The following is a 47,404-nucleotide window of genomic DNA, read 5'->3' on the forward strand; positions in this document are numbered from 1 at the left end:
ACGATGCCAACCGTGCATTGATGGGGTCTAACATGATGCGTCAGGCTGTGCCTATTATTTGTCCGGAATCTCCGATCGTGGGTACCGGATTGGAGGCAAACCTGATTAAGGATTCCAGAACACAGATCGTTGCGGAAGGACCGGGAGTCGTAGATTATGTCGACGGTCGTAAGATAGTGATCAAATACGATCGTACGGAGGAAGAGGCTTATGTAAGTTTTGACAATGATACGAAAGAGTATTATTTGCCTAAATATAAACGTACGAACCAGAGTACGACCATGACCCTGAAACCTATCGTGAGAAAGGGGGATCGGGTAGAGGAAGGTCAGATATTAACGGAAGGATATTCTTCTGAAAAGGGAGAATTAGCCTTGGGACGCAACCTGAAAGTGGCCTTCATGCCGTGGAAAGGATATAACTATGAGGATGCTATCGTAATTTCGGAGAATATCGTGCGTAACGATGTGTTTACTTCTGTGCACGTGGACGAATATTCATTGGAAGTACGGGAAACCAAACGCGGTCTGGAAGAGTTGACCGCCGATATCCCGAACGTAAGTGAGGAAGCTACCCGTGACCTGGATGAAAACGGTATTATCCGTATAGGCGCTCGTATTAAACCGGGCGATATCATGATCGGTAAGATTACTCCGAAAGGAGAATCGGATCCGAGTCCGGAAGAGAAACTGTTACGGGCTATCTTCGGAGATAAGGCCGGAGATGTGAAAGATGCCTCCTTAAAAGCTTCTCCTTCATTGAGCGGGGTTATTATCGACAAGAAGTTGTACCAACGTACGGTAGGGGATCGTAAGTCTAAAGCTGCAGGAAAGAACCTGTTGGCTGAATTTGACGAGCAGTTCCAGCGTAAAGTAGGCGATTTAACTTCTCTGTTGATCGATAAGTTGTTCGAATTGGTGAACGGAAAGACCTCTCAAGGAGTGAAGAATTATCTGAACGAGGATATTGTTCCGAAAGGAGTGAAATTCTCTTATAAGATGCTCCAGAATATGAATTTCCTGCAGATCAATCCGAATAAATGGACGACCGATAAGCAGAAAAATGATATGATCCGCGACTTGTTGCATAATTATATCATCAAGTACAAGGAAATAGAGGGTCAGATCAAACGTAAGAAATATAATGCTACCGTCGGTGACGAGTTACCTTCTGGAATTATCAAGATGGCAAAAGTATACGTGGCTAAAAAACGTAAATTGCAGATCGGGGATAAGATGGCAGGACGTCACGGTAATAAAGGTATCGTATCCCGCGTGGTAAGGGTAGAGGATATGCCCTTCCTGGAAGACGGTACCCCGGTGGATATTTGTTTGAATCCGTTAGGTGTGCCTTCCCGTATGAACTTAGGACAGGTATTCGAAACCGTACTGGGTTGGGCCGGAAAGAAATTGGGCGTAAAATTTGCGACGCCGATTTTTGACGGAGCTACATTGGAAGAGATAAACGAATATACGGATAAGGCCGGATTGCCGAGAAACGGTACTACCTATCTGTACGACGGAGGAACCGGAGAGCGTTTTGACCAGCCTGCTACCGTGGGAGTGATCTATATGTTGAAGTTGGGTCACATGGTGGATGACAAGATGCATGCCCGTTCTATCGGACCGTATTCTTTAATTACTCAGCAGCCTCTTGGAGGTAAGGCTCAGTTCGGAGGACAACGTTTCGGAGAGATGGAGGTTTGGGCATTGGAAGCCTTCGGAGCTTCTCATATCTTACAGGAGATTCTGACGGTGAAGTCGGACGATGTAATGGGTAGAACCAAGACTTACGAACATATCGTGAAGGGAGAACCGTTACCTACACCGGGTATACCGGAATCCTTCAACGTGTTGTTACATGAGTTGAGAGGTTTGGGATTAAGCGTTAACTTGATATAATTTTTGATTTACGATTTCAGATTTGAGACGGGTTGCTTGCAATGAGATCTAAAATCTGAAATCTAAAATTCATAAATATGGCATTCAGAAAAGAGAATAAGACAAAAACTAGTTTTACAAAGATCGCTATTGGTTTGGCTTCTCCGGAAGAGATTCTGGAGCGTTCCAGTGGTGTGGTGTTAAAACCGGAGACCATAAACTATCGTACCTATAAACCTGAACGGGATGGTTTGTTCTGTGAACGAATCTTCGGGCCGGTGAAAGACTACGAATGTCATTGCGGTAAATACAAACGTATTCGCTATAAAGGAATCGTGTGCGACCGATGTGGTGTTGAGGTGACGGAGAAAAAGGTTCGTCGTGAGCGGATGGGGCATATCCAATTGGTTGTTCCCGTGGCACACATTTGGTATTTCAAATCATTGCCGAATAAGATCGGTTATCTGTTGGGATTGCCTTCCAAGAAATTGGATGCGGTGATTTATTACGAGAGATATGTCGTGGTAAACCCGGGTGTTATGGCCGAGTCCGGAATTAAAACGCTGGATTTCCTTACGGAAGAGGAGTACCTTGATATTTTAGATAAACTTCCGAATGAGAATCAATACTTGGATGACGATGATCCCAATAAGTTCATTGCCAAAATGGGTGCTGAGGCTATCTCCATGTTGTTGGAGCGTTTGGATTTGGATGATTTGTCTTACGAGTTAAGAAATAAGGCCAATACCGAGACGTCTCAACAGCGGAAAAACGAAGCTTTGAAACGTCTTCAGGTAGTAGAGGCATTCCGGGAAAGTAAAGATATTAATAAACCGGAATGGATGATTGTGAAGGTGGTTTCTGTGATTCCTCCCGAACTACGTCCGTTGGTTCCGCTGGACGGAGGTCGTTTTGCCACGTCCGATTTGAACGATTTGTACCGGAGAGTGATTATCCGTAACAATCGTTTGAAACGCTTAATTGAAATTAAGGCTCCGGATGTGATTTTACGGAATGAGAAACGTATGTTACAGGAAGCTGTCGACTCTTTGTTTGACAATTCCCGTAAATCCAATGCTGTAAAGATCGAAAACAACCGGCCGCTGAAATCTCTTTCCGACAGTTTGAAGGGTAAACAGGGACGTTTCCGTCAGAATTTGTTAGGAAAGCGTGTCGATTATTCGGCTCGTTCGGTTATTGTTGTGGGGCCCGATTTGAAGATGCACGAATGTGGTCTTCCCAAGGATATGGCGGCCGAACTTTATATGCCGTTCATTATCCGGAAATTGATTGAACGGGGTATCGTGAAAACGGTGAAGAGTGCCAAGAAGATCGTGGATCGCCGCGATCCGATCGTGTGGGATATTCTGGAAAATGTGTTGAAGGGTCATCCGGTATTGTTAAACCGTGCACCGACCCTGCACCGTTTGGGTATTCAGGCGTTCCAACCGAAACTGATCGAAGGAAAGGCTATCCGTTTGCATCCGTTGGCTTGTACCGGATTTAACGCCGACTTCGACGGTGACCAGATGGCTGTTCACTTGCCTTTGGGTAATGAAGCTATTCTGGAAGCTCAGATTTTGATGTTATGTTCCCATAATATATTGAATCCTGCTAACGGAGCCCCTATTACGGTTCCTTCCCAGGATATGGTATTGGGTTTATATTATATCACAAAACCGAGAAAAGGTGCCCGGGGAGAAGGATTGAAATTTTATTCTCCGGAGGAGGTTATTATCGCCTTTAACGAAAGAGCGGTAGATTTGCATGCAGAGATCAAAGTGAAGATCGATGATGTGGATCAAGAGGGGAATCCCATTCGTCATACGATAGATACTACCGTTGGACGGGTTTTATTAAACCAATATACTCCGAAGAATTACCCGTATATCAATACGTTGATTACGAAGAAAGCTTTACGCGATATCATCGGTGACGTGTTTAAGCGTTGCGGTGTGGATGTAACGGCTAAATTCTTGGACGATATTAAGGATTTGGGATACCGGAAAGCTTTTGAAGGAGGTTTGTCCTTTAACTTGGGAGACGTAATCATCCCGGATGAGAAACAATCTCTGTTGGAAGAAGGTTATAATCAAGTAGACGAGGTAATGGCAAACTATAATATGGGATTCATTACCAATAACGAACGTTATAATCAGATTATTGATATCTGGACACATGTGAACGCCAATTTGACGGCTACGTTGATGAAGCAGTTGGCTTCCGACGATCAGGGATTCAATTCCATTTATATGATGTTGGATTCAGGAGCCCGTGGTTCCCGCGAGCAGATTCGTCAGTTGGGTGGTATGCGTGGATTGATGGCTAAACCCCAGAAATCAGGAGCAACCGGTGGACAGATTATTGAGAACCCGATTTTGGCTAACTTTAAAGAGGGATTGTCCGTATTGGAGTACTTTATTTCTACCCACGGAGCCCGTAAAGGTTTGGCCGATACGGCGTTGAAGACGGCTGATGCCGGTTATTTAACCCGGCGTTTGGTCGATGTAGCCAATGATATTACGATCACGGAGGAGGACTGCGGTACATTGCGCGGTATTACCATATCGGCGATTAAGAATAACGAAGAGGTTGTTGCTTCTTTGTCCGAACGGATTTTAGGGCGTGTTTCCGTACATGATATTTATCATCCGAATACGGGTGAACTGATCGTTGCTTCTGGAGAGGAGATTACGGAAGTCATTGCCGATATTATCGAAAAGTCGCCGATTGAACGTGTAGAAGTTCGTTCCGTGTTGACTTGTGAAGCGAAAAAAGGAGTTTGTGCTAAATGTTACGGACGTAACCTGGCCACGAGCCGGATGGTAGAGAAAGGGGAGGCTGTCGGTGTTATTGCGGCACAATCCATTGGAGAGCCGGGTACACAGTTGACATTGAGAACATTCCACGTGGGAGGTACTGCCGGAAATATTTCCAGCGAGAACTCTTTGAAGGCAAAATACGAAGGTTACGTGGAGTTTGAAGAGTTACGTTCTGTAGAACATACCTTGGATAACGGAAGCGTATGTGATGTTGTGGTAGGACGTCTGACAGAATTACGTATTGTTGATAAAAATACGAATATCATATTAGTTTCTCATGCTATTCCTTACGGTGCGAAATTATTCGTGAAAGATGGCCAGGAAGTGAACAAGGGAGATTTACTTTGTGAGTGGGATCCGTTCAATGCATTGATCATCACCGAGTATGCCGGAACGATAGGATTGGAAAATCTGATCGAAGGAGAAACCTATAAGGAGGAGTCGGATGAAACTACCGGATTCCGGGAGATGATCATTATTGAATTCCGGGATAAGACAAAAGCTCCTGCTTTGTGTATTAAAGATGCGGGAGATAATGTTGTGAAGAGCTATAACTTGCCGGTAGGCGCTCACATCGTGGTGAAAGGGGGAGCGAAGGTAACCGCCGGTAGTACGATTGCCAAGATTCCGAGAGCTGTCGGTAAGGCGGGTGATATCACGGGAGGTCTTCCGCGTGTTACCGAGTTATTCGAAGCTCGTAATCCGTCGAATCCTGCTGTCGTATCGGAAATTGACGGAGAGGTGACCTATGGTAAGATCAAACGCGGTAATCGTGAGATTGTCGTTACTTCCAAGGCCGGAGAGGTGAAGAAGTATTTGGTTTCTTTGTCTAAACAGATATTGGTTCAGGAAAACGATTATGTTCGCGCAGGAACGCCGTTATCCGACGGAGCAATTACTCCGACCGATATATTGAATATCGAGGGACCGATAAAGGTACAGGAATATATCGTAAATGAGGTTCAGGATGTATACCGGATGCAGGGTGTGAAGATCAATGATAAGCATTTTGAGATCATTGTTCATCAGATGATGCGTAAGGTGTTGATTCAGGATGCCGGAGATACCAAGTTCCTGGAGAGCCAAATCGTGGATAAATCCGAATTTATGGAAGAGAACGATGCCATGTATGGTAAGAAGGTCGTTTTGGATCCGGGGGATTCGGACCGGGTAAAAGCGGGACAGATTATTACGGTACGTATGCTTCGGGATATCAATTCCCAGTTGAAACGTCGTGATATGAAAGTGGTAGAAGCTCGAGATGCTGTGCCTGCGACATCTGCGCAGGTGCTTCAAGGAATCACGAGGGCTGCTCTTCAAACTGCCAGCTTTATTTCGGCTGCTTCTTTCCAGGAGACCACTAAAGTATTGAATGAGGCGGCTATTCACGGGAAAGTAGATCCATTGGAGGGATTGAAAGAGAACGTGATTTGCGGTCACTTGATACCGGTTGGAACCGGAATGAAAGAGTTCAGAAGTTTGATCGTCGGTTCGAAAGCGGACTTCGAGAAAATTGAGAATAAATAAACAAGAGACCATCGGTTTTTCCGGTGGTCTTTTTTTTCCGGTTATTTGATGTTTGGGGTGTATAAGTTTTGATGGCCGGGCGATTAAAATTTCCGATAATCATTATCTTTGCTTAACATTAATTGTAAGAGAAATCATGGAAGAGAAAAAAAATCAGTTGGATATAGAATTAAGTCATGAAATAGCACAGGGAACCTATGCTAATTTGGCGATTATTTCCCATTCTAGTTCGGAGTTTATCGTGGATTTTATTCGGATCATGCCGGGAGTACCGAAAGCAGACGTAAAAAGTAGGATTATTCTTACGCCGGAGCATGCGAAACGTTTGATGTTAGCCCTTCAGGATAATGTCCGGAAATTTGAGCAAAGTTATGGTCGTATAAATATTCCTGAAGGAGAACCTATGGGGCCGATGTTTCCCATGGATGTGGAACCGAAGGGACAAGCTTAATTATTGATTAAAGGATTTTGTGGTTCTGTGATTGGGAATTTCGGATTTTTGATTGACGATTTTAAGATGGCAAGATCGGAATTGAATCAGATCCAATCTACAATTTACAATTAAACGGTTTTGGTGGCCAGAAGATTATAAATAACATCCGGGGACGGGTGCGATGGGTTATTCAGAAAGTACGCGACTTTCTGAATAATTTTTTTATGCTGCTTTGATAAGACTGCGTCCCAGCCAAACCAGAATAATACCCAAAATAATACTTAAGCCGAGATAAAGGGAGAAATAGAGCCAATGCCTATTCTGAATGAGTAAAAACATATCATCGGCAAAAGAGGAGAAGGTTGTGAATCCGCCGCAAAAACCGGTAATCAGAAAGACATTCATATTCGGTGAGATCAAATGGGCTTTTTCTGCTAACCCGAAAAAAATACCGATAACGAAACTACCGATAATATTTACGGCAAATGTACCCCAGGGGAAAGGAGAGGTTGTAACGAAATGACAGAATTTTCCCACTAAAAAACGCAGGCAGGTACCTATAAAGCCTCCTATTCCTGCAATAATCATCGCTTTAAACATAATTCCTAATTTTATTTGTTAGACATGTATTTATTTCGGCAATCGTTTGAAGACCATGGGACCGACAATGGCAGTAATCACTCCTCCCAGTATCAGGATACCGATGGCTACTAACAATACTAGCTTTCCTCCTCCCAGTTTCAGAAGGGGAGGAATGATGAAGGTGGCAATTATAGCCCCGAGTTTACCTAAAGCAGAAGCGATTCCTTCGCCGCTCGCTCTTGTCTGAAGGTCATAGATCCGACTGGGTAAAATAAATGTCATCATGTGTGGCCCGGCATTTAAAGCCACTTCAAAAAGCATGAATCCGATAAGGATTACCCAGGCGGGTAGATGATACATATATCCCAGCAGAACGACAAATAATCCTATGGCGCTTATGAAGAATCCTAAGGATTGATCCCTGATCGGGTTGATTTTGTTGATGAGGCTAATACCCAAGATGAATCCCGAGATAACGGCGAGGTTGATATATAGCGTAATCCTTAAAGCGTCGATCACCCGGTCGAAGGGAAGTGCATCAGGAGGGATGAATCCCAGCGATAGTAATAAGATCGGAGTGAATATTCCGATTCCATATACGCCCATTCCTTCGCACCCCCACGGGATTCCGCTTAAAATTATTTTTTTGATATTTCCCCGTACAAAAAGCTCTTTCCAAGAACTTTGGGGTTGGCTTCTGGTTTTGGATTTGTTCGCTAATTCACCGATGTAGACATCATTGCCTAAAAAGTAACGAACATTTTTTTCTGCTTCTTGAACCTTGCCGTGAATAGCTAACCATTCCGGGCTTTCTGCAAAATGTATGCGGGAAAGAAAAGCGGCTGCAGCGAAGATAGAAATGAAGAGAAAGAGTTTGTTCCATATCTCCGGATTACCCGTACTTTTCAGTAAATAATAGGCTACGATAATCATTAGTACGTTGCCGAGAGCCGAGGAGGCTTTGGATATTCCTAACATCTGTTTTTTCCATTTTTTAGGCATTATTTCCGATACGTAAGAGGGATCGAGGGCGTAGCCTCCTCCGATGCTGAATCCTATGATCAGTAAATTTATAGTCAGGACAAGAATTGATTGTGAGAAAAAAATCCATAGAGAGGCGAATAAAATGAGTAACGGGCACAACCGGAAAAAAAAGAGGTAGCCGTATTTATCACTAAGATGACCGAAAAACAGGGAACCGATGGTAATGCCTATTAAGCCTGACGAGAAGACAAAACCCTGTGCCCAGGATGAAAGTTCCGGATGATGAGTAATAGCTATGAGCGGTGCGATTACTCCGATAAGGATAGCCAATACTCCTCCAAAAAATTGTCCTGCCGATGCTATTATAAGTATGCGAATGTGTCCCCAACGAAGAGGCATAGTATCCATATTCACCATCTTGTCCGATGTTGTGTTTTCTGTCATATGATTCATTTTTCGATTTGAATATCATTGCATCTTTCTATCGTCACTATTGTACTTGTGACGATAGAAAGATGCGATGGAAGGATTTTTGAGAATTTATCCTGCCTGTAATGTTTTTTTGTCCAAATTTAGGTGAGGCCATAGGAATAACCAGGTGGCTACGCAAAATGGTCCGGTAAGTGTGGGTATCCCGAAAGGAGAAAACAGGGTATCCATACCGGCTTGAATAAATACGGTGGCGAAGATACCGATTAAACTCCATATGGCCGTTCTCCAATTTATCTGATAGAATGTGATACCCAGGGCAATTCCTGTCAGTACGGGGCTGAATCCGAACAACCCGTTGGCAATATCGGCGCCGTTGCATTGGTATAGAATAGCTGTACCCAATGCTAATGCTGAAGCGATTGCTGCCCAAATTGCCGCCCATTTATTGCTGATAGCCAGACCAATTAAAAAAAGTACTCCAGTTACCCACGAATTGATCAGGAAGACCTGACTAATCCCCGTTAACCAATAGATTACAAGATTCTGAAAGCTTGTGTCGAATGTTGACGAGAAATTACCCGGCAGTTCCGGCGTACTTAGGCCGGAATCCGGTAACCCGTGCATGATCCTGGCTGCCAATAAAATAAACCAGGTTGTTAAAACAAAAGGAAACGTGAAGGAACTGACCTTATAGGGTGCCAATAAATAGTTAAGACCTACCATAACCCAGGTCGTCATCGCCGAGAAGATGACTAAGGCTAACCACATCAAAGGAACATCTCCTAAAAATGTAGGCAGGGCACATCCTACAAGTACTCCATTAAATCCCCACAATCCGATCGATCCTTTTTCAACGGGATATTTTAATAAATACCCGGTGATCGTGGATACGACTGTCCCTACAACTGCTCCCCAGGCAACTGCCGGAGTCCCTGTCGCGTAGGACCCGTAAAATATTCCGGCCAGGAAAAATAAACCTGTCCAGGCATTACCTTGGAACATGACTTGTCCTACTCCTTTTAGTACCACTTTGATAAAACCAAAAGAAAAAATTCTTGGCATAGTAGCTTCTGTTTCCATAGTTTATTGGTGTTTAGTTATCTCCATACGAATTCGTCCGGTACAGGTCTGTTTTTAATCTGCATACGAACGGCAGAACAAAATTCCCGGATAAAGTGTTTTACAGGTTGTGTTTCTTTACTTAGTATCTTTAAAATTAATCCACTTTTTTCCGGCAGATGGGTTATTCCAACGGCGAGACCTTTGTATTTATCCAGAAAGGCCTCCGTGTTTTTATAAATTTGCTCTGCTTCTTTTTCCGGGGTTAATACCAGAACGTTGGCAAATATATCGTAGTCATGCATCATTCCGATACAGGAAATAGGATGTTCTTTTGGTGTTGTTACCAGTTTTTCCCGGAAAAGAGGTGTCCCATCCGGTCGGTGTGCCTGGGTACAGATGGATAGCAGGTCATATTCAAACAATTCTCCCTCCCCATAATATTTACGTCCACCCATGTAAATCTCTGAATAGAATAAGGTAGCGGAGGCATCTATTTCAATATCCGTATCCGTAATATAGCGACTGTTTCGGCAAGGAATAGTTGGTTCCGGTATATATTCCAGATAAGCATTCTCTTCCAGAATAAATGTTTGTTCTAATCCCGAGAAATTATAAACCATTTCGGCAATTTTTGTTGCAGCTCCGGTAGACAAATGGGCAAAAGCATCTTTACGAACGGTAAATTTGTTCACGTATCGATCCCCGTCGATATTGGGGCCTCCGGAGGATAATATATATACACAAGGCATCTCCGGCATACCTTCATCGAAATAGAGTTCTTGCTGGACGATTAAAGGAGCACGTCTATCCCAGTGACGCATAATGGATTTTCCGTTTTTATCGAGTTCAAATACGAGATCCAAAAGTCCGCACTTTCCCGGGGCTCCGACATGCATCGCCTTGGGTTCTGCCAAATAGGGCCGTAATTCCCGGTTTTGTGTGAATTCTCTCATATTTTTATCTCCTCCACTTCTTTTTGTGAAACACGATCGAAAAGAGCCATATTCCTTATTAATCCGATTAATTCTTTTATACCTTCTCCCGTCATGCAATTGGTAAAGACAAATGGTTTACCGGGACGCATGATTTCGGAATCCCGCCGCATAACTTCCAGATCGGCATGGACATAAGGAGCAAGATCCGTCTTATTGATTACCAGAATGTCGGAATAAGTTATTCCCGGCCCGTCTTTTCGCGGGATTTTATCTCCGGCAGCAACGTCAATAACGTAGATGAAAAAGTCTACTAACGCCGGACTGAAAGTTAAGGTTAAATTATCACCTCCCGATTCTATCAGGACGACATCACTATCCGGGAATTTTGCTTCCATCTCTTCCACGGCGGCAATATTCATGGAGGGGTCCTCGCGTACGGCGGTGTGGGGGCAAGCCCCTGTTTCTACACCGATGATGCGCTCTTCTGCCAAATAACCCTTAAGCATCTTACGAACATGTTTGGCATCTTCTGTCGTAACAATATCATTGGTAATGATTAAAACTTGTAATCCTAATTTTAATAGATATGGGGTCAGTGCCTCTATAAGTGCTGTTTTGCCTGATCCTACCGGGCCACCGACGCCGATTCTGCATGTATTACTCATATTGGTATATTTTAAATCGTTAGTTCATAAACATTCTCATTTTTCCTTTTTCATGTAATGAGGCCATAATGTCCATTTCAGGAGCAAATGTTCTCATGTCGTTAAATGTCATCTCCTTAATATCCTCATAATCTGAGGCTGCCATGGAGCAGAGTCGGTACAGGATGGTTTGTGTTTCGTAATGGGATACTTTAACACACCGTAAAGCCGCATTCAATATCATGTTGATGATTCCGTATTCGATGGAAGCAAAGAGGTCTTTTTCCTGTAATCTGTTCTGTTGAAAAAAGATAGCTTGTGCGATAGGGTATGTGCCGGGAACCTTTCGGTCATGTATATCTTTTAACCATTGATTCATGAGAGGAGCCTCGGTAATTTGAATACATATTTCGGCCATCTTTTTTCCCATGCGGGTAAGCATTAGGCGGGCTTCTGCATTCATTTTGCATCGTATGATCTGATGATCCGCCTCCTTTACAAGTTCGTAATCTTTGCTGGCGATACCCCGGAAAGCGATGAGGGCGGCAATGGCATCACTGTATACGGTTTGTAAAACAGCCGTGCGCGTATATTGTTCGAGGCTGTAGATATCGGATACGATATTTTCAAAAGCGGCTGTCTCTAATCCGTTGGAAAAAGAGAAGGTACCGACAGGGAATGCGGAATCCGAAAATTCAAGAAGTCGCATTAGTCTGGTAATTTCGTCAATCATAATATTGGATTTTCAATGTAAGACCTCATGAGAATGACCCGTATGTCCATGATCGTGTTCGTGATGATGGTGTGAAATTTCCTGGGTACTTCCCCCGAAAAGCTGGCGGATTTCATGAGGAGCCAGGAAAGGAATCACCTCTTTGCCGGGCTGAAATTCATAGGTTATGTCTTCAAAGTGATGGGTATCCATAACACTGGTCATGACCTTTTTATCCACTGTCAATGGAACATATAATTTATCTTTTTTCACGATTGCCGGCCAGTGTTGATTACCAATAGCATGACCGATTTCGATGCATTTGTGTATGATTTCTTCCGGTTTTTTCTGTGCAATTTTTTTCAAATCTATGACAAGGACAGGTTTAAGATCAATACGAATCACAACAGCACTGTTTGTCCCCGGATCATATTTCAGGATATCTCCGTTTTCTATTTGTGAATGACGTTTCAGGGCAACGGCATACTCCGTTCGATCGCTTTTAGCGATAAAGCGACTTTTTTGGGCTGTCCATTGATCCAGATCCAGGTAAATGATGCTACTGTTTTTTAATTTTTCTGCCCAGATCGGGTCAGATATCATGTTTCCGATAACTTCAGAGAATATTTGCATATAAATAGAGTTAGAGGAGGTTGCCTTAAAATTTAAGGCAACCTTACTGATTTTAAATTTAACTGAACCAATATAGTTGTGCCAACGAGAGCTTTTTGGCTGTCGGAACATAGGCACTCTTGCCGTCTACGAGTACTTCAAACGTTTCCGGATTAACATCGATTTTAGGCATATTTCCATTAAGCACCATATGATGTTTACTAAGTTGCCGACAACCGTGTACGGGATAAACGATTCTTTGAAGTCCGTATTTTTCCTTGATGCCTGCGTCATGAGAAGCCCGTGAGACAAAGGATACGCAACTATTAGGCATGGCGGAACCGAAGCTTCCGTACATCGGACGGTAATATACCGGCTGAGGAGTCGGTAATGAGGCATTCGGATCTCCCATAATGGCCCAGTTGATCATACCGCCTTTGAGAACTAATTTCGGTTTAGTGCCGAAGAATTGAGGTTCCCATAATACCAAGTCTGCTAATTTTCCTTTTTCGATAGATCCTAAGATGTCGGAAAATCCGTAGGTGATGGCAGGATTGATGGTCAATTTGGCAAGGTAACGTAATACCCGGAAATTGTCATTCTCTGCAGAATCTTCAGCAAGTTTACCTCTCACTTGTTTCATGTAGCTGGCCATTTGGAAAGCTCTCATAAAGTTTTCACCTACACGTCCCATGGCTTGCGAGTCGGAAGAGATCATAGAGATTACTCCCAAATCGTGAAGTACGTTCTCTGCCGCTTGTGTTTCGGGACGGACACGGCTTTCGGCAAAGGATACGTCAGATGGAATTTTGGGATTCAGGTTATGGCATACCATAATCATATCGAATAATTCTGCCTGAGAGTTAATGCCGAACGGTAAGGTCGGATTGGTCGAAGAAGGTAATACATTTGCCAGGGAGGCTACTTTCAGCAAGTCCGGCGCATGTCCTCCTCCGGCTCCTTCCGTGTGATACGTGTGGATCGTTCTACCGTCAATGGCGGCGATCGTATCTTCAACGAAACCGCTCTCGTTTAATGTATCGGTATGGATTGCTACTTGTACGTCAAATTCGTCGGCTACGCTCATGGTTGCCCGAATTGCCGCGGGTGTACTTCCCCAGTCTTCGTGAATCTTAAAGCCACAGGCTCCTGCCAGCATTTGTTCGACCAATGGGTGACGTACCGAGCAGTTTCCTTTTCCGAGAAATCCGTAATTTACGGGAAGACCGTCTATTGCCTGTAACATCCTTTTCATATTCCAGGTACCGGATGTAATTGTCGTCCCGTTTGTTCCGTCTGTCGGGCCGACACCGCCGCCGACAAGAGTTGTAACTCCATTACTTAAACAGTGATAGGCTTGTTGCGGGGCTATCATGTGTACATGGCCGTCAATAGCGGCTGCGGTCAGAATAAGATGTTCACCTGAAATCGCATCCGTGGCAGCTCCTGTTATTAACTCTGGAGTAACTCCCTGCATGATATTGGGATTTCCTGCTTTACCGATTCCGGCTATTTTACCGTCTTTGATGCCGACATCGGCTTTGATAATCCCCAATTTCGGATCGATAATCGTTACGTTTGTGATAACGAGATCGAGGGTGCCTCCCGCGGAAGTTAACGTGTTCGCTAATCCCATACCGTCCCGTAAGGTTTTTCCTCCTCCATAGATGACTTCGTCTCCGTAAACACAAAGGTCTTTTTCGATTTCCACGTAAAGATCCGTGTCGCCCAAACGGATTTTATCCCCTACAGTCGGGCCGTAAAGATCGTTATATTGTTGTCTTGTTATCTTTGCCATAATGCTTTATTTTTGAGGTTGTTTTTTTAAATTAGCTTCAGCCGTTGCTTCGTCAATAACCTTGAAGCCTAGCTTTTTAATGCATGCTGTTGCCATGATTCTCTTTGGATAATAAGTGGGAGAATCTTCGCTTCCGGTGTATCCCTGCACGAGCCCGTTAAAGCCCATTACATATTGTTTCCCGGAGTAAGCTACAACTTCTACCTCTTTTTCATCTCCGGGTTCGAAACGGACAGCCGTTGTTGCCGGAATGTTCAAATGGCATCCGAAGGCAGCAGCCCGGTCAAATTCCAGATAACGGTTAACCTCAAAGAAATGGAAATGAGAACCTACTTGAATAGGACGATCTCCTGTATTGTGTACAACTAATTTTGCCGTATATCTACCTTCATTGTATATGATGGGATCAGTAGATAAAATTTCTCCCCCGACGGGAACATACTGTTTAGGTGTGAATCCCGGAGTAATCTCTTTAGATGCTTCGGCACCGGTTTGTTTTTTGTCCTCCATGATTTTTTACTTGATAGGTTGATGAATACTAACCAGGCGGCTACCGTCAGTAAAAACCGCCTCTACCTGTATCAGAGAGATCATATCAGCAACTCCCTCCATTACATCGTCTTTCGTCAAAACTTTAGTGGAATCGGTCATGACCTCCTCTAACGTTTTTCCTTCCCTTGCTCCCTCCAAAGCTGCTGAACTAATGTAAGCTACAGCTTCCGGATAATTCAACTTAAGCCCCTTTTCTTTACGCCGTCCGGCAATAGCTCCAAGTGATAATAGCATTAGCTTATCAATTTCTTTTGGCGTTAAATGCATACTCTTTTACTTTTAGTGAATAAAATTGATTAAAACTCTCTGATTCATGAAGTTTGGACCTTGATGAATTCTGTGTATTCATATACGCCCGGGAAAAAGTCATGTTTCGAATATTAATAGAAATAAAGAAAAATATCGTTATAATTATTATACATTACCACAGGTAGTTGCCCGAACATTTGAAATCATATTCCGTATGAAAAAGGATAGTTGAACTAAAATTGTAATGAATATGAAGAGATTTATTTTAGTCCCGTTCCTATTGTTTATAGTGAATGTTTATGCTCGGGAAGAGGGGATTGATACGGTGTTGAATTTGAGAGAGGTTATTGTGACGGGCTCTCGGGCTGAACGTCCTTTAAGCCAAAGTCCCGGACGTATTGATATTATAACGCCGCTTGTGTTGAGGCATAGTCCGGCATTGAGTATCGATGATATCCTTTCCATGCTTTCCGGGGTGAATACGACTCGTTCCGACGGTATGAGTACGATGCACACGAATGTGAGCGTCAGGGGCTTGGCGGGAGATGAGCAGGGACGGACTTTGGTTCTCTTCGATGGAATTCCGATTAACACTTCGGATGAAGGATCTGTGAACTGGAATAGTCTTCCTATTGACAATATTGAACGGATTGAGGTTTTTAAGGGACCCGGTTCTTCATTATACGGGAATAATGCGATGGGGGGAGTAATCAATATTATAAGTAAAAAGGCCGAACGTCCTCTTCTTGTAAATGCATCGGCCTCTTACGGTTCATTGGCGACCTGGCTTTATCACCTGGGTATATCGAGTAAGGTCAGTGATCGGTTTTCAATCTTTGTTTCCGGATATTATAATAGAAGTAACGGGTTTAACAACGTTCCGGATAGTTTGCGAACGGACCCGGATTATAGTGTGGCCCGTTTTATGAAAGAAGGAGGTTTTTACGGTAAGATCCTATATGCCCCGTCAGAGTTGTTTAAGGTAGACTTGGCGTATGATCTCTATAAGGATAAACGGGGAGAAGGAGAAAAGATAAAAGCTCCGGATGGGGAGTACCGTCATTTTAATCATAATCGGGTTCAGGGGAGATTCTACGGAGAGAGAAAATCATTTTCCTATAATGTGGCTTTGTATTTCCAGAGGCAGGATTATTTTAAGTTGGACGAACGGATCAGCAAAGATGTTTATCAGCGTTTTGATGTGAAATCAGACCGGGACGATTGGGGGGCAATCATGCACGTGACTTTTTCCGGTAGAAATAACCATTTTAGTGTGGGTGCAGAATACAAGAACGGAAGTGTGGATGGAGGGGATTATTACGTGACTTCTACGGATAAAGTGTTGAACAAGGGTACTATGACTTTTGTTTCGGCTTTCGTGCAAGAAGAGCTTCTGTTTTTAAAAAATAAGTTTTGGCTACAAGTGGCTTTACGTTATGATAATGCTTATTTTCACAAAGGACGTTTTGAGGCAATAGGTGATAATGTGGCTGATTTTAACACGTATAACGGTGATCTGAAGAGTAATCGGTGGGAAAATTTTTCACCCCGTGTGGCTTTACGTTATAATCCCGTGGAACAGGTATCCGTTTATATCTCTTATTCAAAGGGATTTAGAGCTTCCATTTTGGATGACCTCTGTCGCTCCGGTTGGATGTGGGTAGGCCCTAAGATTGCTAATCCTGATTTGGGGCCGGAAAAATTGGATAATTATGAAGTCGGAGGGACATTTCGCTTCCTGAGAAATTTTTCCTTTTCTCCATCGTTATATTATGCCCGGGGAAAAGATTTTTTGTATTATATTGCTACCGGGGAAAAAATGTGGGGAATGAGAGATATCTACCAACGCCAGAATATATCCAAGGTTCATGTGAAAGGGTTGGAGATGGATTTGAATTATTCTTTGCCGGTAGGGTTACAAGTAAATTTAAATTATTCCTATAATGAGTCCAAGATAAAACAGTTCGATGAAAAGCCGGAGCTCAATGATAAAATATTAACTTATGCTCCTAAGCATCAGGTAAAAGGTACGGTTATGTGGACCGGGCGGATTGTAAATGCCACTGTCCGGGGGCGTTATAAGACCAAACAGTATACTACGGAAGACAATCAATCTTCCATTCCTGGATTTGCCGTCTGGGACGTACAGTTGTCAAAATGGTTTTTCGACCGCCGGATTTACGTGGGAGGGGAGGCAATAAATATTTTCAATAATCGTCATATGAACACAAAAGATTATATATCTGCCGGAAGACTGTTCAATCTTAAACTTGCCGTAAACCTGATGAAATGAACAAATTCATATGTTTTTTTTGTTTTTGTTTGCTGGCATCTTGTGGGGGAATATCGAAGGAGGGGAAAGGACATTTTCGTTCGTTTACGGATGCTTTGCAGCGTGAGGTTAAAGTCCCGGATACGGTAAGGAGAATTGTTTGTATCCGGGCTTCCGCTATTCGTTTAGTGACTTATGCCGGTGGAGTACCTTTCATTTGTGGTGTCGAGGAGCAGGAGACCAGGGACAATGAGTTCACGCATCTTTTCGCTCATCCGGAGTTGAGGGGAAAAGCAATTATCGGCCCCTCCATGGGAGGTGATTCCGAACTGATCATGGGGGTGGAGCCCGATGTGATTTTTATGTCGACTACTACCGTCGGAGATGCAGATGCCTTGCAAAAACGTACCGGAATACCCGTGTTTACAATTGAATATGGGGATATGGGGAAAAAACGGGATGTTTTTTATCATTCGCTTCGCTTGATTGGAGAGGTGCTCCGGACTGAGAAGCAGGTAGATTCGTTGATTTGTTTCGTGGATCGACAGATAGAAGAACTCCGACAAAGAACAAAGGAGGTCGACAAGTCCAAGAGAGTATATGTCGGAGCAATTTCATACAAGGGGCAGAAAGGAATTACTTCGACGGATCCTTACTATGCTGCGTTTGACTTCTTAGGTGTTTATAATGTCGCTTCTCAAATTGATTCGGCTTATGTTTCCCCTATTACCGGAACATATATTGATTGGGAGCAATTGGCGGACTGGGATCCCGAAGTGATATTCCTGGATGTATCGGGCTGGCCTTTGGTTCAGGAAGATTTTAATAGCCGGAAGGGGATAAACCATTTACTTACGGCATATCGGAACAGACAAATCTATATGTTATGGCCTTATAATAATAGTCACACCAATTTTGAAGTGATGTTGATTAATGCCTGGTACGTGGGAAAGGTACTTTTCCCTGATCAATTTGAAGATATTTCCATCACCGATAAATCGAATGAGATTTTAATCCGTTTCGTGGGACAACCCGTTGATACGGTTTTGCGTAGATACTGGGGAGATTATAAGAATGTATTCGAGGGAGAATGATGAATCCAGATGTTTTAATACAATACAAGAGATACCGGAACAGGAATAAGCGATTTATCTTTTTCCTGTTCATTTTGTTGATCCTTATCGGGGGAATATCCATGATTGCCGGAGCTCACCGGATAGGGTGGGAGGATATTATTGCTTTATTACGGGGAGAAGGGACTGCGCTCAACCGGCAGATTTTGATTCATATCCGTTTACCGAGAATCTTAGCGGCTATTATTACCGGAGTTATTCTTTCCATGTCGGGAGCGATCATGCAAATTTTGTTGAGAAATCCTTTAGCATCCCCTTATACTTTGGGAATATCGAATGCCGCAGCTTTCGGGGCTTCTTTCGGCATCGTATTCTTGGGGGCGGGTAGTGAAATTGTCCGTTCTTCGGATTTATTTATGATCAATAATCCTTATACCATTACCTTTTCGGCTTTTTTGGGAAGTCTTGTGGGATTGGCTATTATTTTGCTTTTGGCGCAGGTGAAACGATCGTCGGTCGAAACGATCATTCTTTCAGGTGTTATCATTAATTCTTTGTTTGGTGCCGGTATTGCCGTAATGCAATACGTGGCAAACAATGTTCAACTGGCTTCTATTGTTTTTTGGAGCTTCGGGGATTTGGGAAGAGGGGATTGGTATAAATTGGTTTTTATGATTGTAGCTTTGATTCCGGCTCTTTTTTATTTTTATTTGAAACGGTGGGATTATAAGGTATTGCGATCCGGGGACGATTATGCCAGGAGTATGGGCGTTCATCCCCAAAGAGTCCGGATTATTGGACTTGTAATCACTTCTTTATGTACGGCTGTCGCTGTTTCGTTTTTCGGGGTTATTGCTTTTGTGGGGCTTGTTGTTCCTCATATCGTGAGGAAATGTATAGGTAATAATGAGGAGTTCCTGATTACGGGATCTGCCGTATTCGGGGGGATGTTTTTGTTGCTCTGCGATACGGTAGCCCGTACGGTTATTTCTCCTGTTATTTTGCCGGTGGGGATATTAACCTCGTTCTTGGGGGTTCCTTTATTTCTATTTCTTTTAATCCGGAGGAGGGTATCATGCGAATAAGGACAAAGAATATATCCTTTCATTATAATGGAGTCCAGGCATTGAGGAATGTGACTTTTGAAATGGATTCGGGAGATATGATTGCTATTATCGGTCAGAATGGATCGGGTAAGAGTACTTTGTTGAAATGCTTGAACCGGATACTGAAAATAGACGAAGGCGAGATAGAGATCGGAGATCAGTCTTTATCACGGATTTCATCCGGTGAATTGTCCCGGTTCATGGCCTATATTCCTCAATCCGAGGAGATAACGGTTGGTATAAATGTTTTCGATACGGTGTTGTTAGGGAGAAAACCCTATATCAAGGGGAGTCCGTCTCCCGATGATTTGAAAATAGTTGCCGGTCTACTTTCCCGGTTGGAATTGGAATCCATTGCTATGAGGACTATGAATACATTGAGCGGAGGACAACAACAGCAGGTATTTATTGCTAGGGCATTGGCTCAACAACCTTCCATCTTATTGCTGGATGAACCTATTGCCAATCTGGATATTAATCATCAGATGAAAGTGATGAAACTTTTGCAGCAATTATCGACGGAAGGAATTACCGTTGTTATTACCATTCACGATGTGAATATGGCAGCCCGATTTTGTAATAAAGCCCTGATGCTGAAACAGGGTGCCGTTTTTGCCTTCGGCTCCAAGTCCGTGTATACGCCGAAAAATATTGAAAATTTATATGATATTCAGGTAGAGGTGTTTCATCATAAGGATTGTATTTGTATTATCCCTCAAAATAGTTAGTTATGTCAAATTTATTAATGTTTATATTTATGATTGTGTTACAACCTGTTGGTTACGTGCATAACGAATGCACGACAGAGCAAGCTCCGGAACGGATAAAGCAGGAATCTTCCGTCATTGAGATTCTTCCGTTATATGAAGAGGGCTTACGGGAAATCGAAACCTGCCGTTACCTGGATATTGTTTTTTATTTTCATCAAAATGATACGGTTCATTTGACTGGTAGAATCCGTACGGGGGAGGTAAAGGGTGTTTTTGCAAGTCGTTCTCCTAATCGTCCGAACCATTTGGGGATAACGACGGTGAAGCTTATAAGGCGTGAAGGGAATAAATTGTATATAGAGGGAATTGATGCTTTAGACGGATCTCCTGTAGTGGATATCAAGTCTTGTGATACTTCTGTTTATGATCAGGAAAATATACATAAGACAATACGGGTTGATTCTCCGCGTATAGATATTGTCCGTCATATTATGAGTAATAATTTGGAAGAATTACTTTTGAAATCGGCTCAATTGCACGGGCATATTTGTCCCGGATTGGCACTCGGGGTTATGGGAGCGACAAGGGTTATGCAGGAATTATATGATCAGGAGCAGGACATCGGTCATTATACGTTGACAGCCGGAATGGAAAATTGTTTGGTAGATGGATTTATGTTTGTTACAGGTTGCACTCCGGGAACACGTCGTTTTAAAACGGGAGATAAAAATGATTTATGTTTCTATTTAAAGGATGAATCCGGGAAAGGCTGGAAAATAAAACTCAAGGAATCGAATCGGGATTATATGAAAAAACATATTCCGGAATCACTTTCTCCCGCGGAGAAAGCTTTTGCTGTTTTTGGTCTCGATTTTAATGAACTTTTTGAAATAGAATCGGTCGACAATTAGGCAGATTCTGCCATTCAGGGATATAATGATTAGGTGATTTCGGATTTTAGATTTAAAGATGGCAAGATCAGAATTGAATCATAAATCGTAAATCAATTTACAATCAGGTGATTAATGGATTTTGTGATTCCGTGATTGACGATTGAGGTTTGGAGAAGCGGGGATAAAAACGAAGGGGCATAAATCGTGAATGGCGAGTGTCGTGTCCGGGTTTCGGAACGGTCACCCGACGGTTTGTCCGAGCGTTGCGAGTCCCGGAGGACAGTGAACGAAAAACGTGTACACGACCGACTGAAACGTCAAAGTCCCGGAGGGTTTATCCCGGTAATCAAAGGATTTTGTAGTTTAGAGATTGGTTGATTGCCGATTTAAAGATGGCAAAACGTTTATGGCAAAATCACATAATTGCTAAAATAAATGTTTAGAGCCATTTTTTTCTTTTGAAGAAGAAAAGCATGATGATCGTAACAACGATCATGATTCCCCAAAGAACGAAATAGGCATAACGGTATCGTAATTCCGGCATATAGTTGAAATTCATTCCGTAAATCCCGGCAATAAAGGTAAGGGGAATAAAGATGGCAGAAAATATGGTTAATACCTTCATAACATCGTTTACTTTATTGCTGATGGTTGTTTGGTAGAGATTCAGCAGGTCGGAGGTCATTGTGTAGTATATCTCAATGGCTTCCTGTACTTGGACAACCAGATCGTCCAAGTCATGTAGGTAGGAGTAAGTACGTTTGTCGATCAGAGAGGAGTCACAGCTGGTAAAACGGGTCATGAGTTCCTTGACGGGACGTACGTTTTTCCGAATATAGGAGAGTTCGGTTCTGAAATGATAAATTTCTTCTGCATTCTGGATTTCCGAGGAAAAAAGTCTTTTTTCCTGTTCCTCGATGGCAGCTCCGAGTTTTTCGACATTAATGATATAGTTGTCTACCAAGGTATCCAATAGAGCATAACAAAGGTAATCCGGACCGAAGTTTCGAATCCGGCTTTGAGTATCGTATAACCGTTTTTTCACGGCTTTAAAATAGTCGGTTTCCGTCTCTTGTATGGTAAGTAGGTAATGGTCTCCCACGATCATAGAAATTTGTTCCATATGTACGGCATGGTCTTCCTCCCCGATATAGAACGATTTAATAATGATATAGAGATGGTCTGTTTCTTCGCTGAAGCGAGGGCGTTGATCCGTGTTCAAGATATCTTCCAGAATCAAAGGAGAGATGGTGAAAGCTTTCCCCAAATCGGCGATCAATTGAGTATTATGCAGACCGCTGATTCCTATCCACGTCATGTGATCGTTAGATATACTCTCTTTGATTTTCTCTATGTTTTCAGGGAAATACTCTTTTAATCCTTCAGGAGTATATTGTAATACCTGAATAGAATTTCGATCCATTTTCTGTTTTCCGATAAAAATCAGCGAACCCGGAGCTGCTCCTTGTGCCTTTTTACGATCTTTGAGGAAACGTGCCATCTCGTTAGAGTTAAGAAGTTAGTTATGCAAAGATACGTAAAAAACGTTAGATAGGGTTCATTGTTTTACCATGCGACTCCGTAAATCTTAATAAACCGGCTTCACAAAATGAATCCATAATACGATAGATAATCGAAACCATAATGTCGGGGTGAGGGAGCTTTATCTTTGCCGTTATTTTGTCAATCGAGTTAAGGCAACGCTCTTGCATCATTTTGTAAACGGCTATACGTTGAAATGTTACCTTTCCTGCTGCACTTATCTTTATTTCTCAACAATCCTTCCTATAAATTGAATGACAATGATTTGCAATAAATTGTTGTTTGTTCCAACATGTGGTATTTAGAAGTAAAATAATGAACGTAAGATTATAAAATAAGATCTTGGATTTTATTTATACTGTTTGAAGAATATATTTGTTTTATATCGTAAGAACAAAGGGGGAAAAAATGTTTAATTGAAACAAGAAACGATTAGAAAAATGACGTGAAAACAGGTCTTGTTTAGATTGTTTTTATTTTATTTCTGCTGAAGAACATGTTTTTAAACAAGTTTATAATTGATTGTCAACATTATATCTCACGAGAAAAAAATCCTGATACAAACTTGTTTAGATATAAGTATTGGCTACCTTTACGCATGTTTTACAACATAAAATGTGGGGTTAAACGCGTATTTTTTAATGTAATAAATAAATATAAGTAACTAAGTCATGGGTGAAAAGACAAAAGTTATCGAAAAGAGTAATATTGTTATTCGTTTCTCCGGGGACTCGGGAGATGGAATGCAATTAACCGGTCAGCAATTCTCAGATGCTGCCGCTTTATTTGGAAACGGTGTATCGACGTTTCCTGATTATCCAGCTGAAATTCGCGCTCCGCAAGGAACGGTAGGTGGTGTTTCCGGCTTTCAGGTACATATTGGAGATAATCCGGTAAAAACTCCGGGAGATTTTGCCGATGTATTGGTAGCCATGAATCCGGCTGCCTTAAAAGCAAACTTACGTTGGGCTAAAAAAGGCGCTACGATCATTGTGAATTTGGATACGTTTAACGAAAAGAATATCGAGAAGGCGGGTTATCAGATGAATCCGTTGGAAGATGCTCTGTTACAAGATTATAATGTTGTTCCGGTTCGGGTAACTACCCTAACCGAAGAGGCTTTGAAAGATAGCGGCTTGGATCAAAAATCCATCGTGAAATGTAAGAATATGTTTGCGTTGGGTATGATTTATTGGATGTTTGACCGTTCCGTCGAACATACGGTTGCTTTTATTAATCAAAAGTTCGGGAAAAAACCGGAAATTGCCGCTGCCAATAAAAAAGTATTGGAAGCCGGATTCAATTATGCCGGAAATGTACATGCATTGGCAACTCATTTTAATGTAGCTCCCGCCGAGATCGAAAAAGGACGTTATCGGACCATTACCGGTAATAAGGCAACGGCTTGGGGACTTTTGGCTGCGGCAGAGAAAGCCGGACTTCCGTTATTCTGTGGTTCTTATCCTATTACTCCGGCTACTGATATCCTTCAGGAGTTAGCATTAAGAAGGGATCTCGGGGCTAAAACTTATCAGGCAGAGGATGAGATTGCCGGTATTTGTACGTCAATCGGGGCGAGTTACGTGGGGAATTTTGCCGTGACGACGACCTCCGGTCCCGGTCTGGCCTTGAAGAGTGAAGCTGCCGGTTTGGCCGTGATGGCTGAATTGCCTTTGGTTATTGTCGATGTACAGCGGGGAGGTCCATCTACAGGTCTTCCCACGAAAACCGAACAATCCGATTTATTGCAAGCTCTTTACGGAAGAAACGGGGAGTGTCCTATGCCTGTCGTGGCTGCCAGTACACCGGGAAATTGTTTCGATTTTGCTTTTATGGCAGGTAAAATTGCCATTGAACATATGACTCCTGTCATCCTGTTAACGGACGGTTATTTGGGAAATGGCGCTCAGCCTTGGAGAATTCCGGACTTGAACGCGTATCCTTCAATTACTCCGAGACGGGCCAAGGAGGGAGATGATTATAAGCCATATGCGCGTGATCCGGAAACTTTGGCCAGAACATGGGCTGTTCCGGGAACAAAAGGATTAGAACACCGTATCGGTGGTTTGGAAAAAGTAAATATAACCGGAGAGATTAGTTACGTGCCGGAGAACCATCAGGTGATGACGGATTTACGTGCTGCAAAAGTAGCTAAGATTGCCGATTATATTCCTGATCAGGAGATTGTTGGAAACCAAAACGGTGGTGAATTGTTGATTGTCGGTTGGGGGGGAACATACGGACATCTTTTATCTACGGTTAACGAGTTGAGAAAAGAGGGTAAGGATGTTAGTTTGGCTCACTTCAATTACATCAATCCGCTTCCGAAAAATACGGAAGAGGTATTGTCCAAGTTTAAGAAAATATTGGTTTGTGAATTGAACTTGGGGCAGTTTGCACAATATTTACGGGGTAAATATCCTCACTTTACTTATTATCAATATAATAAAGTTGCCGGATTACCCTTTACGGTGACAGAGTTAAAAGAAAAAGTATTTGAATTATTATCGAAATAATCATGGCACAATATACAGCAAAAGATTTTAAGAGTAATCAGGAAATCCGGTGGTGTCCGGGTTGTGGTGACCACGGGATTATTAATGCCGTACAAAAGGCGATGGCGGAATTGGGATATCCGAAAGAATCATGGGCTGTCATATCCGGTATCGGTTGTTCTTCCCGTTTCCCTTATTATATGAATACGTTCGGTTTCCATACGATTCATGGACGTGCAGCTGCTATTGCTTCAGGAGCAAAAAGCGCTAATCCGAATATCAATATTCTGCAAGTTTCCGGTGACGGTGACGCATTGGCTATCGGAGGTAATCACTTTATTCATTCTATTCGTAGAAATATCGATATTACCACGTTGGTTTTTAATAATGAGATTTACGGGCTGACCAAAGGACAATATTCGCCGACAACCAAACTGGGAACGAAGACGAAGACCTCTCCTTACGGAACGATCGAAACTCCGTTTAGTCCGGGAGAATTGGTTATCGGAGCTCAAGGTAAATTCTTTGCCCGTTCGCTGGATATAAATATCAACCTGACTGCAGAAGTAATTGAAGCCGGAGTTCGGCATAAGGGTACTTCTGTTATCGAGATTTTGCAGAACTGTGTGATTTTTGCCGATGGTGTTCATTCTGCCATTACAGATAAGGAATACAAGGAAGATCGCCAGCTGATATTGAGACATGGAGAACCGATGATTTTTGGTAAAAACCGGGACAAAGGGCTTATGTTGGCCAACACCGGGTTGAAGGTGGTTGAGATTGGAAAAGATGGAATTACGGAAGCAGATATTCTGGTACATGATGCTCATTGTCTGAATCCTTCTATTCATTGGATGCTGGTACATATGAAAGCTCCTGAATATCCTGTCGCCTTAGGTGTTATCCGGGATGTAGAAGGAGAGACCTATAATGATGCATTGGAGGCCCAGATTGAAGAGGTTAAATCAAAATCCAAGATCCGTTCGGTTACCGATTTGTTGAATAGCGGTGATACCTGGGAAGTAAAATAATTGAGATAAAACCATTAAAAAAAGCGCTGCTGATTTTTTCAACAGCGCTTTTTAATTGTAAATTGATTTAGGGTTCAATTTTGATCTTATCACCTTTAAGTGTCAATCTAAAATCCGCAATTGCAAATCTTTTTAATCTCTGAATCTACAATTTGCAATCGTCAATGGGGATAACTCCTTCGGGGGCGGGACGTTCTCGTCGGTCGTGTAAACGGTTTTCGTTCACTGTCTTCCGGGACTCGCTACGCTCAAACAGTCCGTCGTCCGGTCGTTCCGAAACCCGAACCCGACGCTCGCCGTTCACTGTTTATGCCCCTTTGTTTTTATCCCCGCTTCTCCAATCCGCAACCGTCAATCACTTAATCACCGAATCCCTACGTCTCTAATTTTTTTAATTCTTTTCATTTACTATTATTGATTGATTTTCCTTTTTGTCTGGTGATGTTCTAATTTTTCAGCAGAAATTAGTAATTTTGTTGAGGAAACGGATTTCCATGTTAATTAATATAATAATTATGCTGATTCAGATTTTGTTGGGGATTACTCTGCCGTTGAATAATCCGGTGTTGATTTTTTCTGTGATTTTGTTTATTATTTTGCTGGCGCCTATTCTGTTGCATCGGTTAAAAATTCCTGATTTGATCGGTTTGATTCTTGCCGGGGCTTTAATCGGTCCCAACGGACTTCATATTATGGATAGGGATAGCAGTATTATCCTTTTTGGAACGGTGGGGTTACTGTATATCATGTTTATGGCCGGACTGGAGATCGATATGGCTGATTTTAAGAAAAACAGCGTCCGTGGCTTAACTTTTGGTTTATACACTTTTTTAATTCCCATGTTGATGGGTACGGCTGCCGGCGTTTATTTGCTGGATTTTTCTTATCCGACGTCGATTTTGTTGGCGAGTATGTTTGCCTCTCATACGTTAATTACTTACCCGATCGTGAGTAAATACGGTGTGACTAAAAACCGGGCAGTAAACGTGACAATAGGGGCAACTATTGTTACTTGTATTTTGGCGTTGTTGGTATTGGCTATCATCGTCGGGATGTCTAATGGAGTCCTTTCTCATGAATTTTGGATTCGGTTGAGTGTTTCTACGATACTTTTTGCTGCTGTCGTAATTTTTATTTTTCCCATTGTGGGGCGTTGGTTTTTTAAGCGTTATGATGATAAAATCGGACAATATATTTTTATTTTAGGATTGGTTTTTCTTGCTTCGTTCTTGGCGGAGGCTGCCGGATTGGAGGCTATTATCGGGGCGTTCTTAGCCGGATTGGCATTGAATAATCTGATACCTAACACTTCGGCCCTGATGAATCGAATCGAATTTGTGGGGAATGCTTTTTTTATTCCTATTTTCCTGATAGGAGTGGGAATGTTGGTCGATTTTCATGTGTTTGTGGCAGATTGGACGACGATCTGGGTTGCTGCGGTTATGGTTGTAGTGGCAACACTCGCCAAATACGTATCCGCTTGGCTCGCCTATAAAAGTTTTCGTTATACAAAATCGGAATTCACCTTGATGTTCGGATTAACGAATGCACAGGCTGCTGCAACGTTGGCTGCCGTATTGGTGGGATACCAGGTTGTTATAGGGACGGATGTAAACGGGGAGCCGATTCGTTTGTTGAACGAGAGTGTATTGAACGGTACGATTGTGATGATATTGGTAACTTGTATCATTGCTTCTTTTGCTACCCAGAAAGGCGCACGGGAGGTGGCTCTGGCAGACTTGGCAGAAGAAGAAATAGTGGATAGTGATGATACGGAAGATCGTATTTTGATCCCTTTGAGTAATATTGAAAACGTGGAAGAGTTGATCAATCTGGGGGTTACTGTAAAATCAAAAAAGGGAAAAGCATCTTTGACGGCTTTAAGTATTATTCAATCGGATAATGTAGATACCTCGGCTGAAAAACGATCGAATCTATTATTGGAAAAGGCCACGAAAACTGCTGCAGCTACGGATAATTTGTTGACAACCTTATTGCGTTATGATTATGATGTGGCTAACGGTATTAAAAATGCCGTGAAGGAACATAAGATTACGGATATTGTTTTAGGACTTCGCAAAGAGGGACAAATTTCGGATACTTTTTTAGGTAATCTGACGGATAGAGTGCTGAGTAAATGTGCGACAACGACTTTTGTCTATCGTCCTTCTCAACCTTTTTCTACTTTGAAACGTTGTATTGTAGTTATACCTTTTCACGCGGAACGAGAGATCGGTTTCCCCTATTGGCTGGTCAGGATATGGAATATCGGAAAGAATACGGGAAATAAAATGGTGTTTTATGCTTCTTCTTCCGTTCTTTCCGTTTTAAAAGAAACCCATGCGAAGCACCCGATCGATGCTGTTTTCAACGAGTTCGATAATTGGGATGATTTTTTGATTATATCCCGGGATATAAAAGATAACGATGCGTTAGTGATCGTCATGAGCCGGAAAAATTATCCTTCTTATACTAAGAGTATGACACAGGTTCCGACCTATCTTAATAAATATTTTTTTCAGAATAATTGTATTTTGGTCTACCCTATGCAGATTGGAATTGGAGAACAGGAAGTGGGCGTATTCAAGAGTATTCCTCATGCAGAACCTTTCGAGAGCCTGGAAGATATGGGGAAGGTATTGGGAAAACTATTCAAAAAAAATAAATAATCTTGAGAGAGACGTTGTTTAATCCGATTCTTCCTTATTGGGCATCCCTATATTCTTGGGGACTCATTCCGGTGTGGCGTTTGAAATATTTGCCGAAATAGGAGAGATTGGGGAAATTCAGGGAAGAAGCAATCTCCTTTATTTTAGAACGTGTGGATTTTAGTTGAGCTTTGGCATCTATAATAACCATTTCGGCAATAATACTCGATACGGTTTGACCGCAGACCTGGCGGATAGTCGTGCTCAGATGTTGCGGGCTGAGGTTTTGGCTTTCGGCGTAGAAGACCACACCACGTTCTTTTGTATAGTTTTCTTTTAAGAGATGCAGAAATTCTTTGTAAATTTCTTCCGAACGGGATAATATTTTATTTTCTGTGGGATGGAGTTGATGGAGGTATTTCACCGCGTGAAATATGGGTAAGAGAATATAAATGATAATTTCTATACTTGAATCTTCCGGAAATATCAGGTGTGATTGGGTTAGCACCTTGAAATAGTCGCAGAATAGTTGGGAGACCTCCGGTCGTACGGATAATACCGGTCGTTCTTTCATAAGGGGAAAAATTTCTAAAGCCGACTTTTGAATTTTATCGTTTTCGGTTACCGTTGAAGAAAAAGCAATAAAACAAAGCCGTAAATCTTCGGAACAGGAGTGACATTGGATAATACTGCCCGGTGCAATGCAAGCAAAATGATTTGCTTGGATCTTGTAACGTTCCAAATTGATGGATATATCTGCTTCTCCCTTTAGACTTACAACGAAGATACATGCCTTTAACCGACAGGGATAGTGATACATTTTTAAAATGCTACCATTAATTTCCGGACCGACAATATAAGGATTTTGAATATCCGCGTAGGGTAATCCCTGAACAGATTTGCCATCAGGAGTCGGAATCATATCGGTTGTGAAAATAAATTTCTGAAGTAACTCTCCATAAGGTCCGTTTTCATTCATCACTTTTTTCAGTTTGTGTTAATATTTTTCACTCATTGAAAAATATCGCAAAAACTTTGCCGTTTTCTGTTCTATCTTATAAAATGGCTATAAAAACTTATGAAATGACCATAATTATTGATATATAGTAATTTCCATGTTAAAATATTAACATTTGTCTAAAGAAAAGGATAATAAAGCTGATGTAATGGATAGGGTTTTTGCAAGATAAAGGTATATGTTTTGTCTAAATAAAACTAAAAATTTAAATATCAAATATGATGAAATATACTGTATTGTTTTTATTGCTTTGTATTGGAGCAACGGCTTATGGGCAAAAGCTAAAAGGGTATATTTATGATGCGGAGACCGAACAGCCGTTACCGGGTGTAAATATAACCTATGAGACGAAGGATGGTAAGAAAGGCGTTGCTTCTGACGAAAAAGGGTATTACGAGTTGAACATACCGGCAGGTGGTATTCATCTTACCTTCAGTTTTATTGGTTATAAATCGCAATTAGTGCCCTTGGTGCTAAATCCCCGTGAAGTAATGACTAAAAATATCTATCTTCAGCCGGAGACCAAGTTATTGGATGATGCGGTGGTGACGGCCGGGCGTTTTGAACAAAAGATGAGTGATCTGACAGTTTCCATGGATGTATTGAAAAGCGATCAGATACTTAAACAAGATCCGGGAGATATTACAGCTACGTTGAAAACAATACCGGGTGTGGATGTGGTCGATCGTCAGCCTTCTATCCGTGGCGGTAACGGTTGGGTGTATGGCGTAGGGTCGCGTACCATGATACTTGTGGATGGTCAGTCGGCTCTCGATCCGGGATCAGGTCAGATCAATTGGAATACCATTCCTATGGAAGACATCGCCCAAATTGAAGTCTTGAAGGGAGCATCTTCCGTGCTTTACGGATCGTCGGCTCTTAATGGAGTAATAAATATCCGTACCAATCGTCCGGGATTGACTCCTCGTACTCATGTTAGTGCCTATCTCGGTATTTACGGCACTCCGTCCAAAGAGAGTTACAGCTGGCGTGATAAGGGCTTCTATGAAGATCATGACGCTCCCGTAGAACCGTTCCTGAGGAAAAGTGTTTTTTCCGGTATTCGTCAACCGATCTATACCGGTATTGATTTTTCCCATTCCCGGCGAATCGGTAATTTTGATGTCAGCGGAGGTATTAATATGTTTGCCGACGAGGGATACAAGGAAGCCGGTTACAATCGTCGTATTCGGGTAGGAGGTAATATCACTTATCATCAGCCGGGGGAAAATATGATAAGTTATGGAACTAATGTGAATTTTCTTTCCAGTAAATACGGCGATTTCTTTGTATGGCGTTCTCCTTATCAAGCTTATCGTTCTTCACAATTCACAAATATGGGACGAGAGGGAAATCAGTTCAAACTTTCTCCGTTTTATAACTATACCAATACCGAACGTAATTTTTCGCATAAGGTGAATGTTCGTCTGTTTTATAGCGGGGAATCGATTACCAAGCCTTTACCTATGCCTTCTTTACCTGATATCCTGAGTAATATGGGAACGGACGCATCTGCTATTACCGATATTGTTGGAAAAGTTGCCGGTAAGGATTTATCTGAATTGGTTTTGTCGTATTTGGAACCTACTTTTCCCTATCTGATAAAAGGCGATTTGTCGGGAGCATTGAACGATATTTTGGAGAGAAGTTCGGGTACGCTGAATTCCGTATTCCCGAATGCTACGACTGCTGATTATAGTGATCTGATTTCCTGGGGAATAAATGCTCTTCGGGATCCGGAAACGGGAGCTTTGACCAATATTCCCAATGGTAGTAATATCATCCCTTGGTTAAACAATGCCTTAAATCCTAAAAAAGCGAAATCTACCGTAGATAATACCTATAATGCTTATGTGGACTATAAATTCAGTAAAGTCTGGGGAGATCGCCGGTTAACGGCAGGAGCAACTTATGAGCATCTCTATTCGGAATCTTCCGCCAGCGGTAGTCATAATAGCGATAATGCGGCTATGTATGTGCAATACGATGATCGATTTTTCGATCGTCTGAATGTTTCTATCGGCGTACGCGGAGAATACTACCGGGTGGATAACCATGGACGCGAGGCTGAAATAGATGCTTTCGGAACTTCGATTCCCATCAAACCGGTCATTCGTGGTGGAATCAGCTATAAACTGGCCGATTACAGTTTTATTCGTGCCAGTTTTGGACAGGGATACCGTTTCCCTTCCCTGGTGGAAAAGTATGTTCGTAAGGATATCGGTGGAGTGGGGGCCTTCCCCAATCCTGACTTGAAACCGGAGAGCGGATACAACGTGGAACTGGGATTTAAGCAAGGTTATAAATTGGGCAGTCTGCAAGGATTTTTCGATCTTGCGGGTTTCTATACAGAGTATAAGGATATGATTGAATTTCGTATCGGGCTGTTTAACGGGACGGATTTTATTACCGGTAGTAGTGATGTGATTAATATGTTACTTGGTCAGAATATGCCTGGAATCGGAGCACAGTTTTATAATATTCGTAAAGCACGTATTTATGGTGCTGAAGTTTCCACTACCGGGATCTATGTATTTAATCCCAATACCCAGTTGGTATACAATATAGGATATACTTACACCGAGCCGGAAGATGCCGACTATAAAGAGAAGAATGCCGAAGCGGCAGAACATGCCAATGATCCGATGTATATGCGTGAAAAATCCAATGATTCGAAATATTTGAAATATCGTCCGAAGCATTCATTTAAGACTACTATCGATTTTAATTATAAGCGTATCAGTTTGGGTACCAATCTTTCATACAAGAGCAAAACATTGGCAGTCGATTATATCTTTTTAGACGAACGTCCGAAGGAGACGCCTGAAGTCATGGATCATGTTCGGGGCATTTTGCTCGGTACCGAACGAGACGGTTACAATATGGCTCAGTATTGGGCTGATCATAATAACGGTTATTTTTTGATGGATCTGCGTTTCGGTGTAAACGTAACGGATAACGTCAATTTTCAATTTCTTGTGAATAATTTATTGAATAAAGAGTATAGTTATCGTCCGATGGCCGTCGGTGCTCCCAGAACATTTGTGGCTAAGGTCGGGTTGACATTCTAAAGATGTTGCTTTAATAGAGGCAGAGTGTGTGGATGGGCTGAAAAACAAGAGCTGACCGAAAAAACCGGTCAGCTCTTCAAATTGGTGATAAAATTTATTTTTCTAATGCTTTTTTAATTTGACGTTTGGCCAAAGTTAACGGAGCCAAAGAACAGGGTCCGTTGACACATCCTCCGTCGCAAGCCATTACTTCGACAAATTGAGCTTCCGGCTTTTTCGCCATCATCTTTAAACTGGTCTGGTTCTTTTTGTCCAAGCCTTCTATAGACAGGGTGGTATAACCGTTTCCCACGGCATTTACGATGGCATCCCGAACTCCTCCGGCTTGTGCATAGCCCCGGCTGAATTTGGTTACTTCCGGGTTAAGCGGTAATTCTTCACAACTTTCGACGTTGATATCATAAGCTACCATAAAAGCTCCCAACTCTTCGAAACTCATCACGTAATCGACTTCCGGTACGGATTCGGCTTCGTAGCGTTTGGCCAGACACGGTCCGATGAATACCACTTCTGCATCCGGATATTGAGCTTTTACCCGGCGTGCGGCATAAACCATAGGACTGCGAGTATCGGAAACAAAAGGTTTCAGCATCGGGGCATGTTTGTTTACCCATCCCACGTAGGCCGGACAGCAAGAGGTCGTCATGAAAGGCTTACCCTCGTGCATCCGTTCCAAAAATTCTGCCGATTCGTTGTTTGAAGTATCTTCTGCTCCTAACGCAACTTCAACAACCTCATCGAAACCGATTTGTTTGATGGCATTTAGTATTTGTCCCGGACTTGCGTTGAATTGACCGTATATGGCTGGAGCAGGAATGGCAATGATTTTCTTTTTCGGATCAGAAATGCTCTTGTATACATCAATGACCTTGGAACGTTCCATAATTGCTCCGTAAGGACAGGTCTGCATACATTTTCCACAATAGATGCATTTATCCTTATCTATGTGTTCTACTCCGTCCGGGCCTTTGGTGATGGCTTTTACCGGACACACATCCTCGCAGGGAACCGGAGTGAAAACAATAGCGTGATAAGGACAAACTTTAGAACAAAGTCCACAACTCACACAATCTTCCTGGGTAATACTTGCTTTACCTCCTTTGAAAGAGATAGCAGCTTTCGGGCAGTTCATCAGGCAGGGACGTCCTTCACAACCGCGACACATATTGGTCACGAAATATTGTGATTGCATACAAGCACTACATGCCTCATGTACTACCGAGAGAATGTTTTCTTTCGTGTTTTTATTGTCTAACGCTTTTTGGGCGAAATCACTCAATGGAATGAGGTCGATCTCTTCATCCGTAATCTCGAAACCGAGAATGGAGATCACCTTGTGTTTCAGAATATACCGATCTTTATGCACGCAACATTTGATCGGCTTTTTGTTTCTGGGTCTCATTTCCACCGGGATATATTTAACCCCGTCAACTAAATTTTTTTCTTTTAACAGCTTTACGATTCTAATCAGCAACTCACGTTTCGTGAGCATTGCAAAATTATCATACAACATTTCTTACTTCTTCTTTAACTATTTGTATCAAATTAACTTTACTAACACCTGCTATTATTTGTCCGTTTAATTCGATAAACGGTGGTTCTTGCCTTTCCGAGCAACAACCCAGACATGGAGAATAGCTAATGTTTAAATGTTCTTTGATATGTTGAGGAAGAGAATCGATAGCATCTTTTAGCTCAGCTCCTCCCATTACGTAACACATGGTACCCATGCATATTTTCAAATCGATTTTTTTCATAGCCCTTTAGATTATTTAGAGATTAACCACGCTAAATATACATAATCTCCACATCTTTTAAATATTTTGTCTCTAATAAATATTTTATTTTTTTTACTACATTTCTTCTAATTTCCAGTTCAACCGGTAGATTGGGATCCTGATGTGCCGTGTTGATCCTTGTTCCTACCAAAAGGGTGATTTTATCACTATCCAATAAATATTTTACCAGTATTTCGGCCGGACCGTACTCTTTGGGATGTTCATTTTCGTTTGCAGAAAGTATACGTTCAACCTTACTCAGCGTCAAAATTCCTTCGGTTACCAGATCCACTCCTTCCATTCTGGAAATAGGAGGGAGGTTTTTGTCTACGATGTTCATGTCGATTTCCATCTTCGCCCCGAGTTCCCGGGAAACAATGGTGGCTGTCGTCCCTCCGCAAAGGATTTTCTTACCTTGAAATTCACGTACTCTGCTGGCAAGGTACTTGTCATTCTTCTCGTCGTAGGGAGGACCTGTACAAATTAGCAGGTTACGAGGCTTCCTCATGTAAATAACGCAGCAACTCGTATCGTCTTTTAATTTGTAACCGTCGTTCTTTTCGGCTTGAATAACGATCTTGTGAGCCAATTCTTTGGCTGAAATATCATTTTTTTGTTCTACCAATTTAGCAATATACTCTTTTGCCCCGTCTTCCCAGCCGAAAGGCATCCTATTTGTTCCCATGCCCGACTGGCTGACCCCGTCGCTAAAAAATATGATTCGGTCTTCTTTCTCTAAATTGAATTCCGAAATCCAAAGAAAGGTATTGTCCAGATCTTCTCGTTCTACGGGAATCTTTTGTTTGGGGACTTCGATGAATGCCCCCTTCCGGTATAGATAGAAAGAAGGAGATTCATACTCTATGATTTTGGCGTATCCGAAACAATCGATGTCACAGATGCAAAAGGTAGAGTAGCTGATTTTTCGGACCATGTCCCGGGGCAGGGTATTCATAATGGAGGTAGATGTCTTGAGTATACTTTCGTTCATCGCCGTGAAACGCATGGCCATGGTCGCTGTCATGGTCGAAAGGACACATGCCTTGATTCCACTACCCAGTCCGTCCGATAATACGCTGATAACTCTTCCTTCCCCTTTCAATTTTTGAGACATAAAACAATCACCGCAGACCACGTTGCCTGCTTTGTTCTTCTGAAAGAACTCTACCTCTATGAAATTACCGTTGTTTCTCAAGGGATATTGTTTTAAAGGGTTGTCAGATCATCTTGCTTTTTATAGGCTTCCATGACTGTCCGCAACGTGGCATCGGTGAATGCTGCATTTTCTCCTAACAAACAGGCCACTTGCTGTACGGTCTCCATGTGTTTTTTTATGACTTCCTGTGTCTTTTCCAACATCCATTCCTTGCGTACGCCGGGTTCTCTCAAGTCTTGCAACAAACCGAATACCAACCGATGAGGCTGAATATTGTAAATGGATAATATCCAGGTTTTGTCGTCTTCTCGGATTTGTCGTTCTGTGATCTCTTTGCCTGTAGTCAGAACGGCTCTGAAGAGGTCTTCAAAAGAACATATATTTTTTAGGTCTACCCCGTATAAGCCGGGATCCACTTCATAAATGGATGCAATATCTTCTCCCATCAGCGTAGCACAGCTTTGGTTCATATCCATCACTTTCAGGTCTGAGTTGACAAGCAGAACTCCGGCAGGTATTTTTTGTAAAAGTACCGTCGCCTTATCGTGGGCAATTTTTCGCATGTAAGAGACACACATGTTTTCTTCGGCACGTCCTTCCAGCATGGCAATGGCAAAGTCCCGACACGAATCGTAACCGCAACCGCTGCAATTCAGCTCGTCTTCTGGTCCGTTTTTACCTACGACGGCCATAGCCTGCTTAATCTCTTCTTCCGTGTAGTGATTTTCTACTATATGGGGGTCTTTACAGAATAAGATCTGTAAATCAATATCTTTGAAATCTTCTTTCGGGTTACCTAAATCGGCCTTATGTATAATTTCATATCGTTTTAAAGCTGGAGATACGTGGCTCAGCTTAGCCGGTCCGTTGATACAGCCACCTTTACAAGCCAACAATTCCAAGAATATGGAGTCTTCCTTGCGTTGAGAATCCAACTGCTTGAGGACGTCTTTTATCGTGGATAGATCGGAAAAGGCCATGTTATGAACAGGCTTCTTCGGTTTGTGTAATCCTTGTAACATCCCTCCTTCAATCGGATAGTAGGCTCCGAGCCCGGAACGGTAAGGAACAAATTTTTCTTCGGATTGTTCTAATGTTTTATCTTTTAGGTTGATTTCCGCTTTCTCCAACCACTCTTTCAAATCTTTGAAAGTAATGACTACATCTACTAAGTTGTTGAAATAATCGGCTTCAAGTTTCTTGCAGATACAAGGTCCCGCGAACACGATTTTTATATCTTCCCCATATAATTTTTTTAAGATTTTAGCGTGGGCCAACATCGGGGAGACAATAGGAGTTATGTTCCGCACATGTTCGGAAGAGTATTTACGGATGTACTCGACGACCACGGGACAGGCTGAAGAGATGTATACACCGTTTTCGGCCTGTTCCAAAAATTTTTCTGTCCGGTCGGAAACAATTTCAGCTCCCAAGGCGGTTTCCGAAACGGCAGTAAATCCCAAACGTTTAATAGCGGCAATGAGGATGTTGGAGGTTATGCCTTCAAATTCACTCACGTATGACGGGGCTAAGGATAGAATGACCTTGGGATACTTCTCTAATGTCAGTTTCGCCCGGGTAAGTCCGTCCCGTACTTTTTTCGCTCCGGTCGGACATACCTGTGTGCAATGCCCGCAATAAATACAACGATCTTCGATGATAGAAGCTTTATTGTCTTCGATACGGATTGCTTTCACGGGACATTCCCGAATACATTTGTAACAATCCTGACAGTTGTCCGGTTCTGTGTAAATGGGTCTTAGTTGCATGGGAACTCCTCTTGTAAGATTTTATATAAACGGGAGAGATTTACCTCTTCATACACCTTATCATCTATCCTGATAATCGGTCCTTTACTACATAGTTCTTCACAGAGATGACCGCAGAAATCAATTTCTGCCTCCAAATGGTTCTCGCTCAGGTATTTTTTTATGATTCCCAGATTCGTATTGTTTCCCCTGGAAAAGCAAGAACTACCTAAACAAATTCTGATTTGACGCTTTGCCATAATTGTAAAACTTTGATTATCGAATAGATGCCATCCACCATACAAAAGTATAATTCTTTTTGTAATAAAACCAATTATCTTGTAATTTTAATATGATCTCCCTGATTTTGTTTCAGATTGTAAGTTTTTTGTAGAAGACGAAATCCCCGGGTATTCCTAAAAAGGAAAGGTACTGCCCTTTCATGGGACAGTACCTTTTGTATTTTGTTTGTAAATACTTATTCTTTTCCTTTTATCTCTTTTTTAGCGAATCTCCGGGTCAAGTCGAATGAGATCGGAGTTGCGATGAACAGAGAGGAGTAAGTTCCGACAATGATACCGACTAACAAGGCAAATATGAATCCCTTAATTGAAGCACCACCGAAAATGAAGATTGCTAACAATACAACGATGGTGGACAATGACGTACTGAACGTACGACGTAAAGTTGAATTCAACGCATCGTTAACCACGATTTCATCATCCCGTTTCGGGTATAGTCTCCGGTATTCACGGATACGGTCGAATACGACCACCGTATCGTTGATAGAATAACCTACTACCGTTAGGATTGCCGCGATAAATGCCTGGTCTACCTCCAACGAGAAGGGAAGGATTCCGGCAAACAGAGAGAACATACCGATAACGATAATGGTATTGTGAGCCAAGCCGACTACGGCTCCGGCACCATATTGCCATTTAGAGAATCGGATCATGATGTAAAGGAAGATACCGATCAAGGCGAATATAATGGACCAAATGGCGGCTCTTGTCATGTCTTCGGCAACGGCCGGTCCGATTTTCTGAGACATCTGTAAATTAACATCGCGGAAAGTCGGGTAGTCTGTTCCGGCGGGAATGTATTCCTGCAATCCCACGTACAAAAGTGAATCAACTTCCGCATCAACTTCCGCACCGTTCTCGTCGATTTTGTATTTTGTCGTGATCTTTACCTGATTTGCCGTACCGAATGTTTTTACTTCCGGAGCACTTCCGTAAACTTTCTCTAAACTGGAAGCTACATCGTCAACCCGTACGCTTTCGTTAAAACTAACGGTATAAGTTCTACCTCCCACGAAGTCGATACCTTTATCCAATCCTCTGGTAAATAGAGAGATGAAACAGATTAAAATAACAACTCCGGATAATGTATAACTGATCTTCCGTTTACTCAGGAAGGGAAATTTTGTGTCTCTCAACCAATTGGCAGTAGCACTTGTGGCAAAGGTTACGTTATCGCTCTTTGATGCAGCTCTTTCGAGGATCAAACGGGTGATAAAGATAGCCGTGAACAGAGAAGAGAGAATACCGATGATCAATGTAGTAGCAAAACCTTTAATAGGACCTTCTCCGAAATAATAAAGGATAAAACCGGTCAATAAAGTGGTTAAGTTACCGTCGATAATAGCAGAGTAAGCGTTGTTGTAACCCTCTTTTATGGCTAACTTCAATCCCTTACCCGAGCGTAACTCTTCTTGTATGCGTTCGTAAATCAACACGTTGGCATCCACCGCCATACCCATCGTCAATACGATACCGGCGATACCCGGCAAGGTCAACACGGCTCCAATAGAAGCCAGAATACCGAACAAGAAGAAGAGGTTGGCGAATAGAGCGATGTCGGCAGCCAAACCTGCATTCTTGCTGTAGAAGAATAACATATAAGCCAATACCAAAGTGAAAGCAATGATAAATGACCACATACCGGATTGAATGGCTTCCTGTCCCAAAGACGGTCCGACTACTTCATCGGCGATAATACGGGCGGGAGCGGGTAATTTACCGGACTTTAGGATGTTGGCTAAGTCTTCCGCTTCTTTTACGTCGAAACGACCTGAAATTTGAGAGCTACCGCCTTTGATTTCATCGTTTACATTAGGAGAGGATGCTACTAAGCCGTCCAAAACAATGGCAATACAATGTCCTATGTTTTCTTTTGTCAACCTGGCCCAAGTTTTTGTTCCTTCTCCGTTCATGTTCATCGAAACGACAGGAGCTCCTGATTGGTCAAAGTCTTTGCGGGCATCGACGATGGCGTCGCCTTCCAGCGGGGCTTTCCCGTTCCGGGTTGTAATTTTTATAGCGTGTAAGGCAACGGCTCCGTTTACACTTTTCATTTCCCACAGTAGCCGGGAATTACGGGGTAACATGGCTCTTACCTGCGGCATGGCCAAATATTTGTTCACCTTGGAGGTATCTTTTACCAGGGCATAACCTACCGTAGATCCGTTTCCGGGACCTTGTTGGGTAATGTTGGGTTGAAGAACGGCGAACAACGGATTATTTTTGAAGAATTCACTTTCTGACGCGTTGGCAGAAGAATCTTGTCCCTCTTTCAAAGCACTTAAAATAGCTGATTCTTTGTCTTCCTCTTTCGCTTGAGCTGCTTCTGTTCCCTCCGGGGTAGCTTTTGTGCTTTCGGTTAACGCTCCTTGAGCTTCCAATACCTCCCGTAATTTGTTGTTAGCAGCTTCTAAATATTGATAATATTCAGGATTATCATAGGTTTCATAAAATTCAAGAGCAGCTGTTCCTTGTAATAACTCTCTTACCCGTTGCGGGTCTTTGATACCCGGTAACTCGATAACGATTCTTCCGGAGATATCGGCTTTCCGGATATTCGGCTGAGCTACACCGAAACGGTCGATACGGGTACGTAAGATGTTGAAGGTGTTATCTATTGCTCCATCTGCTTCCTTCCTGATGATGTCCAAGACCTCTTTATTCGTTGCTCCGATTTTGATTTTTTCTTTCATTTCGTGCGTACCGAATATGGCTGGAGAAGCCAGTTGAGCCCCCGGGGCAATTTTTTCGAAAGCCTCACCGAAAAGAGTCACGAAATCCTTTGGACTGGATACCCTCATCTTAATAGCCTCGTTGATAGCCTGATTAAACGCGGGGTCTGCACTATGGTTGGCTAAACTTCTTACCACGTCAGCCACATCGACTTCCATGGTCACGTTCATACCGCCTTTTAAGTCCAAACCTAAATTTAACTCCAGCTCTTTACACTCTTTGTAAGTGAATTTGGCTATTCCCAGAAAATTGTAAACAGGTTGATTCGCTATGGAATCCAAATAGACTTTTTCTTTGCCCGGGTCTCCCTGTGCAAATACTCTTGCCGCCTTCTCTACCTGGTTTGTTTTGTAAGTAAAAAACAACTGATAAAGACTCACCAATGCCAAGGCAACAGCGAGTAATGTGATCGCTCCTTTATTCTGCATTTGTTTGATAATTTTATAATTACTTAAGCTCCAATAATTCTTTTAACTGTTATTTAGTGCGCAAAAGTATAACATTTTTTTTAAATATCGGCACACTTAGACAGATACTTTTAATGTTAATACCTTATTTTCATAATCAATGACCGCATTGTATTTCACACAAAAATCACAACCCAATAGTCCGGCCACTCTTCGCTGGAGGTGTTTTTCATATAAGGAGTTCACGTATTGCAGGTCTATTAAGGCCATGTGTGTATCTTCTAAAGTATGATTGCCGATTTGTAATGCGGCAATGTTTACTAATTGAACTTCATTGATTTCTCCGTTCACACCTCCTGAATTTATTTCCGAAACATCTTCTACCGGTTCGTAACTGAAAGGGGTGTATTTGTCTATAACCGAGACGGAAGCACCTGTATCAATAATAAAATCTCCCTCTAAACTGCCGATTTGTAATGTGGCGATGATATGAAAGCTATTCTCTTCCAACTCAACGACCTCTATCGGTACTTTTACTTCATATCTTTTCATTAACGCAAACATAAGCATTTTCGGCGAAATCAGAAAAATCAAGATGTTAATTTCAAAAAGAAATAGTTATGAAGATAAAAGAGAATAAATTATTTTCTCGAATTTATGAAATAGTAGTAATTAGAACGGTTGTAAAAAGATTGCTACGAAGATCATATCGTGATTATTACAATCTATAGTAAGGTGATTCATTTTTGTGGATTTAATTCTTTTTGCGAAAATGACATCAATCGCGTGAAGTCGTAAGTGATAATTGAGTCGGGTCTTAAAAACTTCCGGACACTAAAATAAAAGATGTGTCCGGAAGTCGGATATGGAATTGTTGGATTTTATTTAGTTGGTGACGAATTCCCAAGTTTGCATGGTGTCTTCCTCCATGAACAGGATAAAACCTGTTCCCTCTTTGGTAAATCCTATTCCCTTGCTGACAGGATGAGGGAATGGAGCAACCTTTACCCAAGTTTCGGTTTTGGGGTCTAAGCCCCAGCAGTCGGATAACGGTTTGTATTCGGTAGGAGTATCGGTTTTTGCCCCTCCCGCGATATAGGGATAGTCCGTGCCGTTTTGCCGGATGACGAAAGAGGCGGCATTCATGCACATCGGGCCTTCTTCCGTGGCAACCGTCGTGAAAATGCCTTTCCAGGTTTTGGTTTCCGGAATGAATTTAGTTACATGACGGATGTAACCGTTCTCTGTTTTTCCGAGGCCGACGTATGCCGTTCCGTTGGCCACGAATGCGGTGGCTCCATAACGTCTTTCGTCGATATCGGCAATACGTTTCCAGCCCGTTTGGGGATCGAATTCGTAAAAATCTCCCAAGATTTTCCGCTCTGCCGACAGTCCGCTCCCCACGTACCCCTTCCCGTTCAGGCTAAAGGCAACTGCCTGTTGACGGGGAACTCCCGGAAAATCATAGGGCAACCGTGTCCAGGTCTTTTCCTGACTGTCGTATACCCAAAAATCCGTAAAATATCCTGCTGAAGGATCGTCTGTCGAGTAAAAAGTATAGCCTAAACCCACGTAGGCTTTATGCCCGATGGTAAAGGCAACTGCTCCTCCTCTTCCTTTACCGGGAAAAGGCGGGAGGTGTTTGTTGGGATTCCAGCCTGACTTAAGATCGAAATTTACAAATTGATTGAAGTGTTGTGGCCAAAGGGCATTATAATGTCCTAATCCCAGGCAAACCTCCTCGTTTACGGTGAAAATAACAGGTTCGTTCCTTGCTTCTATCGGGACTATTTTTCCTTTTTCCCAATTCCCTTGGGGGAACGGACAGTTTTATCTCTTCTTTATCGCACGCGATAAAAAAGAGAAAGAAAAAGCAGAGGATGATGTTTTGTTTCATGTTGATATGTTTTGTTGTATTTGTTTGGAATGGTATGTGTGCAAATTTAATCAAAATATCAACATTTAAACACTATATTGGAAAATAATAAATTTATATTGGATGTATGGGAAGATAAAAATAGAATTTATATAAATAAAAACCGTTCCGGAATTCCGGAACGGTTCTAACAGAATGATCGTGAAGTACTTATTGTTAGTTAAAGATTTTCATGTTGTCCAAAACATCCATTACGGATCTCACGGCTTTAGCCGATTGTTCCAACAAAGCTTTTTCTTCTTTGTGCAAGGAAACTTCGATAATTTTTTCAATACCGTTTTTACCTAAGATGACCGGAACACCCAAATAGATGTTTTTCATGCCGTATTCACCGTTCAGCATGGCACAAACAGGGAATACTCTTCTTTGGTTGCGGATAATGGCTTCGACCATTTGAGCTGCAGCGGCACCCGGGGCATACCAGGCGGAAGTTCCCATCAGTTTTACCAGTTCGCCACCGCCTACTTTGGTTCTTTCGATGATGGCATCCAGTTTCTCTTTTTCAATCAATTCGGTAACAGGAATACCGCCAACGGTCGTATACCGGGGAAGCGGAACCATCGTGTCGCCGTGACCGCCCATCAATAAAGCTTGAATATCTTTCGGAGAAACATTCAGTGCCTCTGCCAAGAAAGCTCTGTAACGAGCCGTATCTAAGATACCGGCCATACCGAATACCCTGGAAGAGTCGATCCTGGCGGTCAGGTAAGCGCAATAGCACATCACGTCCAACGGATTGGAAACGATGATGATAATGGCTTTCGGTGAGTGCTTGATGATATTTTCGGTTACTGATTTTACGATACCGGCGTTGGTTGAAATTAAATCATCGCGGCTCATACCCGGTTTGCGGGGAAGGCCGGAAGTGATCACCACTACATCCGAGTTGTTGGTTGCTTCGTAATCGTTGGTAACTCCCTTGATGCGGGTGTCATAAAGATTAATCGGAGCGGTTTGCCACATATCCAAAGATTTTCCTTCTGAAACACCTTCTTTGATGTCCAAAAGAATCACTTCGCCGACGATGTCTTTTTCGGCGATGCAATTGGCGCAAGTAGCACCAACATTTCCTGCTCCTACAACTGTAACTTTCATTTTTGCAATTTTTTATTGTTATACTATAATGTTTTATTTAGTGTCGGCTTAAAATTCCGACCCAAATGTAGACCTTATTTTTCACTTCAACAATCTTTATACCGAAAAATTACAGAATTTTTTCTGTAATAATAAAGATATCATGTTCGGATGCACTATTATCTAATCCGGATAAGGATTTTGAAAAAAATATAGAGATGAATACAGCAAGATTTATTGGATTCATTTGTCTATTTTAAGATTTATTTTTTCCTTTTCAAGAGATTAAAAGAGCTTGGTTGATATTCCGGAAATATTGTCATGGGGTTTGTTTCAGTTGAATTGTTGCCAGAGGCGGGTGGCAACGGCTTGCATGCGTCCGAGGATGCCGGTGGAATGGAAACGGATATTGGGTAAATTTTTCTGGAATGAATGATACCAGACCGCTAATACAACGCCTTTCAGTACGCTGGAAAGAGAAATGCTCCACCAGATTCCGTTTAGCCCCAAAGCGGGCAAGGTGATAAGATAGTAAGCCATGGGAATCCGGGCTCCCGTGAGGAGAATACCCACGATAGCCGGAGGAGTAGTGCGGCCGCATCCGTTGAATGCTCCGGCCGTGACGGTCTCGATGGCGGAGAATATTTGAGAAACGGCTAAAATCTTCAGGTAGTCGCTTCCGGCATCTAAGGTGGCGGGATCGTTGATAAATATGCTGAAAATGCCTCTGCTGCCGAATAAAAAAGCGGCTCCGGCTAAGAAAGCGATACTGACGGCTAATTTAAGGGTATAATGATAACCTTGCTTAATCCGGATATAGTCACGGGCCCCGTAGTTTTGTCCGACAAAAGCGGCGAGGGCCGTAGAGAATCCGGCAGCAGTCATCCAGGTGACAGCCTCAATCTGGGCTCCTACGCTTTGTACGGCAACCCCGATATGTCCCCATTGGGCGGCCACGGTAGCCAGCGTGAGTGAAAACATGGCGAATAATCCGCTTTGCATACAGACCGGTAATCCTAATAGGGCGATTCGTTTGGTAAAACGGATTCTTAATCGGGTAATAAAATAGAGTTTTCCGATGGAAGATTCCTTTAAGTAGAGGTTCCTGATAAAGATAGAGAAGACAACGAACTGGGAAAATACGGTAGCGATAGCAGCTCCGGCAGTTCCCATGCCCGGAAAGGGACCGTACCCGTAGATCAATAGGGGATCGAGTACGATATTGCATAGTAGACCCGTTGCTACAATTTTCAAAGGTGTTTTACTGTTGCCTTGTCCGTTGTATAGTCCGCTATAGGTGTTATTATTAAAGGTGAAGAAAATACCGGGGACGATGATGCGCATATAGGTGACCGACAGGGAGGAGATGTTGGACTCCAAGTGGAATACACCCACCAGCAGATCGGCAGCAAACCAGATAAAGCAGGCGTAGAGTAAAGCGATAATGGACGATAATTGAGCGGCTTGGTTGGCATAAATTCTGGCCCGGGTTCTTTGCTTTGCTCCCAAAGATTGGGCGATGGTGACTTCGGCACCGATCTTACTGATAAAAGAGAGTGCGTTGCAAAGCCAAGTAAAGAATCCGGCAACCCCGACGGCGGCGACACTCTCACTACCCAGATGTCCCAACCAGATCATATCGGTCATGCTGTAAGCCATCTGTACGAATGAGGCGGTAATCAAAGGAATGGCCATGCTCCATATGCCTTTGCTGATACTTCCCCGAGTAAGATCGTTTGTCTGAGCCATAGTCGTTTTTTAGAGTTGCAAAAGTATAAACCTTTTGCTAAAAGTCTAACTCTTTTTTATACTTTTGTCCGTGAGTTTACAAATTTATTGACGGATGAAAAATGTTGTGGTAATAGCGGGAGGCAATTCCTCCGAGTACGTGGTCTCGATAAAGTCGGGAAGTTATGTATATGAAATGATCGATGAAACCCGATATAATAAATATTTGATGTTGTTGAAAGGGCGGGATTGGCATGTGGTGATCGGGGAGAAGAATTATCCCGTGGATAAGAATGATTTCTCTTTCACGAAGGACGGAGAAAAAGTAACTTTTGATTTTGCTTATATAACGATACACGGAAATCCCGGTGAAAACGGAATGTTGCAAGGGTATTTGGATATGATGGGGGTTCCTTACGGGGGATGCGATACGCTTTGCTCCGCGTTGACTTTTGACAAGCATACCTGTAACACCTATTTGAAAAGTTTTGGGGTAAACGTGGCTAATTCGGTATTGTTGACCCAGAAAATAGAGTATGAGGTAGAAGAGATTATTGAGGAAGTCGGTCTTCCCTGTTTTGTAAAACCCAATGCCGACGGTTCCAGTTTCGGTATATCGAAAGTAAAAGAGGCCGGAGAGATGAAAGCTGCTTTAAAAAAGGCTTTTGAGCATTGCCATGAGGTGTTGATCGAAAGTTTTATCGACGGGACGGAGTTGACCTGTGGTGTGGTGAAGAGCGGAGATATGGAGTTGGTGATGCCTATTGCGGAGGTTATTTCTAAAAAAGAATTTTTCGATTTTGAGGCGAAATATGATCCCAATATGGCCGATGAAATCATTCCTGCACCGATACCCGATGATCTGGCGGATCGGGTAAAGAGATTGTCTTCCGCTATTTACGATATTTTGCGTTGTCGGGGGATTATCCGGGTGGACTATATTGTTCGGGATAACCAGATTTTTATGTTGGAGGTGAATACGACTCCGGGAATGACTTCCAATAGCTTCGTTCCCAAGATGGTTCGTGCCATGGGCGGTTCCATACGGGATATATTTACCCGATTAATTGACGATAATATTTAACGACAGATTAATGGCAGGAAAACTGCAATTGATTTTTATGCTCAATTCTGATCTTGCTATCTTTAAATCTAAAATCGTCAATCTAAAATTACAAATGGGATAACTCCTCCGGGGCGGGGACGTTCCCGTCGGTCGTGTAGTCGGTTTTCATTCACGGTCCTCCGGGACTCGCTACGCTCGAACAATCCGTCGTCCTATCGTTCCGAAAGCCGGACACGATGCTCGCCCTTCACTGTTTATGCCCCTTCGTTTTTATCCCCGCTTTTCCAATCCGCAATCGGCAACCACCCAATCGCTTAATCTTTGAATCTAAAATCGTTAATCTAAAATTACAAATGGGATAACTCCTCCGGGGCGGGGACGTTCCCGTCGGTC

Annotated in this window: 36 protein-coding genes and 1 pseudogene; 13 read left to right on the forward strand and 24 right to left on the reverse strand. The window is 42.5% G+C overall.

All coding sequences use genetic code 11. From position 1 onward, the window contains the following. The 3 genes from rpoB to QZR76_RS11660 form a co-directional block, all read left to right on the forward strand. Window positions 1-1,901, forward strand: a 1,901-nt coding sequence (rpoB, locus tag QZR76_RS11650) for a DNA-directed RNA polymerase subunit beta (RefSeq protein WP_294142996.1), incomplete at its 5' end; no start/stop codon positions are given. A 77-nt stretch (window positions 1,902-1,978) separates the two neighbouring features. After that, the gene (gene rpoC / locus QZR76_RS11655) at window positions 1,979-6,229 is read left to right on the forward strand and encodes a DNA-directed RNA polymerase subunit beta' (protein WP_294142997.1); all 4,251 of its coding nucleotides are present in this window, start codon (window positions 1,979-1,981) and stop codon (window positions 6,227-6,229) included. 136 nt (window positions 6,230-6,365) lie between these two features. Continuing rightward, window positions 6,366-6,680, forward strand: a complete 315-nt coding sequence (locus tag QZR76_RS11660; RefSeq protein ID WP_294142998.1) for a DUF3467 domain-containing protein — start codon at window positions 6,366-6,368, stop codon at window positions 6,678-6,680. Between the two features lie 204 nt (window positions 6,681-6,884). Here QZR76_RS11660 and crcB read toward each other — a convergent pair whose 3' ends face one another. The 10 genes and pseudogenes from crcB to QZR76_RS11710 form a co-directional block, all read right to left on the reverse strand. Next, window positions 6,885-7,262: a fluoride efflux transporter CrcB gene (gene crcB, locus QZR76_RS11665; RefSeq protein WP_294142999.1), complete on the reverse strand. Its 378-nt coding sequence runs from the start codon at window positions 7,260-7,262 to the stop codon at window positions 6,885-6,887. A 30-nt stretch (window positions 7,263-7,292) separates the two neighbouring features. Further along, a complete protein-coding gene (locus QZR76_RS11670; RefSeq protein WP_294143000.1) occupies window positions 7,293-8,672 on the reverse strand; it encodes an MFS transporter in 1,380 nt (459 codons plus the stop codon). Between the two features lie 96 nt (window positions 8,673-8,768). After that, window positions 8,769-9,740: an urea transporter gene (gene yut / locus QZR76_RS11675; protein WP_294143001.1), complete on the reverse strand. Its 972-nt coding sequence runs from the start codon at window positions 9,738-9,740 to the stop codon at window positions 8,769-8,771. 17 nt (window positions 9,741-9,757) lie between these two features. Continuing rightward, window positions 9,758-10,675 (reverse strand): urease accessory protein UreD, encoded by a 918-nt coding sequence (locus QZR76_RS11680; RefSeq protein ID WP_294143002.1) that lies wholly within the window; start codon window positions 10,673-10,675, stop codon window positions 9,758-9,760. Then, the gene (gene ureG / locus QZR76_RS11685) at window positions 10,672-11,322 is read right to left on the reverse strand and encodes an urease accessory protein UreG (RefSeq protein ID WP_294143003.1); all 651 of its coding nucleotides are present in this window, start codon (window positions 11,320-11,322) and stop codon (window positions 10,672-10,674) included. The genes QZR76_RS11680 and ureG overlap by 4 nt, the downstream gene beginning before the upstream one ends. Before the next feature lie 19 nt (window positions 11,323-11,341). Then, window positions 11,342-12,034, reverse strand: a complete 693-nt coding sequence (locus QZR76_RS11690) for an urease accessory UreF family protein (RefSeq protein WP_294143004.1) — start codon at window positions 12,032-12,034, stop codon at window positions 11,342-11,344. Between the two features lie 12 nt (window positions 12,035-12,046). Continuing rightward, a complete protein-coding gene (gene ureE, locus QZR76_RS11695; RefSeq protein ID WP_294143005.1) occupies window positions 12,047-12,646 on the reverse strand; it encodes an urease accessory protein UreE in 600 nt (199 codons plus the stop codon). A 58-nt stretch (window positions 12,647-12,704) separates the two neighbouring features. Continuing rightward, the gene (locus QZR76_RS11700; protein WP_294143006.1) at window positions 12,705-14,423 is read right to left on the reverse strand and encodes an urease subunit alpha; all 1,719 of its coding nucleotides are present in this window, start codon (window positions 14,421-14,423) and stop codon (window positions 12,705-12,707) included. Between the two features lie 141 nt (window positions 14,424-14,564). Then, a pseudogene (locus QZR76_RS14085) lies at window positions 14,565-14,843 on the reverse strand (urease subunit beta); the annotation flags it as partial. Window positions 14,844-14,939: 96 nt separating this feature from the next. Continuing rightward, complete coding sequence (locus tag QZR76_RS11710) at window positions 14,940-15,242, reverse strand: urease subunit gamma (protein ID WP_059026444.1); 303 nt, start codon at window positions 15,240-15,242, stop codon at window positions 14,940-14,942. Window positions 15,243-15,474: 232 nt separating this feature from the next. On the opposite strand from QZR76_RS11710, the gene QZR76_RS11715 reads away from it, so the two are divergent. Genes QZR76_RS11715 through tsaA form a run of 5 tightly spaced genes read left to right on the forward strand, consistent with a single transcriptional unit; the run spans window position 15,475 to window position 21,296 of the window. Beyond that, window positions 15,475-17,517, forward strand: coding sequence for a TonB-dependent receptor (locus tag QZR76_RS11715; protein WP_294143008.1), 2,043 nt, complete (start codon window positions 15,475-15,477; stop codon window positions 17,515-17,517). Then, the gene (locus tag QZR76_RS11720) at window positions 17,514-18,590 is read left to right on the forward strand and encodes an ABC transporter substrate-binding protein (protein WP_294143009.1); all 1,077 of its coding nucleotides are present in this window, start codon (window positions 17,514-17,516) and stop codon (window positions 18,588-18,590) included. Before QZR76_RS11715 ends, QZR76_RS11720 begins: the two co-directional genes overlap by 4 nt. Next, a complete protein-coding gene (locus tag QZR76_RS11725; protein ID WP_294143010.1) occupies window positions 18,587-19,654 on the forward strand; it encodes an iron ABC transporter permease in 1,068 nt (355 codons plus the stop codon). The genes QZR76_RS11720 and QZR76_RS11725 overlap by 4 nt, the downstream gene beginning before the upstream one ends. Beyond that, window positions 19,645-20,403 (forward strand): ABC transporter ATP-binding protein, encoded by a 759-nt coding sequence (locus tag QZR76_RS11730; RefSeq protein ID WP_294143011.1) that lies wholly within the window; start codon window positions 19,645-19,647, stop codon window positions 20,401-20,403. Before QZR76_RS11725 ends, QZR76_RS11730 begins: the two co-directional genes overlap by 10 nt. A 2-nt stretch (window positions 20,404-20,405) precedes the next feature. Then, the gene (gene tsaA, locus QZR76_RS11735; protein ID WP_294143012.1) at window positions 20,406-21,296 is read left to right on the forward strand and encodes a tRNA (N6-threonylcarbamoyladenosine(37)-N6)-methyltransferase TrmO; all 891 of its coding nucleotides are present in this window, start codon (window positions 20,406-20,408) and stop codon (window positions 21,294-21,296) included. A gap of 421 nt (window positions 21,297-21,717) precedes the next feature. Here tsaA and corA read toward each other — a convergent pair whose 3' ends face one another. After that, the gene (gene corA / locus QZR76_RS11740) at window positions 21,718-22,779 is read right to left on the reverse strand and encodes a magnesium/cobalt transporter CorA (protein ID WP_294143013.1); all 1,062 of its coding nucleotides are present in this window, start codon (window positions 22,777-22,779) and stop codon (window positions 21,718-21,720) included. A 46-nt stretch (window positions 22,780-22,825) separates the two neighbouring features. Further along, window positions 22,826-23,047 carry a transcriptional repressor gene (locus QZR76_RS14090; protein ID WP_363665039.1) on the reverse strand — a complete coding sequence of 74 codons (222 nt, stop codon included), beginning with the start codon at window positions 23,045-23,047 and terminating at the stop codon, window positions 22,826-22,828. Between the two features lie 444 nt (window positions 23,048-23,491). Between QZR76_RS14090 and QZR76_RS11745 the strand changes: the two genes are divergently transcribed. Both QZR76_RS11745 and QZR76_RS11750 read left to right on the forward strand, forming a co-directional pair. Then, entirely contained in the window at window positions 23,492-25,336 is a 1,845-nt protein-coding gene (locus tag QZR76_RS11745; RefSeq protein ID WP_294143014.1) for a 2-oxoacid:acceptor oxidoreductase subunit alpha, read from the forward strand. A 2-nt stretch (window positions 25,337-25,338) separates the two neighbouring features. Continuing rightward, window positions 25,339-26,346 (forward strand): 2-oxoacid:ferredoxin oxidoreductase subunit beta, encoded by a 1,008-nt coding sequence (locus QZR76_RS11750; RefSeq protein WP_294143015.1) that lies wholly within the window; start codon window positions 25,339-25,341, stop codon window positions 26,344-26,346. 145 nt (window positions 26,347-26,491) lie between these two features. On the opposite strand, the gene QZR76_RS11755 is transcribed toward QZR76_RS11750, so the two are convergent. Beyond that, window positions 26,492-26,650, reverse strand: coding sequence for a hypothetical protein (locus tag QZR76_RS11755; RefSeq protein WP_294143016.1), 159 nt, complete (start codon window positions 26,648-26,650; stop codon window positions 26,492-26,494). A 211-nt stretch (window positions 26,651-26,861) separates the two neighbouring features. Here QZR76_RS11755 and QZR76_RS11760 point away from each other — a divergent pair, with 211 nt between their 5' ends. Continuing rightward, window positions 26,862-29,015, forward strand: a complete 2,154-nt coding sequence (locus QZR76_RS11760) for a cation:proton antiporter (protein WP_294143017.1) — start codon at window positions 26,862-26,864, stop codon at window positions 29,013-29,015. A gap of 34 nt (window positions 29,016-29,049) precedes the next feature. Here the strand turns inward: QZR76_RS11760 and QZR76_RS11765 are convergent, their stop codons facing one another. Further along, a complete protein-coding gene (locus tag QZR76_RS11765) occupies window positions 29,050-29,973 on the reverse strand; it encodes an AraC family transcriptional regulator (protein ID WP_294143018.1) in 924 nt (307 codons plus the stop codon). A 257-nt stretch (window positions 29,974-30,230) separates the two neighbouring features. On the opposite strand from QZR76_RS11765, the gene QZR76_RS11770 reads away from it, so the two are divergent. Further along, window positions 30,231-33,083 (forward strand): TonB-dependent receptor, encoded by a 2,853-nt coding sequence (locus QZR76_RS11770; protein WP_294143019.1) that lies wholly within the window; start codon window positions 30,231-30,233, stop codon window positions 33,081-33,083. A 94-nt stretch (window positions 33,084-33,177) separates the two neighbouring features. Here the strand turns inward: QZR76_RS11770 and QZR76_RS11775 are convergent, their stop codons facing one another. The 10 genes from QZR76_RS11775 to QZR76_RS11820 form a co-directional block, all read right to left on the reverse strand. Further along, the gene (locus QZR76_RS11775) at window positions 33,178-34,596 is read right to left on the reverse strand and encodes a monomeric [FeFe] hydrogenase (RefSeq protein ID WP_294143020.1); all 1,419 of its coding nucleotides are present in this window, start codon (window positions 34,594-34,596) and stop codon (window positions 33,178-33,180) included. Next, window positions 34,586-34,840, reverse strand: a complete 255-nt coding sequence (locus QZR76_RS11780; RefSeq protein WP_294143021.1) for an NAD(P)H-dependent oxidoreductase subunit E — start codon at window positions 34,838-34,840, stop codon at window positions 34,586-34,588. The genes QZR76_RS11775 and QZR76_RS11780 overlap by 11 nt, the downstream gene beginning before the upstream one ends. 31 nt (window positions 34,841-34,871) lie before the next feature. After that, on the reverse strand, window positions 34,872-36,056 hold the full coding sequence (locus QZR76_RS11785) for a SpoIIE family protein phosphatase (RefSeq protein WP_294143022.1): 1,185 nt from the start codon (window positions 36,054-36,056) through the stop codon (window positions 34,872-34,874). Between the two features lie 11 nt (window positions 36,057-36,067). Further along, entirely contained in the window at window positions 36,068-37,786 is a 1,719-nt protein-coding gene (locus QZR76_RS11790) for a [Fe-Fe] hydrogenase large subunit C-terminal domain-containing protein (protein ID WP_294143023.1), read from the reverse strand. Further along, window positions 37,777-38,025 carry an NAD(P)H-dependent oxidoreductase subunit E gene (locus QZR76_RS11795; protein WP_041504220.1) on the reverse strand — a complete coding sequence of 83 codons (249 nt, stop codon included), beginning with the start codon at window positions 38,023-38,025 and terminating at the stop codon, window positions 37,777-37,779. The genes QZR76_RS11790 and QZR76_RS11795 overlap by 10 nt, the downstream gene beginning before the upstream one ends. Before the next feature lie 218 nt (window positions 38,026-38,243). Beyond that, entirely contained in the window at window positions 38,244-41,228 is a 2,985-nt protein-coding gene (secDF, locus tag QZR76_RS11800; RefSeq protein WP_294143024.1) for a protein translocase subunit SecDF, read from the reverse strand. A gap of 96 nt (window positions 41,229-41,324) precedes the next feature. Further along, window positions 41,325-41,759: a retropepsin-like aspartic protease gene (locus QZR76_RS11805; protein ID WP_294143025.1), complete on the reverse strand. Its 435-nt coding sequence runs from the start codon at window positions 41,757-41,759 to the stop codon at window positions 41,325-41,327. 333 nt (window positions 41,760-42,092) lie between these two features. Further along, window positions 42,093-42,779: a kelch repeat-containing protein gene (locus QZR76_RS11810; RefSeq protein WP_294143026.1), complete on the reverse strand. Its 687-nt coding sequence runs from the start codon at window positions 42,777-42,779 to the stop codon at window positions 42,093-42,095. Between the two features lie 520 nt (window positions 42,780-43,299). Continuing rightward, a complete protein-coding gene (mdh, locus tag QZR76_RS11815; RefSeq protein WP_294143027.1) occupies window positions 43,300-44,238 on the reverse strand; it encodes a malate dehydrogenase in 939 nt (312 codons plus the stop codon). 312 nt (window positions 44,239-44,550) lie between these two features. Further along, window positions 44,551-45,966 carry an MATE family efflux transporter gene (locus tag QZR76_RS11820; RefSeq protein WP_294143028.1) on the reverse strand — a complete coding sequence of 472 codons (1,416 nt, stop codon included), beginning with the start codon at window positions 45,964-45,966 and terminating at the stop codon, window positions 44,551-44,553. A 94-nt stretch (window positions 45,967-46,060) separates the two neighbouring features. Between QZR76_RS11820 and QZR76_RS11825 the strand changes: the two genes are divergently transcribed. Next, window positions 46,061-47,029 carry a D-alanine--D-alanine ligase gene (locus QZR76_RS11825; RefSeq protein WP_294143029.1) on the forward strand — a complete coding sequence of 323 codons (969 nt, stop codon included), beginning with the start codon at window positions 46,061-46,063 and terminating at the stop codon, window positions 47,027-47,029. Window positions 47,030-47,404: the final 375 nt, after the last annotated feature.

This window comes from uncultured Sanguibacteroides sp. (assembly GCF_900543425.1).
GTDB lineage: Bacteria > Bacteroidota > Bacteroidia > Bacteroidales > Marinifilaceae > Gabonibacter.

Coding starts and splice junctions, on each gene's coding strand:
- rpoC (WP_294142997.1), top strand. CDS start 1,979: ATGGCATTCAGAAAAGAGAATAAGACAAAAACTAGTTTTACAAAGATC.
- QZR76_RS11660 (WP_294142998.1), top strand. CDS start 6,366: ATGGAAGAGAAAAAAAATCAGTTGGATATAGAATTAAGTCATGAAATA.
- crcB (WP_294142999.1), bottom strand. CDS start 7,262: ATGTTTAAAGCGATGATTATTGCAGGAATAGGAGGCTTTATAGGTACC.
- QZR76_RS11670 (WP_294143000.1), bottom strand. CDS start 8,672: ATGACAGAAAACACAACATCGGACAAGATGGTGAATATGGATACTATG.
- yut (WP_294143001.1), bottom strand. CDS start 9,740: ATGGAAACAGAAGCTACTATGCCAAGAATTTTTTCTTTTGGTTTTATC.
- QZR76_RS11680 (WP_294143002.1), bottom strand. CDS start 10,675: ATGAGAGAATTCACACAAAACCGGGAATTACGGCCCTATTTGGCAGAA.
- ureG (WP_294143003.1), bottom strand. CDS start 11,322: ATGAGTAATACATGCAGAATCGGCGTCGGTGGCCCGGTAGGATCAGGC.
- QZR76_RS11690 (WP_294143004.1), bottom strand. CDS start 12,034: ATGATTGACGAAATTACCAGACTAATGCGACTTCTTGAATTTTCGGAT.
- ureE (WP_294143005.1), bottom strand. CDS start 12,646: ATGCAAATATTCTCTGAAGTTATCGGAAACATGATATCTGACCCGATC.
- QZR76_RS11700 (WP_294143006.1), bottom strand. CDS start 14,423: ATGGCAAAGATAACAAGACAACAATATAACGATCTTTACGGCCCGACT.
- QZR76_RS11710 (WP_059026444.1), bottom strand. CDS start 15,242: ATGCATTTAACGCCAAAAGAAATTGATAAGCTAATGCTATTATCACTT.
- QZR76_RS11715 (WP_294143008.1), top strand. CDS start 15,475: ATGAAGAGATTTATTTTAGTCCCGTTCCTATTGTTTATAGTGAATGTT.
- QZR76_RS11720 (WP_294143009.1), top strand. CDS start 17,514: ATGAACAAATTCATATGTTTTTTTTGTTTTTGTTTGCTGGCATCTTGT.
- QZR76_RS11725 (WP_294143010.1), top strand. CDS start 18,587: ATGATGAATCCAGATGTTTTAATACAATACAAGAGATACCGGAACAGG.
- QZR76_RS11730 (WP_294143011.1), top strand. CDS start 19,645: ATGCGAATAAGGACAAAGAATATATCCTTTCATTATAATGGAGTCCAG.
- tsaA (WP_294143012.1), top strand. CDS start 20,406: ATGTCAAATTTATTAATGTTTATATTTATGATTGTGTTACAACCTGTT.
- corA (WP_294143013.1), bottom strand. CDS start 22,779: ATGGCACGTTTCCTCAAAGATCGTAAAAAGGCACAAGGAGCAGCTCCG.
- QZR76_RS11745 (WP_294143014.1), top strand. CDS start 23,492: ATGGGTGAAAAGACAAAAGTTATCGAAAAGAGTAATATTGTTATTCGT.
- QZR76_RS11750 (WP_294143015.1), top strand. CDS start 25,339: ATGGCACAATATACAGCAAAAGATTTTAAGAGTAATCAGGAAATCCGG.
- QZR76_RS11760 (WP_294143017.1), top strand. CDS start 26,862: ATGCTGATTCAGATTTTGTTGGGGATTACTCTGCCGTTGAATAATCCG.
- QZR76_RS11765 (WP_294143018.1), bottom strand. CDS start 29,973: ATGAATGAAAACGGACCTTATGGAGAGTTACTTCAGAAATTTATTTTC.
- QZR76_RS11770 (WP_294143019.1), top strand. CDS start 30,231: ATGATGAAATATACTGTATTGTTTTTATTGCTTTGTATTGGAGCAACG.
- QZR76_RS11775 (WP_294143020.1), bottom strand. CDS start 34,596: ATGTTGTATGATAATTTTGCAATGCTCACGAAACGTGAGTTGCTGATT.
- QZR76_RS11780 (WP_294143021.1), bottom strand. CDS start 34,840: ATGAAAAAAATCGATTTGAAAATATGCATGGGTACCATGTGTTACGTA.
- QZR76_RS11790 (WP_294143023.1), bottom strand. CDS start 37,786: ATGCAACTAAGACCCATTTACACAGAACCGGACAACTGTCAGGATTGT.
- QZR76_RS11795 (WP_041504220.1), bottom strand. CDS start 38,025: ATGGCAAAGCGTCAAATCAGAATTTGTTTAGGTAGTTCTTGCTTTTCC.
- secDF (WP_294143024.1), bottom strand. CDS start 41,228: ATGCAGAATAAAGGAGCGATCACATTACTCGCTGTTGCCTTGGCATTG.
- QZR76_RS11805 (WP_294143025.1), bottom strand. CDS start 41,759: ATGAAAAGATATGAAGTAAAAGTACCGATAGAGGTCGTTGAGTTGGAA.
- mdh (WP_294143027.1), bottom strand. CDS start 44,238: ATGAAAGTTACAGTTGTAGGAGCAGGAAATGTTGGTGCTACTTGCGCC.
- QZR76_RS11820 (WP_294143028.1), bottom strand. CDS start 45,966: ATGGCTCAGACAAACGATCTTACTCGGGGAAGTATCAGCAAAGGCATA.
- QZR76_RS11825 (WP_294143029.1), top strand. CDS start 46,061: ATGAAAAATGTTGTGGTAATAGCGGGAGGCAATTCCTCCGAGTACGTG.